The organism is Citrobacter sp. RHBSTW-00029 (genome assembly GCF_014104295.1).
Lineage (GTDB): Bacteria > Pseudomonadota > Gammaproteobacteria > Enterobacterales > Enterobacteriaceae > Citrobacter > Citrobacter youngae.
The window spans coordinates 1,717,827-1,775,497 of record NZ_JABXRT010000001.1 but is presented as its reverse complement, the minus strand read 5'-3'; the positions used below and the strand labels follow the sequence as shown (position 1 = coordinate 1,775,497).

At 52.4% G+C, this 57,671-nt stretch carries 49 protein-coding genes and 1 pseudogene (2 of these 50 cut by a window edge); 24 read left to right on the top strand and 26 right to left on the bottom strand.

Annotated elements, in window-relative coordinates; translation table 11 throughout:
- Both fdnH and fdnG read right to left on the bottom strand, forming a co-directional pair.
- On the bottom strand, positions 1-115 hold the 5' portion of the coding sequence (gene fdnH, locus HV041_RS08735; protein ID WP_048211646.1) for a formate dehydrogenase N subunit beta. It extends 770 nt beyond the left edge of the window; the window shows 115 of its 885 coding nt (coding positions 1-115); it begins with the start codon at positions 113-115; its stop codon lies beyond the left edge, outside the window.
- 13 nt (positions 116-128) lie between these two features.
- Positions 129-3,176, bottom strand: coding sequence for a formate dehydrogenase-N subunit alpha (gene fdnG, locus HV041_RS08730; RefSeq protein ID WP_182294166.1), 3,048 nt, complete (start codon positions 3,174-3,176; stop codon positions 129-131).
- Positions 3,177-3,462: 286 nt separating this feature from the next.
- Between fdnG and yddG the strand changes: the two genes are divergently transcribed.
- The 3 genes from yddG to HV041_RS08715 all read left to right on the top strand — a co-directional run bounded on the left by yddG (position 3,463) and on the right by HV041_RS08715 (position 6,406).
- Positions 3,463-4,344 (top strand): aromatic amino acid efflux DMT transporter YddG, encoded by an 882-nt coding sequence (gene yddG / locus HV041_RS08725; protein ID WP_048211643.1) that lies wholly within the window; start codon positions 3,463-3,465, stop codon positions 4,342-4,344.
- A gap of 458 nt (positions 4,345-4,802) precedes the next feature.
- The gene (ompD, locus tag HV041_RS08720; protein ID WP_048211642.1) at positions 4,803-5,882 is read left to right on the top strand and encodes a porin OmpD; all 1,080 of its coding nucleotides are present in this window, start codon (positions 4,803-4,805) and stop codon (positions 5,880-5,882) included.
- 143 nt (positions 5,883-6,025) lie between these two features.
- Positions 6,026-6,406 carry a GFA family protein gene (locus HV041_RS08715; RefSeq protein WP_086523677.1) on the top strand — a complete coding sequence of 127 codons (381 nt, stop codon included), beginning with the start codon at positions 6,026-6,028 and terminating at the stop codon, positions 6,404-6,406.
- Here HV041_RS08715 and HV041_RS08710 read toward each other — a convergent pair whose 3' ends face one another.
- Positions 6,407-7,894, bottom strand: a complete 1,488-nt coding sequence (locus HV041_RS08710; RefSeq protein ID WP_061067910.1) for an MFS transporter — start codon at positions 7,892-7,894, stop codon at positions 6,407-6,409. It abuts the gene before it with no gap.
- A gap of 117 nt (positions 7,895-8,011) precedes the next feature.
- Here HV041_RS08710 and HV041_RS08705 point away from each other — a divergent pair, with 117 nt between their 5' ends.
- The 7 genes from HV041_RS08705 (at position 8,012) to HV041_RS08675 (ending at position 17,881) form a co-directional block, all read left to right on the top strand.
- Entirely contained in the window at positions 8,012-8,590 is a 579-nt protein-coding gene (locus HV041_RS08705; RefSeq protein WP_121584650.1) for a TetR family transcriptional regulator, read from the top strand.
- A gap of 211 nt (positions 8,591-8,801) precedes the next feature.
- The gene (locus HV041_RS08700; RefSeq protein WP_116360081.1) at positions 8,802-10,187 is read left to right on the top strand and encodes a NarK family nitrate/nitrite MFS transporter; all 1,386 of its coding nucleotides are present in this window, start codon (positions 8,802-8,804) and stop codon (positions 10,185-10,187) included.
- 49 nt (positions 10,188-10,236) lie between these two features.
- Entirely contained in the window at positions 10,237-13,977 is a 3,741-nt protein-coding gene (locus HV041_RS08695) for a nitrate reductase subunit alpha (RefSeq protein WP_121584651.1), read from the top strand.
- The gene (gene narH, locus HV041_RS08690) at positions 13,974-15,518 is read left to right on the top strand and encodes a nitrate reductase subunit beta (protein WP_121584652.1); all 1,545 of its coding nucleotides are present in this window, start codon (positions 13,974-13,976) and stop codon (positions 15,516-15,518) included. Before HV041_RS08695 ends, narH begins: the two co-directional genes overlap by 4 nt.
- Positions 15,518-16,213 (top strand): nitrate reductase molybdenum cofactor assembly chaperone, encoded by a 696-nt coding sequence (gene narW / locus HV041_RS08685; protein ID WP_121584653.1) that lies wholly within the window; start codon positions 15,518-15,520, stop codon positions 16,211-16,213. The genes narH and narW overlap by 1 nt, the downstream gene beginning before the upstream one ends.
- Positions 16,210-16,890: a respiratory nitrate reductase subunit gamma gene (gene narI, locus HV041_RS08680; RefSeq protein WP_003020109.1), complete on the top strand. Its 681-nt coding sequence runs from the start codon at positions 16,210-16,212 to the stop codon at positions 16,888-16,890. The genes narW and narI overlap by 4 nt, the downstream gene beginning before the upstream one ends.
- A gap of 97 nt (positions 16,891-16,987) precedes the next feature.
- A complete protein-coding gene (locus HV041_RS08675; RefSeq protein ID WP_121584655.1) occupies positions 16,988-17,881 on the top strand; it encodes a PhzF family isomerase in 894 nt (297 codons plus the stop codon).
- Positions 17,882-17,939: 58 nt separating this feature from the next.
- On the opposite strand, the gene nhoA is transcribed toward HV041_RS08675, so the two are convergent.
- Complete coding sequence (gene nhoA / locus HV041_RS08670) at positions 17,940-18,785, bottom strand: N-hydroxyarylamine O-acetyltransferase (protein ID WP_182294165.1); 846 nt, start codon at positions 18,783-18,785, stop codon at positions 17,940-17,942.
- Between the two features lie 158 nt (positions 18,786-18,943).
- Here nhoA and HV041_RS08665 point away from each other — a divergent pair, with 158 nt between their 5' ends.
- Positions 18,944-19,516, top strand: a complete 573-nt coding sequence (locus tag HV041_RS08665; protein WP_121584657.1) for a flavin reductase family protein — start codon at positions 18,944-18,946, stop codon at positions 19,514-19,516.
- 28 nt (positions 19,517-19,544) lie between these two features.
- On the opposite strand, the gene pptA is transcribed toward HV041_RS08665, so the two are convergent.
- Positions 19,545-19,772 carry a tautomerase PptA gene (gene pptA, locus HV041_RS08660; RefSeq protein ID WP_121584658.1) on the bottom strand — a complete coding sequence of 76 codons (228 nt, stop codon included), beginning with the start codon at positions 19,770-19,772 and terminating at the stop codon, positions 19,545-19,547.
- 34 nt (positions 19,773-19,806) lie between these two features.
- A complete protein-coding gene (locus HV041_RS08655) occupies positions 19,807-20,811 on the bottom strand; it encodes a LacI family DNA-binding transcriptional regulator (RefSeq protein WP_161958605.1) in 1,005 nt (334 codons plus the stop codon).
- 320 nt (positions 20,812-21,131) lie between these two features.
- Here HV041_RS08655 and HV041_RS08650 point away from each other — a divergent pair, with 320 nt between their 5' ends.
- Together HV041_RS08650 and HV041_RS08645 are read left to right on the top strand one after the other, a co-directional pair.
- Positions 21,132-22,328 carry an L-talarate/galactarate dehydratase gene (locus HV041_RS08650; RefSeq protein WP_121584660.1) on the top strand — a complete coding sequence of 399 codons (1,197 nt, stop codon included), beginning with the start codon at positions 21,132-21,134 and terminating at the stop codon, positions 22,326-22,328.
- Between the two features lie 73 nt (positions 22,329-22,401).
- Complete coding sequence (locus HV041_RS08645; protein WP_101742173.1) at positions 22,402-23,712, top strand: MFS transporter; 1,311 nt, start codon at positions 22,402-22,404, stop codon at positions 23,710-23,712.
- A 72-nt stretch (positions 23,713-23,784) separates the two neighbouring features.
- Here HV041_RS08645 and HV041_RS08640 read toward each other — a convergent pair whose 3' ends face one another.
- Positions 23,785-24,402 carry a glutathione S-transferase family protein gene (locus HV041_RS08640; RefSeq protein WP_165712383.1) on the bottom strand — a complete coding sequence of 206 codons (618 nt, stop codon included), beginning with the start codon at positions 24,400-24,402 and terminating at the stop codon, positions 23,785-23,787.
- A 120-nt stretch (positions 24,403-24,522) separates the two neighbouring features.
- Here HV041_RS08640 and HV041_RS08635 point away from each other — a divergent pair, with 120 nt between their 5' ends.
- Both HV041_RS08635 and HV041_RS08630 read left to right on the top strand, forming a co-directional pair.
- Positions 24,523-25,452 carry a LysR family transcriptional regulator gene (locus HV041_RS08635; protein ID WP_121584662.1) on the top strand — a complete coding sequence of 310 codons (930 nt, stop codon included), beginning with the start codon at positions 24,523-24,525 and terminating at the stop codon, positions 25,450-25,452.
- Positions 25,453-25,541: 89 nt separating this feature from the next.
- Complete coding sequence (locus tag HV041_RS08630) at positions 25,542-26,531, top strand: zinc-dependent alcohol dehydrogenase family protein (RefSeq protein ID WP_121584663.1); 990 nt, start codon at positions 25,542-25,544, stop codon at positions 26,529-26,531.
- A 45-nt stretch (positions 26,532-26,576) separates the two neighbouring features.
- Here HV041_RS08630 and HV041_RS08625 read toward each other — a convergent pair whose 3' ends face one another.
- The 6 genes and pseudogenes from HV041_RS08625 to HV041_RS08595 all read right to left on the bottom strand — a co-directional run bounded on the left by HV041_RS08625 (position 26,577) and on the right by HV041_RS08595 (position 33,191).
- Entirely contained in the window at positions 26,577-27,350 is a 774-nt protein-coding gene (locus tag HV041_RS08625) for an amino acid ABC transporter ATP-binding protein (RefSeq protein ID WP_061067924.1), read from the bottom strand.
- Positions 27,334-28,260 (bottom strand): amino acid ABC transporter permease, encoded by a 927-nt coding sequence (locus HV041_RS08620; RefSeq protein ID WP_061067925.1) that lies wholly within the window; start codon positions 28,258-28,260, stop codon positions 27,334-27,336. The genes HV041_RS08625 and HV041_RS08620 overlap by 17 nt, the downstream gene beginning before the upstream one ends.
- Positions 28,261-28,269: 9 nt before the next feature.
- Entirely contained in the window at positions 28,270-28,779 is a 510-nt protein-coding gene (locus HV041_RS08615; RefSeq protein WP_061067926.1) for a GNAT family N-acetyltransferase, read from the bottom strand.
- 10 nt (positions 28,780-28,789) lie between these two features.
- Positions 28,790-31,047 (bottom strand): annotated as a pseudogene (locus tag HV041_RS25045) (NtaA/DmoA family FMN-dependent monooxygenase).
- A gap of 24 nt (positions 31,048-31,071) precedes the next feature.
- The gene (locus tag HV041_RS08600) at positions 31,072-32,193 is read right to left on the bottom strand and encodes an amidohydrolase (protein WP_121584665.1); all 1,122 of its coding nucleotides are present in this window, start codon (positions 32,191-32,193) and stop codon (positions 31,072-31,074) included.
- Complete coding sequence (locus tag HV041_RS08595; protein ID WP_061067930.1) at positions 32,193-33,191, bottom strand: MsnO8 family LLM class oxidoreductase; 999 nt, start codon at positions 33,189-33,191, stop codon at positions 32,193-32,195. The genes HV041_RS08600 and HV041_RS08595 overlap by 1 nt, the downstream gene beginning before the upstream one ends.
- A gap of 531 nt (positions 33,192-33,722) precedes the next feature.
- Between HV041_RS08595 and HV041_RS08590 the strand changes: the two genes are divergently transcribed.
- Together HV041_RS08590 and ansP are read left to right on the top strand one after the other, a co-directional pair.
- Positions 33,723-35,264, top strand: a complete 1,542-nt coding sequence (locus HV041_RS08590) for a PAS domain-containing methyl-accepting chemotaxis protein (RefSeq protein ID WP_115643383.1) — start codon at positions 33,723-33,725, stop codon at positions 35,262-35,264.
- A gap of 277 nt (positions 35,265-35,541) precedes the next feature.
- Positions 35,542-36,984 carry an L-asparagine permease gene (gene ansP / locus HV041_RS08585; protein ID WP_121584666.1) on the top strand — a complete coding sequence of 481 codons (1,443 nt, stop codon included), beginning with the start codon at positions 35,542-35,544 and terminating at the stop codon, positions 36,982-36,984.
- Positions 36,985-37,028: 44 nt separating this feature from the next.
- On the opposite strand, the gene HV041_RS08580 is transcribed toward ansP, so the two are convergent.
- From HV041_RS08580 to HV041_RS08565, 4 genes are all read right to left on the bottom strand, one after another.
- Positions 37,029-37,250, bottom strand: a complete 222-nt coding sequence (locus HV041_RS08580; protein WP_043016274.1) for a YgdI/YgdR family lipoprotein — start codon at positions 37,248-37,250, stop codon at positions 37,029-37,031.
- Between the two features lie 136 nt (positions 37,251-37,386).
- Entirely contained in the window at positions 37,387-38,448 is a 1,062-nt protein-coding gene (locus HV041_RS08575) for a YncE family protein (RefSeq protein ID WP_121584667.1), read from the bottom strand.
- A 264-nt stretch (positions 38,449-38,712) separates the two neighbouring features.
- Complete coding sequence (locus HV041_RS08570; protein WP_121584668.1) at positions 38,713-39,747, bottom strand: NADP-dependent oxidoreductase; 1,035 nt, start codon at positions 39,745-39,747, stop codon at positions 38,713-38,715.
- A gap of 69 nt (positions 39,748-39,816) precedes the next feature.
- On the bottom strand, positions 39,817-40,392 hold the full coding sequence (locus tag HV041_RS08565) for an XRE family transcriptional regulator (protein WP_048211614.1): 576 nt from the start codon (positions 40,390-40,392) through the stop codon (positions 39,817-39,819).
- A gap of 37 nt (positions 40,393-40,429) precedes the next feature.
- On the opposite strand from HV041_RS08565, the gene mddA reads away from it, so the two are divergent.
- Positions 40,430-40,948 carry an L-methionine sulfoximine/L-methionine sulfone acetyltransferase gene (gene mddA, locus HV041_RS08560; RefSeq protein WP_121584669.1) on the top strand — a complete coding sequence of 173 codons (519 nt, stop codon included), beginning with the start codon at positions 40,430-40,432 and terminating at the stop codon, positions 40,946-40,948.
- Positions 40,945-41,394, top strand: a complete 450-nt coding sequence (locus HV041_RS08555; protein WP_048211612.1) for a DMT family transporter — start codon at positions 40,945-40,947, stop codon at positions 41,392-41,394. The genes mddA and HV041_RS08555 overlap by 4 nt, the downstream gene beginning before the upstream one ends.
- A gap of 77 nt (positions 41,395-41,471) precedes the next feature.
- On the opposite strand, the gene HV041_RS08550 is transcribed toward HV041_RS08555, so the two are convergent.
- Positions 41,472-41,705 carry a YdcY family protein gene (locus HV041_RS08550; protein WP_048211611.1) on the bottom strand — a complete coding sequence of 78 codons (234 nt, stop codon included), beginning with the start codon at positions 41,703-41,705 and terminating at the stop codon, positions 41,472-41,474.
- A gap of 17 nt (positions 41,706-41,722) precedes the next feature.
- A complete protein-coding gene (locus HV041_RS08545; protein ID WP_121584670.1) occupies positions 41,723-43,321 on the bottom strand; it encodes an ABC transporter substrate-binding protein in 1,599 nt (532 codons plus the stop codon).
- Positions 43,322-43,603: 282 nt separating this feature from the next.
- Here HV041_RS08545 and HV041_RS08540 point away from each other — a divergent pair, with 282 nt between their 5' ends.
- From HV041_RS08540 to HV041_RS08530, 3 genes are read left to right on the top strand one after another with little or no spacing between them, the layout of a single operon-like run.
- The gene (locus HV041_RS08540; protein WP_121584671.1) at positions 43,604-44,914 is read left to right on the top strand and encodes an SrfA family protein; all 1,311 of its coding nucleotides are present in this window, start codon (positions 43,604-43,606) and stop codon (positions 44,912-44,914) included.
- 4 nt (positions 44,915-44,918) lie between these two features.
- Positions 44,919-47,897, top strand: a complete 2,979-nt coding sequence (locus HV041_RS08535; RefSeq protein ID WP_048212586.1) for a virulence factor SrfB — start codon at positions 44,919-44,921, stop codon at positions 47,895-47,897.
- Complete coding sequence (locus HV041_RS08530; RefSeq protein ID WP_121584672.1) at positions 47,894-50,053, top strand: virulence factor SrfC family protein; 2,160 nt, start codon at positions 47,894-47,896, stop codon at positions 50,051-50,053. Before HV041_RS08535 ends, HV041_RS08530 begins: the two co-directional genes overlap by 4 nt.
- Before the next feature lie 19 nt (positions 50,054-50,072).
- Here the strand turns inward: HV041_RS08530 and HV041_RS08525 are convergent, their stop codons facing one another.
- Positions 50,073-50,246 (bottom strand): GhoT/OrtT family toxin, encoded by a 174-nt coding sequence (locus HV041_RS08525; protein WP_075551376.1) that lies wholly within the window; start codon positions 50,244-50,246, stop codon positions 50,073-50,075.
- Positions 50,247-50,438: 192 nt separating this feature from the next.
- On the opposite strand from HV041_RS08525, the gene yncL reads away from it, so the two are divergent.
- A complete protein-coding gene (yncL, locus tag HV041_RS08520) occupies positions 50,439-50,534 on the top strand; it encodes a stress response membrane protein YncL (protein ID WP_071828932.1) in 96 nt (31 codons plus the stop codon).
- A gap of 121 nt (positions 50,535-50,655) precedes the next feature.
- Here the strand turns inward: yncL and HV041_RS08515 are convergent, their stop codons facing one another.
- Complete coding sequence (locus HV041_RS08515; RefSeq protein ID WP_086523845.1) at positions 50,656-51,438, bottom strand: helix-turn-helix transcriptional regulator; 783 nt, start codon at positions 51,436-51,438, stop codon at positions 50,656-50,658.
- A gap of 100 nt (positions 51,439-51,538) precedes the next feature.
- On the opposite strand from HV041_RS08515, the gene HV041_RS08510 reads away from it, so the two are divergent.
- Positions 51,539-52,666 (top strand): multidrug effflux MFS transporter, encoded by a 1,128-nt coding sequence (locus tag HV041_RS08510; protein WP_121584673.1) that lies wholly within the window; start codon positions 51,539-51,541, stop codon positions 52,664-52,666.
- Between the two features lie 189 nt (positions 52,667-52,855).
- On the opposite strand, the gene patD is transcribed toward HV041_RS08510, so the two are convergent.
- The 5 genes in view from patD to ydcS are tightly spaced (at most 21 nt apart) and all read right to left on the bottom strand, a layout consistent with a single transcriptional unit that may run on beyond the window.
- Positions 52,856-54,283 (bottom strand): aminobutyraldehyde dehydrogenase, encoded by a 1,428-nt coding sequence (gene patD, locus HV041_RS08505; protein WP_048211605.1) that lies wholly within the window; start codon positions 54,281-54,283, stop codon positions 52,856-52,858.
- 21 nt (positions 54,284-54,304) lie between these two features.
- Positions 54,305-55,111, bottom strand: coding sequence for an ABC transporter permease (locus HV041_RS08500; protein WP_048211604.1), 807 nt, complete (start codon positions 55,109-55,111; stop codon positions 54,305-54,307).
- Positions 55,101-56,045: an ABC transporter permease gene (locus HV041_RS08495; RefSeq protein ID WP_005126750.1), complete on the bottom strand. Its 945-nt coding sequence runs from the start codon at positions 56,043-56,045 to the stop codon at positions 55,101-55,103. The genes HV041_RS08500 and HV041_RS08495 overlap by 11 nt, the downstream gene beginning before the upstream one ends.
- Complete coding sequence (locus tag HV041_RS08490) at positions 56,046-57,062, bottom strand: ABC transporter ATP-binding protein (protein WP_048211603.1); 1,017 nt, start codon at positions 57,060-57,062, stop codon at positions 56,046-56,048.
- Between the two features lie 16 nt (positions 57,063-57,078).
- Positions 57,079-57,671, bottom strand: partial view of a putative ABC transporter substrate-binding protein YdcS gene (ydcS, locus tag HV041_RS08485; RefSeq protein ID WP_048211602.1) — the 3' portion only. It continues 553 nt past the right edge of the window; the window shows 593 of its 1,146 coding nt (coding positions 554-1,146); its start codon lies beyond the right edge, outside the window — the gene reads right to left on this strand; it ends in the stop codon at positions 57,079-57,081.

The following is a 57,671-nucleotide window of genomic DNA, read 5'->3' as shown; positions in this document are numbered from 1 at the left end:
AGGTGGAAACGTCGATCAGCTTCGCGACCTCGGCTTTGTAATCACGGGCCTGAGGCGGCGGCGTGATGGAGTTTGTTGCGGACCGTTTGATGATGTCCTGCGTTTCCATAGACATATGTTCGCCCCCCTTACGCCTTCTCGATGTTAACTAAAAACGCTTTGTATTCCGGCGTTTGCGAGTTTGCATCACCGACATTCGGCGTCAGGGTGTTGGCGATAAAGCCTTTACGCGCGACTCCTTCAAAGCCCCAGTGGATTGGGATCCCAACCGTTTCAACCTGCTGACCGTTGACGTTCAGGGTACGCAGACGACGGGTCACCACGGCAACTGCGCGAATAAATCCACGTTTGCTGCTGACTTTCACGTAGTCGCCGTTGCCGATACCTTTTGCTGACGCCAGCGTTTCGCTGATTTCCACAAACTGCTCTGCCTGGGCAATCGCATTTAACAGTGCGTGTTTGGTCCAGGTGTGGAAATGCTCGGTCAGACGATAGGTGGTTCCGACGTATGGGAAGTCCTGCTTCGTCCCCATACGCAAGGCATCCGCTTCGTACAGACGCGCTGCGGGGTTGGAGATCACGTTCGGGTGCAGCGGGTTCGTACCCAGCGGCGTTTCCATCGGCTCGTAGTGTTCCGGGAACGGCCCTTCCGCCAGCTTATCGATAGCAAACAGACGCCCCAGCCCTTCCGGCTGCATGATAAACGGATTGGTGCCACTGCCCGGTGCGGCGTTGTTGAAGTCAGGGATATCGTTACCGGTCCACTTAGTACCGTTCCACTGGATCAACATCCGTTTCGGATCCCACGGTTTACCCTGCGGGTCTGCCGAAGCGCGGTTGTACAGTACTCGACGGTTCAGTGGCCATGCCCATGCCCAACCCAGCGTATTACCCAGACCTGATGGGTCGGCGTTATCGCGGTTAGCCATCTGGTTGCCCTGCTCGGTCCAGCTACCGGTATAAATCCAGCAGGAGGATGACGTTGTACCGTCGTCACGCAGGAGCGCAAAGCTGTTGAGCAACTGACCTTTTTTCGCCACCAGCACGCCATTCGCATCATAGAGATCTTCCAGCGCATAGCCGTTGTTCTCTTTGGCCACTTCCTCGGAATGCGGTTCGTCCGGCACCTTATAGTTCCAGCTCATTTTCAGCACAGGCTCTACAGCTTTACCGCCTTCGGTGCGATACATGTCGCGCAGACGATGGTAAATACCGGCCAGAATTTCGCCGTCATTACGCGCTTCACCTGGTGCATCCTGACCTTTCCAGTGCCACTGCAGCCAACGGCCAGAGTTAGCAATCGAGCCGTCTTCTTCTGCAAAGCAGGTGGATGGCAGACGGAAAACTTCAGTCTGAATCGACGCCGGATCGACATCGTTGGATTCGCCGTGGTTTTGCCAGAATGTGGACGTTTCTGTGACCAGCGGATCAATAACCACCAGATACTTCAGTTTGCTGAGGCTCTGTACTACTTTGTTTTTGTCCGGGAAGGACGCAACTGGGTTAAAGCCCTGACAGATGTAGCCGGTAACTTTCCCGCTATCCATCATGTTGAAATATTTGATGACGTCGTAGGACTGATCCCACTTCGGCAGCCATTCAAAGCCCCAGTCGTTTTCTTTCTGTGCCGCATCGCCGTAGAAAGATTTCATCAAACTGACGAAGAACTTCGGATAGTTGCCCCAGTAGTTCACCTGGGAGGCCAGCGTCGCTTTGGGGGTATTGGCGGCCAGATAGGTTTGCAGATCAGTCTGCTTTTCTGACGGCAGCGTCAGATAACCGGGCAGGCTGGTTGATAACAGACCCAAGTCGGTTAAGCCCTGAATGTTGGAGTGACCGCGTAATGCGTTTACGCCGCCACCGGCCATCCCCATATTACCGAGCAGCAACTGGATCATCGCCATGGTGCGGATGTTCTGCGCCCCAACGGTATGTTGTGTCCAGCCCAGCGCGTACAGGAAGGTCGTGGTACGATCGGCAGCACTGGTGGAGGCCAGAACTTCACACACTTTCAGGAAGTCGGCTTTCGGCGTACCGCAGATGTTTTCCACCACATCCGGCGTATAACGGGAAACGTGCTGTTTGAGCAGGTTCCACACGCAACGGGGATGGCTTAAGGTTTCATCGCGTTTTGCGTAGCCATTTTCATCGAACTGGTAGTTCCAGGACGACTTATCATATTGACGTTTTTTGGCGTCGTAACCGCTGAACAAACCGTCTTCAAAAGCAAAATCATCCCGCACCAGCAGGCTGGCGTTGGTGTAGTGCTTAACGTATTCAGCATTGATTTTGTTATTTTCAATCAGATACAGCAATACGCCGGAAAGGAACGTAATGTCCGTGCCGGAGCGAATCGGCGCATAGATATCCGCCACCGACGCTGTACGTGTAAAACGGGGATCGACAACAATCAGCGTAGCATCATTGTTGTTTTTAGCTTCCATCGCCCAGCGGAATCCCACCGGATGTGCTTCAGCGGCGTTACCACCCATCACCATTACGACGTTAGCGTTTTTGATATCAACCCAGTGGTTGGTCATCGCACCGCGACCAAATGTTGGAGCAAGACTTGCTACCGTTGGTCCGTGTCAGACGCGTGCCTGGTTGTCTACCGCCAGCATGCCGAGTGAGCGCACGAATTTTTGCGTCAGCATGCCGGTTTCATTACTCGCCGCAGATGCACACAGCATCCCGGTTGAAAGCCAGCGGTTTACCGTCACGCCCTGCTCATTCTTCTCAATAAAGTTGGCGTCACGGTCTGCTTTCATCAGTTTTGCTATGCGGGAGAAAGCTTCATCCCAACTGATGCGTTGCCATTTGTCGGAACCGGGAGCGCGATATTCCGGGTAGCGTAAACGGCTTTCGCTGTGCACGTAATCCAGTAATCCTGCGCCCTTAGGACAAAGTGCCCCACGGCTCACCGGATGATCCGGATCCCCTTCGATATGAAAAATCGACTCTTTGGCGTTTTTTGCTCCATCACCAAGGCTATACATTAATAGCCCGCAACCTACGGAACAGTATGTGCAGGTGTTTCGGATCTCTTTTGCGCGTAACAGTTTGTAGTTTCGCGCCTGAGCCAGTGCCATTTTGGGTGCAAAACCCAGTGCGGCCACTGTTGTTCCCGCCATACCGCCCGCGCAGATTTTAAAGAATTGTCTGCGGCTGACGTCCATTGCTTTCCTCTTTTTTACAGGGGTTCGTACAAGACATCTTTCACCTTGCGCCAGCGCGGCAGTCTGAAAGATGACATGTACAACTTCGCGACGAAACTAACAGCTATATCCATATTTTTTTTGCGTCAAATCAATAACGAAACGGTTCCGCTACTAAATAGTGCAGTTTGTGTAACCTGTATACCCACAAGGGGTTAGCTAAAAGCTAATTAGTTAGCCCGTGCTGACGTAAAAGTGCTATAAATTTCAGCTTCATTTTTGCCAGGACGACGGACAGACAAATAGCATGACAAAACAAAAAGCAACGTTAATCGGGCTCATCGCCATTGTGCTGTGGAGCACGATGGTGGGGTTGATTCGTGGGGTAAGCGAAGGTCTCGGGCCAGCGGGCGGCGCAGCGATGATCTTCTCGCTAAGCGGCCTGCTGCTGATATTTACCGTCGGATTTCCAAATATTAGAAAAATACCTGTTCGTTATTTAATCGCCGGTAGCGTGCTTTTTGTCAGCTATGAAATTTGCCTGGCGTTGGCATTAGGCTATGCCGCTACCCGACACCAGGCAATAGAAGTAGGAATGGTCAATTATCTCTGGCCAAGTCTGACGATTTTGTTTGCTATATTATTTAATGGTCAAAAAACAAACTGGATGATTATTCCAGGATTAATTCTCGCATTGACCGGAGTCTGCTGGGTTTTAGGTGGCGAGAACGGTCTAAATCCAGGTGAAATTATCAGCAACATTGCCAGTAGCCCGCTGAGTTATTTTCTCGCATTCTTGGGCGCTTTTATCTGGGCAACGTATTGCACTGTCACTAATAAATTTGCGAAAGGGTTTAACGGTATCACCGTTTTTGTTTTACTGACGGCGGCAAGTTTGTGGGCCTACTATTTTATGACGCCACAACCAGAAATGGTTTTCAGCACACCGGTGACCATTAAGATGTTCACGGCTGCATTAACACTAGGATTTGCCTATGCGGCCTGGAATATCGGAATTTTACACGGAAATGTCACTGTCATGGCAGTAGGGTCTTATTTCACCCCAGTGCTTTCTTCTGCCCTGGCTGCTGTATTGCTCAGCGCCCCGCTGTCGTTCTCGTTCTGGCAAGGCGCACTGATGGTCTGTGCTGGCTCACTACTGTGCTGGCTGGCAACACGTCGGATATAGAAATCAGGCCGGGTTTCTGGCATAGAGATAGAACCCGGCTACACTCTGGTCAGTTAACGGATAATAATTGTACATTTCGCTTGTGTATTATGTTTTTATTTGTTTAATTAAATGTTAAGCAACTGGTAATTAATCAACAGCCGAAAATATTATATGTTTACCTATAACCCTCCGGTTGTATATATTTTACATAGGTTACTAACGATTAGTAAACCATAACCAGCACAATAGTCCCCGCCGAAAATATATCCCAACAAAAGGTCACATATTAATATTAATATAATCAGCTGTATTATGTAGATCTAGATCACACAAATTCAAATATTCCGCAATATTATGAAACTTATTATTGAACTAATACCACATCGTCATTTAAAAATAGTTCGTCATTGATGAACGGCCTCGTTTAGCAATGGTTTAGGAAACACACCAAGAAAAAATTATAAGGATTATTTAGAATGAAACTTAAATTAGTTGCAGTGGCAGTGACTACCCTGTTGGCAGCGGGTGCGGTAAACGCAGCTGAGATTTATAACAAAGACGGTAACAAACTGGATCTGTACGGTAAAGTTCACGCTCAGCATTACTTCTCTGACGATACCAGCAGCGATGGTGACAAAACTTACGCGCGTCTGGGCTTCAAAGGCGAAACTCAGATCAACGACCAACTGGTTGGTTTCGGCCAGTGGGAATATGAATTCAAAGGCAACCGTTCTGAAGATCAAGGTTCCGAAGCAGACAAAACCCGTCTGGCATTCGCTGGCCTGAAATTCGCTGAATACGGTTCTTTCGACTACGGTCGTAACTACGGCGTAGCCTACGACATCGGCGCATGGACTGACGTCCTGCCGGAATTCGGCGGTGATACCTGGACCCAGACTGACGTCTTCATGACTCAGCGTGCTACCGGCGTTGCAACTTACCGTAACACTGACTTCTTCGGTCTGGTTGAAGGTCTGAACTTTGCTGCTCAGTATCAGGGCAAAAACGACCGTAGCAGCGACGTTGAAGCGAACGGTGACGGTTTCGGTCTGTCTTCTACTTATGAATACGAAGGCTTCGGCATCGGTGCAACCTATGCGAAATCTGACCGTACTGATGACCAGATGCGTAATGGCAACAACGAATTCTACGCTTCCGGTAAAAACGCAGAAGTATGGGCTGCTGGCCTGAAATATGATGCGAACAACATCTACCTGGCAACTACCTACTCTGAAACCCGCAACATGACCACGTTCGGTAAAGTAGACGGTATTGCTAACAAAGCACAGAACTTTGAAGTTGTTGCTCAGTACCAGTTCGACTTCGGTCTGCGTCCGTCCATCGCTTACCTGAAATCCAAAGGTAAAGATCTGGGTGTTTACGGCGACCAGGATCTGGTTGAATACGTTGATCTGGGTGCGACCTACTACTTCAACAAAAACATGTCTACCTTCGTTGATTACAAAATCAACCTGCTGGACGACAACAAATTCACTTCTGACGCACGTGTTAGCACTGACAACATCGTGGCAGTTGGTCTGAACTACCAGTTCTAATTTTGTTGTAAGTTGAATACAAAGCCAGTCCATCCAGGGCTGGCTTTTTCTCTTGATGTAGACTCGGTCATAAGGAGTATGCCGTGCAGACGTTCACTGGTCGTTGTCTTTGCGGACAGAGTCATTTTACCGTAAACGTCGAAATGCTTGATGTCTATGCCTGCCACTGCACGCTGTGCCAGAAATGGTCCGGTGGTGTCGCCATGTATCTGGAAGCCAGCGGTCATCCACTACTTTCCCCTGATTCAGCAGAACCTTCGCACTTTCCCTCATCAACGCGCGGAGAACGTTTCTTCTGTTCCGGCTGTGGATGCCCCTTGTGGTTTACGCTGACCGATAGCGACCGCTACTTTATTCCGTGGACATTGCTGGAGCTGAATGAGGTGGATCGCCGCCGTCTGATTCTGGCGGCTGAAATCTATACCGAAACACAGCCTGCGTTCTGGCGGTTGACGGGGCAATACGCTCGCCTGAGTGGAAAAGAAGTCGAAGCGATGGATTACCCCTGTCATTTAGCTCACTAGTTATTGATGGTTCACTTTTGCCAGGCTGAACCACATCCCTACCGCTAATACGATAAGCATGCTGCCAGCGCTGCTCAACGCCACGCTGTGCGACCAGGTAAATGCTTCTCTGGCAGCTGCAAGCAACGCGTCGCTAAGAGACGGCGAAAGAGAATGTGCTAATTGCACCGCTTCACCCATTGACGATGAAGCACGTTCCAGATCCTGCGCACTGAGGCCGGCAGGCGGTAGAATCGATGCGGAAAAACTACGGCTTAGCAAGAGACCAAAAATCGCGATCCCAAGACCGGCCCCCAATTCATAGGCCATGGTTTCGATAGCCCCCGCCGCAGCGGCTTTTTCAGCCGGGGCTGCCGCCATAATGGCCGCCGTTGAGGCCAGTAGCGCACTGGCGGCACTGAACCCCAGTAACGCCATTAATATCCAGGCCTGGATCTGCTGAGTGCTGAAATCCGTCATTGCCAGACCGTAGAAACTGACCGCACTCAACGCCATACCTGCCGTTGCCACGCAGCGCAATCCCAGCCGTGAAACCAACATACCGGCAATCGGGCCGCTGAAGCCACTCGCCAGCATGACGGGTAGCATAAACAGTCCCGCCTGATACGGCGTTAAACCGTGAACAAACTGTAATTCCTGGGCCATCAACAGCTCAAATCCCACCAGGGTGATCATCGCAGTCATCGCCATTACCACGCCGCTTAAGATAATGCGATGGGTGAACAACCGCATATCAATCATCGGACGTGAGGCCGCGAGCTGAATACGAACAAATTTCCACAGCAGCACTGCTCCTGTTAACAGCGTCAATACGATAACCCCGGTCGCCATATGCCCTTTTAGCGCCGTTTTAGCACTGTAAACCAGCAGTAAAATCGCCACGATCAACATAATCGCATGGCCAAAATTTAACGACTGATCGCGGCGTCCAGTCTGGCGCGGCACGTAACGTGCGGTCAATGTCATCACCACCAGAACAATGGGCACATTGATTAAGAACACTGAGCCCCAGTAGAAATGCTCCAGCAACATACCACCGACTAAGGGACCAAATGCTGCACCGCCTGAACCGACGGCAGCCCAAACGCCGAGCGCCATATTACGATGACGTTGTTCGGCAAAGGTGGCGCGAATACCTGCCAGCGTCGCCGGAACGATCATCGCCGCACCAATAGCCAACACGGCCCGGGTTGCGATTAGCCAGCCGGCACTGTGAGCAAACGCGGCAGCCAGCGAAGCCAGACCAAATAGCCCACCCCCCAGTATCAGCAAGCGCTTAAAACCGATGCGATCGCCCAACGCCCCCATCGGTAACACCATACCGGCCATTACCAGAGAATAGATATCAATGATCCACAGCAGCTCGTTACCACTGGCACCCAGCGTCATACTCAGCGTGGGCGCGGCAACGTGCAGCACCGTTGCATCAATCGCAACAGGGATGTAGACCAGCACAATAATCACTAACGTTAACCACTGACGAAACATAAAACTCCCTACAAAACTGAAACTGGACACATGTCCAGCTTTAGCGATCCTACGGAAAATTGAACGCATGTCCAACTTTTTGTTAAACTGGCAATAATGTGAATATAGGGAGGAAGCATGAGCTATATGAATCGGGATGAACGTCGGGAAGTGATCCTGCAGGCGGCAATGCGCGTGGCGCTTGAAGAAGGATTTTCCGCCATGACGGTTAGACGTATTGCCACAGAGGCTCAGGTAGCGACCGGGCAACTGCATCATCATTTTACGTCTGCCGGTGAGCTTAAATCCCAGGCCTTTGTCCGCCTGATTCGCACCCTTCTCGATGCCGAACTGGTCAGTGAAAACGCAACTTACCGTGAACGACTCCATGCCATGTTGGGAAGTGAAGACGGTGGGTTCGAACCCTATATAAAACTGTGGCGTGAAGCACAGGTTCTGGCGGATAAAGATCCAGAAATCAAAAGCGCTTACCTGCTGACCATGCGGATGTGGCACGAGGAAACCGCGAATATTATCACTCAGGGACAGAAGGCCGGTGAGTTTTCATCCACCCCAGATGCCGCCGATGTGGCCTGGCGTTTAATTGCGTTGGTATGCGGTCTGGATGGTATCTATGTATTAGGCATTGAGGAAATGGCCGATCCAGCGTTCGAGCGCCACCTGGATCGCATGATAACGCTGGAGTTATTTACTTGATGTTATACATGAATTAACAATACACCTTTTCAATTTACAATTAGTAACACTTAAGCAACGTGTTATTCCTCTGACGCGCCGCGTTATTGCGCTTTTTTATCTATTCTTTCAGTCAATATTCCCAAAACTTTTCAATAGTTTCTAAAAGAACTCGCGCGGCGCTGTATGCGTTTATTTCTTTTTCATGAACGGCATGTGCATGGAGAATAATATGTCAGCATCAAATGAGAAAAATAATCGTTATCTTTTAACTGACTGGAAACCCGAAAATCCTGCCTTTTGGGAAAATAAAGGTAAGCACATTGCCCGCAGAAACCTCTGGATATCAGTGAGTTGCTTGCTGCTTGCGTTTTGCGTCTGGATGTTGTTCAGCGCCGTTGCTGTCAATCTGAATAAAATTGGTTTTAATTTCACCACCGACCAACTGTTTTTATTAACCGCATTACCTTCTCTTTCTGGTGCAATATTGCGTGTTCCCTACTCCTTTATGGTACCTATATTTGGGGGGCGCCGTTGGACCATTTTTAGCACCATAATTCTGGTTATTCCCTGCGTCTGGCTCGGTTTTGCCGTGCAAAATACCGCTACTCCGTTTGGCGTATTTATTATCATTGCGCTGATGTGTGGGTTTGCTGGCGCTAACTTTGCCTCCAGCATGGGCAATATCAGTTTTTTCTTCCCCAAAGCGAAGCAAGGCAGCGCCCTAGGCATTAACGGTGGCCTCGGCAACCTCGGTGTCAGCGTGATGCAGTTGATCGCGCCGCTGGTGATCTTTCTGCCCATTTTTACCTTCCTGGGCGTACAGGGAGTACCACAAGCTGATGGATCGTTACTGTCACTGGCCAATGCCGCATGGATTTGGGTGCCGCTACTGCTGATAGCGACTGTGGCAGCGGGCATAGGAATGAACGACATTGCCAGTTCGAAAGCCTCAATAGCCTCCCAGCTTCCGGTCCTCAAGCGTTTTCATTTGTGGTTATTAAGTCTGCTGTATCTCGCCACCTTCGGTTCATTTATCGGTTTTTCAGCAGGCTTTGCCATGCTGGCGAAAACACAGTTCCCTGACGTGAATATTCTGCAACTGGCGTTCTTCGGTCCCTTCATCGGTGCGCTTGCACGATCGGCGGGCGGTGTTATCTCTGACAAGTTTGGTGGTGTGCGTGTCACCTTAATTAACTTCATCTTTATGGCACTGTTTAGCGCCCTGCTGTTTCTCACTTTGCCCGGCTCAGGCGAAGGAAGCTTTATCGCGTTTTACCTGGTGTTTATGGGCTTGTTCCTGACTGCGGGTCTGGGCAGCGGTTCAACCTTCCAGATGATTGCGGTGATCTTTCGCAAAATAACCATTTACCGGGTGAAGCTGCACGGTGGTACTGAAGAACAGGCCCAGCGTGAGGCGGTAACCGATACCGCAGCCGCTCTGGGATTTATCTCCGCAATTGGTGCTGTCGGGGGCTTCTTTATCCCGAAAGCGTTTGGTTCATCGCTGGCGCTGACCGGATCTCCGGTAGGCGCCATGAAAATATTCCTTGTGTTCTACATCGTCTGCGTGCTGGTGACCTGGCTGGTTTACGGCCGTAAATCACAAAAAAAATAGTCATCTTTTGGCCTGTGTAGGCAACGTTATTCGAAGCAGGAGTTATGTCATGAGTAAACTGTTAGACCGCTTTCGCTACTTTAAACAAAAGGGCGATACGTTTGCCGAGGGGCATGGGCAAGTAATGCACACCAATCGGGACTGGGAAGACAGCTATCGTCAGCGCTGGCAGTTCGATAAAATTGTGCGTTCTACCCACGGCGTTAACTGTACCGGCTCATGCAGCTGGAAAATCTACGTCAAAAACGGGCTGGTAACCTGGGAAACGCAGCAAACCGACTACCCGCGTACCCGCCCTGACCTGCCAAATCATGAGCCCCGTGGCTGCCCACGCGGCGCAAGTTACTCGTGGTATCTCTACAGCGCTAACCGCCTGAAATATCCACTGGTGCGTAAACGCTTAATCGAATTGTGGCGCGACGCCCTGTCCCGCCAGCCCGATCCGGTGCTGGCCTGGGAATCCATTATGAACGACCCGCAAAAATCCCAGAGCTACAAGCAGGTACGCGGGCGCGGTGGGTTTATCCGTTCCAACTGGAAAGAACTTAATCAACTGATTGCTGCTGCCAACGTCTGGACGGTAAAAACCTACGGCCCGGATCGTGTGGCCGGATTCTCGCCCATCCCCGCAATGTCGATGGTTTCCTATGCTGCAGGTACGCGCTATCTCTCGCTACTGGGTGGAACCTGCCTGAGCTTCTATGACTGGTACTGCGACTTACCGCCTGCATCACCAATGACCTGGGGCGAGCAGACCGACGTTCCTGAATCCGCCGACTGGTATAACTCCAGCTATATCATCGCCTGGGGCTCTAACGTGCCGCAGACCCGTACCCCGGACGCGCACTTTTTTACTGAAGTACGCTACAAAGGCACCAAGACGATTGCCATTACGCCAGACTACTCGGAAGTCGCCAAACTGTGCGACCAATGGCTGGCACCGAAACAAGGGACAGACAGCGCGCTGGCAATGGCGATGGGCCACGTCATCCTGAAAGAGTTCCATCTCGACAATCCCAGCGATTATTTCCTCAATTACTGTCGTCGCTATACCGATATGCCGATGCTGGTTTTACTGGATGCCCGCGAAGATGGCAGCTACGTGCCTGGACGCATGATGCGCGCCTCAGACCTTGTCGATGGTCTCGGCGAAAGCAACAATCCGGAGTGGAAAACGGTAGCCTTTAACAGCGCTGGCGAACTGGTTGTCCCGAACGGATCTATCGGTTTTCGCTGGGGAGAGAAAGGCAAATGGAACCTGGAACCCCTGGCGGCTGGTGCTGAAACTGAACTTTCTCTTTCGCTGCTCGGTCAGCATGATGACGTGACCGGCGTCGCATTCCCCTATTTTGGCGGCAACGAAAACCCACATTTTCGCAGTGTAAAACAAGAACCGGTGCTGATCCGTCAACTACCGGTAAAACATCTTACCCTCGCTGACGGTAGCCGTTGCCCGGTGGTGAGCGTCTACGATCTGGTGCTGGCGAATTACGGCCTCGATCGTGGTCTGGATGATGTTCATAGCGCACAAGATTACAGCGAAGTAAAAGCCTACACCCCGGCCTGGGGCGAGCAAATTACTGGTGTGCCACGTCGTCATATCGAACAAATCGCCCGTGAGTTTGCCGATACCGCGCACAAAACGCATGGCCGTTCGATGATCATCCTCGGGGCTGGCGTTAACCACTGGTATCACATGGATATGAACTACCGTGGGATGATTAACATCCTGGTGTTCTGTGGTTGCGTAGGACAAAGCGGCGGCGGCTGGGCGCACTATGTGGGTCAGGAGAAACTGCGTCCGCAAACCGGTTGGTTGCCGCTGGCCTTTGCGCTGGACTGGAACCGCCCACCGCGTCAGATGAACAGCACCTCGTTTTTCTACAACCACTCCAGTCAGTGGCGTTATGAAAAACTCACCGCGCAAGAACTCCTCTCTCCGCTGGCCGATGCGTCGAAGTTTAGTGGGCATTTAATTGATTTTAACGTGCGTGCAGAAAGGATGGGCTGGCTGCCGTCCGCACCGCAGCTAAACCTTAACCCATTGACCGTCAAAGCGAAGGCAGAACAAGCGGGAATGTCTCCGGTGGAATATACCGCCCAAGCGCTGAAGTCGGGTGATATTCGTTTTGCCTGCGAGCAGCCGGATAGCGGCAAAAACCACCCGCGCAACCTCTTCGTCTGGCGCTCTAACCTGCTCGGTTCCTCCGGTAAAGGGCATGAATACATGCTCAAGTATTTACTGGGTACCGAAAGCGGGATCCAGGGGGAAGCGCTCGGTTCAAGTGAGGGTATTAAACCTGAAGAGGTTGAATGGCAGTCCGCGGCGATAGAGGGCAAGCTCGATCTGCTGGTCACGCTCGATTTCCGTATGTCCAGCACCTGTTTGTTCTCCGATATCGTTTTGCCAACCGCTACCTGGTATGAAAAAGACGATATGAACACCTCGGATATGCATCCGTTTATTCATCCGTTGTCCGCGGCGGTCGACCCGGCATGGGAATCGAAGAGTGACTGGGAAATTTATAAAGGCATCGCCAAAGTGTTCTCTGAGGTATGTGTGGGACATCTTGGGCAAGAGACGGATGTGGTGTTGCAACCACTGCAACACGACTCTCCAGCAGAGCTGGCGCAGCCGTTTGACATTCTGGACTGGCGCAAAGGCGAATGCGATCTCCTGCCGGGTAAAACAGCGCCGAATATTGCCGTTGTGGAGCGCGACTACCCCGCCACCTGGGAACGTTTCACTTCGCTCGGTCCACTCATGGACAAACTCGGCAACGGCGGGAAAGGCATTGCGTGGAATACCCAGGCGGAGGTCGATTTCCTCGGCAAGCTGAACTACACCAAACGCGAAGGTCCGGCAAAAGGCCGACCGCTGATTGATACCGCGCTGGATGCCTCTGAGGTGATCCTCGCCCTGGCACCGGAAACCAACGGTCAGGTGGCGGTGAAAGCCTGGGAAGCGCTGGGGGCGATGACCGGACGCGACCATACGCATCTGGCGTTGAACAAAGAAGACGAAAAGATTCGTTTTCGCGATATCCAGGCGCAGCCGCGCAAAATCATCTCCAGTCCGACCTGGTCCGGCCTTGAAAGCGAACATGTCTCCTATAACGCAGGCTATACCAACGTCCACGAGTTGATCCCATGGCGTACCCTGTCCGGTCGCCAGCAGCTGTATCAGGATCACGCGTGGATGCGAGCGTTCGGTGAAAGCCTGGTGGCGTATCGTCCGCCTATCGATACCCGCAGCGTCAGTGAAATGCGCGAGGTTCCGCCTAACGGCTTCCCGGAGAAAGCACTCAACTTCCTGACGCCGCACCAGAAATGGGGCATCCACTCTACCTACAGTGAAAACCTGCTGATGCTGACGTTGTCGCGTGGCGGGCCGATTGTCTGGATCAGTGAAACTGATGCTAAGGAGTTAGGTATTGAAGACAACGACTGGATCGAAGCTTTCAATGCCAACGGCGCGCTCACCGCGCGTGCAGTGGTGAGTCAACGCGTGCCGCCGGGAATGACCATGATGTATCACGCTCAGGAGCGAATCATGAACATCCCCGGCTCCGAAGTCACCGGGATGCGTGGCGGGATCCACAACTCGGTCACCCGCGTCTGCCCGAAACCCACGCACATGATCGGCGGCTATGCGCAACTGGCATACAGCTTCAACTATTACGGGACGGTCGGCTCTAACCGCGATGAGTTCATCATGATTAGAAAAATGAAAAACATTAACTGGCTGGATGATGAAGGTCGCGATCAGGTACAGGAGGCGAAAAAATGAAAATACGCTCACAGGTAGGCATGGTTCTGAATCTGGATAAGTGCATCGGCTGCCACACCTGCTCCGTCACCTGTAAAAACGTCTGGACCGGGCGTGAAGGGATGGAATATGCGTGGTTTAACAATGTCGAGACCAAGCCGGGCATTGGTTACCCGAAAAACTGGGAAGATCAGGAAGAGTGGCAAGGCGGCTGGGTTCGCGATGTCAACGGCAAGATCAGACCGCGTCTGGGTGGCAAGATGGGGGTGATCACCAAAATTTTCGCCAACCCGGTGATCCCGCAAATCGATGACTACTATGAGCCGTTTACCTACGATTATCAGCATCTGCATAGCGCGCCGGAGAGCAAGAATCAGCCCACCGCGCGCCCGCGCTCGCTGATTGATGGGAAACGGATGGACAAGATTATCTGGGGTCCAAACTGGGAAGAACTGCTTGGCGGTGAATTCTCAAAACGGGCCCGCGACCGTAACTTCGAGAAGATGCAAAAGGAGATGTACGGACAGTTCGAAAACACCTTCATGATGTATTTACCGCGCCTGTGCGAGCACTGTCTGAATCCAAGCTGTGTCGCCACCTGCCCGAGCGGTGCTATCTACAAGCGTGAAGAAGACGGCATTGTGCTGATCGACCAGGATAAGTGCCGCGGCTGGCGTTTGTGCATCAGCGGTTGTCCGTATAAAAAAATCTACTTTAACTGGAAGAGCGGTAAGTCAGAGAAGTGCATTTTCTGCTACCCGCGTATTGAGTCCGGCCAGCCGACGGTGTGTTCAGAAACCTGCGTTGGGCGTATCCGTTATCTCGGGGTATTGCTGTACGACGCCGACCGTATCGAGGAAGCAGCGAGCACCGAGCATGAAACCGATCTTTATGAGCGTCAGTGCGATGTGTTCCTTAACCCGCACGATCCGGCGGTGATTGAAGAGGCGCTTAAACAGGGTATTCCGCACAACGTCATCGAAGCGGCCCAACGTTCACCGGTTTACAAAATGGCGATGGACTGGAAGCTGGCGCTACCACTGCATCCGGAATACCGCACCCTGCCGATGGTCTGGTACGTGCCGCCGTTGTCACCGATTCAGTCAGTCGCCGACGCGGGCGGACTGCCGCACAATGGCAACATTTTGCCTGCGGTTGAGTCGCTGCGCATTCCGGTACAGTACCTCGCCAATATGCTTAGCGCGGGCGATACCGTCCCGGTACTGCGCGCCCTGAAACGGATGATGGCGATGCGCCACTATATGCGTTCGCAAACCGTAGAAGGTGTTACGGATACTCGCGCGATTGAGGAAGTGGGTCTGAGCGTTGAACAGGTTGAGGAGATGTACCGCTATCTGGCCATCGCCAACTATGAAGACCGCTTTGTGATCCCAACCAGCCATCGTGAAATGGCGCGTGATGCCTTCCCGGAGAAAAACGGCTGCGGCTTTACCTTCGGCGACGGCTGTCACGGCTCGGACACTAAGTTCAATCTGTTTAACAGTAGCCGCATTGACGCTATCGATATCACCGAAGTACGCGATAAAGCGGAGGGTCAATAATGCAAATCCTCAAGGTTATCGGTCTGCTGATGGAATACCCCGACGAACTGCTATGGGAGTGTAAAGACGACGCGCTGGCCCTTGTGGCCAGCGATGCTCCAATGCTGAGCGATTTTAGCCAGGAACTGCTCAATGCGCCGTTACTGGATAAACAAGCTGAATGGTGCGAAATCTTTGACCGGGGCCGGGCCACCTCTCTGCTGTTGTTTGAACACGTGCACGCCGAGTCCCGCGACCGTGGTCAGGCGATGGTCGATCTGTTGGCGCAGTACGAAAAGGTCGGGCTGCAGCTTAACTGTCGTGAACTGCCGGATCACCTGCCTTTATATCTTGAGTACTTAAGCGTGTTACCGGAAGCGGAGGCCAAAGAAGGACTGCAGAACATCGCACCGATTCTGGCGTTGCTGGGTGGGCGTTTGAAGCAGCGCGATACACCGTGGTATCAACTGTTTGATGCCCTGTTGCAGCTTGCCGGAAGCCCTCTTTCAAGTGACAGTGTCACTAAGCAGGTTGGCGCGGAAACCCGCGATGATACCCGTCAGGCGCTGGATGCAGTCTGGGAGGAGGAACAGGTGAAGTTTATCGAAGATAACGCCACCGCCTGCGACAGTTCACCGTTACAAAACTATCAACGACGCTTTAGCCAGGACGTGGCACCTCAGTATGTCGACGTCAGCGCGGGAGGCCCGAAATGATACAGTACCTGAACGTTTTTTTTTACGATATCTATCCGTACCTGTGCGGTACGGTGTTTATCCTCGGCAGTTGGCTACGCTACGACTACGGGCAATACACATGGCGCGCCTCTTCCAGCCAGATGCTGGACAAACGCGGTATGGTGTTGTGGTCAAACCTGTTCCACATCGGTATTCTGGGGATATTTTTCGGGCACCTGTTTGGCATGTTAACGCCGCACTGGATGTATGCCTGGTTTCTGCCGATTGCGGTAAAACAGCAGATGGCGATGATTGCCGGCGGGCTTTGTGGCGTGCTGACGCTGGTTGGTGGCGCAGGTTTGCTGGTGCGCCGTCTGACCAACCCGCGTATTCGTGCGACATCTTCTACCGCCGATATTCTGATCCTCTGCGTTCTGTTGATTCAGTGTATCCTCGGTTTAACCACTATCCCGTTCTCTGCACAGCATCCTGACGGCAGTGAAATGCTAAAACTGGTCGGTTGGGCGCAGTCGGTGGTGACCTTCCAGGGCGGTGCATCTGCGCACCTGGATGGCGTGGCGTGGATTTTCCGTGTGCATCTGGTTCTGGGGATGACCATTTTCCTGCTGTTCCCGTTCACCCGACTGGTCCACGTGTGGAGTGCGCCGTTTGAGTACTTTACCCGCCGTTATCAGATAGTGCGTTCGCGCCGCTAATTTCCTCTGCTGCCCGGTAGCGCTTGCGCTTACCGGGCCTGGATCGCTATCCCGCTTCTTGTACGTTATGATGCTTCTCCATTCCAGGAGAACGCTAATGAAACCACAGGGTTATCACGTCGATGCCTTTACCTCAGTACCCTTTCGCGGCAATTCAGCGGGTGTGGTGTTGCATGCTGACGGACTGAGTGACGCCCAGATGCAGCTCATTGCTCGCGAGCTGCGCCATTCGGAAACGGCTTTTCTACTGACCAGTGACGACAGCGATGTTCGCATTCGTTATTTCACGCCGACGGTCGAAGTTCCTATCTGTGGACACGCTACCGTCGCCGCACATTATGTGCGCGCCAACGTGCTGGGCCTGGGCAACAGCACCGTCTGGCAAACCTCGCTCGCCGGTCGTCATCGGATCGATATTGAAGCGAGTGACAATGACTATCACATCAGCCTTGAACAAGGCGTACCTGGATTCGAAGCTCCGCTGGAAGGTGCTGTACGTGCCGCAATAATCGATGCGCTGCACCTGAGCGAAGACGATATGTTGCCCGGATTACCCATTCAGGTTGCCACCACCGGACACTCTAAAGTGATGATTGCGCTGAAGCCTGAGGTGAACATCGACGCCCTTTCCCCTGATTTGCCTGCCCTGACCGCTATCAGCCAGCAAATTGGCTGTAACGGGTTCTTCCCTTTTCAAATTCGCAAGGACGAAAACGCCACCGATGGCCGCATGTTCTCGCCAGCTATTGGTATTGTGGAAGATCCGGTCACCGGCAACGCGAATGGTCCAATGGGCGCGTGGCTGGTACACCATAACCTGATGGCTCATGATGGCAAAACATTGCATGTTCAGGGCCACCAGGGTCGCGCGCTCGGGCGTGACGGTATTGTTGATGTGACGGTGACTATCCGTGATAACCAGCCTGAGAAAGTAACGATTTCCGGCTCTGCTGTGATCCTGTTTCACGCCGAATGGGCGATCGATTTTTAAATCTTCAGGTAGGCCGGATAAGGCGATTACGCCGCATCCGGCATTAATTCTGATGCCCCTATTTTCCCGCCTCCGGATGTGTATCAAACGCCGCCATTACTGTCGCCAGCTCATCCAGGGTAAACCCATTCTTCGCGTCATCCACGCCCAGTCCAAACCGTTCCTGCAACAGCGTATACAGGCTGGCGACGTCAGGCAGATTAATCTGCTCTATCGCGTGACCGTCCTGATAATGGGTAAAGTGGAAATTGGTCAACGTCAGCTTGCCGCCGTCAGGTAAATGACGACACATCAGCAGATGGTGGCGGAAATGCGACTGCGGCCAGTGCGCAGACCAGAAGTTACCCATCAGATAATCGCTGTGATGTTGCACCACCAGATCGAATCGGTACATTGACTGCCAGTGATCATGATGGCGGAACTGCAATATCCAGTCTTCCCCCTCCTGAATCAACCGATAGTCGCCGTGTGGCGTTTGCTGCTCAATATCGGCCTGCAGACGAATCGGCGCCGTTAGCGTTTGCCCGCCGAAGCCAACGTCGGCGATCCACTGTTCATCCTGTAATTCAACCAGTAACAGGCGATGCGTGCGCGGCGGCAGACTTGACGGATTAGCCAATACCACGCGTCCCAGCAAACTGCGTACGGTAAAGCCGATTTCGCGTAGCGCCCGTTCAAATACACCATTTTGTTCAAAGCAATAGCCACCGCGGCGGGCAGTGACCAACTTCTCTTCAAGGGACAGATCGTCAAGCTGCATTTCACGCGGCAGCAGCACATCAAGATTTTCAAAGGGTATGGCACCGTTATGCAGTAAGTGTAGCGCTCTCAACGTTTCAATGTCGGCGTTGGGCGCATCTAACCAGCCAATACGGGCAAAATAAGCGTTTAAAAAAGGCGTCATACGGGATTCCTGTTTGTTGAATGTTGTACTTATAACGCATTTTTAATTTTACGCCGTCGCTTTTGTGCGCTGTTCACCCCGGTGAGGCGACAAAATCGCTAATCCCGTTACTATCTATGTTTATTGTGATGTCATTTTTATTCTGCCGAGGAGTCACTATGAGTCATTTTCGTCCGGTTGAATTACAACACGCCAGCCGACTGCTTAATCACGGCCCCACCATTTTGATAACCAGTCGTGACGCGAATACAGAACGGCGTAATGTGATGGCGGCCGCGTGGTCAATGCCCGTGGAATTTGATCCGCCGAGGGTGGCCATTGTTGTCGACAAGACCGCCTGGTCGCGTGAACTGATTGAGCGTAGCGGGCAATTTGGTATTGTTATTCCAGGGGTTGCCGCGACCAACTGGACCTATGCCGTGGGGAGTGTTTCCGGTCGAATAGAAGATAAGTTCAACTGCTACGGTATTCCGGTGGTAAAAGGTCCGGTGCTGGGATTACCGCTAATAGAAGCCAAGTGTCTCGCCTGGATGGAATGCCGCCTGCTTCCTGCCACAGCGGCTCAGGACAAATATGATACCTTGTTTGGCGAAGTGGTTTCTGCCGCTGCCGATGAGCGGGTATTTGTGCAAGGACGCTGGCAGTTTGATGATGGCAAACTCAATACCTTGCACCACCTTGGCGCCGGAACGTTTGTCACCAGCGGGAAACGTATAACAGCGGCTGAATAATACGGGCGCAATAATCGCCCGTTCTCGTTCACATGCTGTAGCCTGGTTTTTTAATCAATGTGTCCATCTGCGGTGCGATTTCCGCATCCCACACGCCCTGCCACGCCTCGGGCTCAATTTCATTGAGCGCCACGCTGACCGAGCTGTCTTTGCTTTGCAAATGACGAATAATGACCTCGGTAATATCCGCCGCCAGCGCGGTTTTTTGTTCGTTGGTAAGGGCGCGAGGAAAGCATTTGATATCGACGTGCGGCATAGCAGATTCCTTATTGTTTTGGGATGCAGGTAACTTATGCGGACTCTCGTTCAACCAGGTGAAATCCGACATCAATAATATCGTCTTCACGTGGAATTTGTTCGATACGATCGGCAAGCAGCGAGGCAGCGCGTTGTCCAATGGCCCGTCGGTCGACGCTGATTGTGGTGATAGCAGGCCGGTTACTGGCGGCAAAATCAAGATCGCCAAAACCGATTACCGCTAGCTCCTGCGGCACGCGTAAACAACGGCTTTCGGCTTCCATAATCGCCCCCTGGGCTAAGGTATCTGAGCTACAGACAATGACATCGAACGCACCTTCAGCCAATAGCTGAGCTAATCCACTGCGCCCCAATGCCAGAGAGGCCGGAAGCGGGACATCTATCTGTGCGTCAGCCGCAATACCATGACGTCTCAGCGCATCGCACAGTCCTTGTTTACGCTGGCCGGCCCGGCGATCGGCTGTCCATAGCAAACCAGGACGGCGATAACCTTTTTTCAGCAAGTAGTCTGCTACCGCCTGACCGACTTTTTCGTGCGAAAACCCGACCAGCATATCAATGGGGGTTGGGGTTAAATCCCAGATCTCTACAACCGGAATGGCCGCATTAAGAATCACCTTTTTCATCCCGGCGGTATGATGGATACCGGTGAGCACGACGCCATCCGGGCGGCGAGAAAGCAGCGTCGCCACCAGCTCAGCCTCTGTTTGCGGCGTGTAACCTGATACGCAGAGCAAGATGTGGTATCCACGTTCGGCCAGTTCATCGCTTAATGACTGAATGGTATCGACAAACATATTGTTGTTAATTTGCGGAACAACCACGGCGATAAGCTTGCTGCGACGCGACGCCAGCCCCCCGGCCAGCGCGTTGGGAATGTAGCCGGTGGCGCGTACCGCCTGCATCACTTTTTCCACCGTTTTCGGGCGCACCAACTGCGGAGTATTTAGCGCCCTGCTCACCGTCATGGGTGACAATCCCGCGGTACGGGCCACATCTTCCAGCGTGGGTGCTCGCGGAGGTCTGGCGTTTTTCACTGTCGATGCCCTTGTCAAAAATCGCTGATTTATCCTGGCATTATTCATCATGATTTCGGCTATTGCTAGCATGGCTCTGTGATAACACTGGGAAAACAGCAGCTTAGATTGTCATCCCTGAGCAAAATGATAGCGATATCATAAAGATTTGTGCATTTCCCCATAAAGTATTGGAATGTGATGCTGTATACAAGTTATCGCCCTTTTATCTTCGTATTTGTGAGCAATTGTTCAAATCGCAATCAATTCGCTGGTGCAGTGATTGCGCTAACATTAAAAATGATAGCGCAATCATTTATTAATCACCAGGAGAGAATAAGATGTCTTTAAGTGCTAATTCCGATGCCGTAACCTATGCCAAATCGGCCAATGCAAAAACCGCGGCAGAAACCGGCGACCGTATCGAATGGGTTAAGCTATCCCTCGCTTTCCTTCCCCTGGCAACACCGGTAAGCGATGCCAAAGTGCTGACTGGTCGTCAGAAACCACTAACCGAAGTCGCCATAATCATCGCCGAGATCCGCAGTCGCGACGGGTTTGAAGGCGTGGGATTTAGTTACTCCAAGCGTGCTGGCGGTCAGGGGATCTACGCGCATGCCAAAGAAATTGCCGATAACCTGTTAGGTGAAGATCCAAACGATATTGACAAGATCTATACCAAGCTGTTGTGGGCTGGGGCTTCCGTAGGACGCAGCGGCATGGCGGTTCAGGCCATCTCCCCTATCGATATCGCTTTATGGGATATGAAGGCCAAGCGTGCAGGATTGCCGCTGGCAAAACTGCTTGGCGCGCATCGTGACTCCGTACAATGCTACAACACCTCCGGCGGATTCCTGCATACGCCGCTGGATCAAGTGCTTAAAAACGTGGTTATTTCCCGTGAAAACGGTATTGGCGGCATCAAACTCAAGGTCGGTCAACCAAACTGCTCCGAAGATATTCGCCGCTTAACCGCGGTGCGTGAAGCGCTGGGTGATGATTTCCCGCTGATGGTCGATGCCAATCAGCAGTGGGACCGGGAAACCGCCATCCGTATGGGACGTAAAATGGAGCAGTTCAATCTGATCTGGATTGAAGAGCCGCTGGATGCCTACGATGTTGAAGGTCACGCCCAACTGGCTGCCGCGCTGGATACCCCGATTGCTACCGGTGAGATGTTGACCAGCTTCCGCGAACATGAACAGCTGATCCTCGGCAATGCCAGCGATTTTGTCCAGCCTGATGCGCCGCGTGTGGGCGGGATTTCACCGTTCCTTAAAATTATGGATCTGGCGGCAAAACACGGACGAAAACTGGCACCCCACTTCGCCATGGAAGTTCACCTGCATTTGTCCGCCGCTTATCCGCTTGAGCCATGGCTGGAACATTTCGAATGGCTGAATCCGCTATTTAATGAACAGCTTGAGCTGCGCGATGGGCGGATGTGGATATCTGACCGTCACGGTCTGGGGTTCAGCATCAGCGAACAAGCGCGCCGCTGGACGCAATTAACCTGCGAGTTTGGTAAACGTCCTTAATTTATTTGGCGGGTAAGTAATACCCGCCCTCTTCCCTACAGAAACGCTCTCAACCTTATGAAAGGAGTGGGTGATGAACACAATAATAAAGCGCACAAAAGTGCGTTACGGCATTTTGATATTTCTGTTTCTTGCTACCGTATTTAATTACGCCGATCGCGCGACGTTATCCGTGGTGGCTCCAATAATGAGCAAAGAATTAGGTTTTGATCCTGAAGCAATGGGGCTGGCCTTTTCTGCTTTCGGTATTTCTTATGTCATTATGCAACTGCCCGGCGGCTGGCTACTGGATCGCTATGGTTCTCGTCTGGTATACGGATGCGCCCTGATTGGCTGGTCGCTGGTGACCATGTTCCAGGGCACCATTTATCTGTACGCCAGTCCGCTTGTCGTATTGATTATCTTACGATTACTGATGGGTGCCATTGAAGCTCCGGCCTTTCCGGCCAACAGCCGATTAAGCGTGCAGTGGTTTCCGAATAACGAACGAGGCTTTGTCACCTCAGTTTATCAGGCCGCGCAATATATCTCGCTAGGGATTATTACGCCGCTCATGACGATTATTTTGCATAATCTGAGCTGGCACTTTGTTTTTTATTATATCGGGGCTATTGGCGTTATTCTTGGCATCTTCTGGCTGGTCAAAGTCAGGGATCCCATGCATCATCCGAAGGTAAACCAACAGGAAATTGACTATATCCGGGAAGGCGGTGGCGAACCGTCGCTGGGCAATAAAAAAGAGCCGCAGAAAATTACCTTTACGCAAATTAAGAGCGTCTGCGTCAATCGCATGATGATTGGCGTTTATATCGGACAGTTCTGCGTGACGTCAATTACCTGGTTCTTCCTGACCTGGTTTCCTACCTATCTGTATCAGGCTAAAGGAATGTCGATCCTCAAAGTGGGATTTGTCGCCAGTATCCCTGCCATTGCCGGTTTTATCGGTGGATTATTAGGCGGCGTGTTCTCCGACTGGCTACTAAAACGCGGCTACAGCTTGACGATTGCCCGTAAGCTGCCGGTGATCTGTGGAATGCTACTTTCCTGCGTCATCGTTATCGCGAATTACACCTCGTCAGAGTTTGTGGTTATCGCCGCGATGAGCCTGGCGTTTTTCGCCAAAGGCTTTGGCAATCTGGGATGGTGCGTTCTCAGCGATACCTCGCCAAAAGAAGTGCTTGGCATTGCAGGCGGCGTATTCAATATGTGCGGCAATATGGCAAGTATCATTACGCCACTGGTGATCGGCGTCATTCTGGCGAATACCCAGTCTTTTGATTACGCCATTCTGTACGTCGGTTCGATGGGGCTGATTGGCCTGATTTCTTATCTGTTTATCGTGGGTCCGTTGGATCGTATTACGCTGACGCCTTCTGCTGCGTAATTTAAACTTATGGCGATGATAGTTCGCCCGCTGTTCCGGGAATTGCACTCCTGCGGAACAGCGTTTTTTTATTCAAATAATCTTATTGCTTTTCAGGACAGTACGCAGCCGCGGGATTTGACAAACCGCGTCCGCGATGGCGCTAATATTAGGCGTATTATCCTGGAACCAGTCATGTCCAGGCCCCCAGGTGCGCATAACGGCAATATAAACGTCCAGCAACGTGAGCTGATCGCCAAACGCGTACGGTTCGGCGCTTAGCTGGTCGTTCAGCCACATATAAAGCGATTTACGGTACTCAATACAGTTCTTTTTCAACTGCGCCGGAGCATCTGGCGTCCAGCGTTCGGGATAATCAGCATAGGTAAACGTGGGATAGACATTTGCCACCAGCCATATCAGCAGGCGCTGAAATTGTTGACGTTCCACATGTCCGACAGGCGGGGCCAGATCGGGCCTGCGATCAAGAATCATCAGCGCAATAGCCGCCGTTTCCGTCATCACACTGCCATTTTCCAGCCTGAGCGTTGGAATCTGACACAGTGGATTCATTTTTTTTAGCAACTCCCGCGAAGGGCCGTCACTGTCAAAGCCGTCCACATTAATAAACGTGTAAGGGATCTCCGCCAGTGTGAGCATCACTTCACTGATGGCCGATCCCCAGCCCGGCACCCCATAGACCTTAATCATGCTGCAACCCTCAATGTTAAAACCCTAAGTGTAGAGCAGCATTCGCGTGTCTATGCAGTCATCATTATTACTCTCATAATAACAATATCCGTGCCAGAGCGAACACCAGGAGAGTAAGAGATGCGTTCCAGTATGTTTGAATACATGAGCATTTTTGTGCAGGTCGTGGAGCAAGGGGGATTCGCCAAAGCTGCCGATGTGCTGCACCTGCACCGCCCCGCGGTGACGAAAGCAATTCAGCATCTTGAGGACGATCTGGGGACGAAACTCCTGAACCGAACGACGCGGAAGGTTACCCTGACCGAAGAAGGTGACGCATTTTACCAACGAACCAAAGTACTGCTTGGTGACGTGGATGACATCATGGCCTCTTTCTCACCGACACGGCCTCCACGTGGAAAGCTCAGGATCAATGCTCCACTGTCGTTGGCTCACTCGATTATAGTCCCTGCGCTAAGCAACTTTCAGTCACGCTATCCGGACATTGAGATTGTACTCACCTCCACTGACCGCAAAATTGATCTGCTTGCGGAGGGGATCGACTGCATGATCCGCATTGGCGAGTTGCAGGACTCCTCGCTGATATCCCGACGACTTGGCGAGGTAAAAATGGTGACCTGTGCGTCCGCAGATTATCTGGCTATACGGGGCATCCCACAGACACCGGATGATTTGGCTCAGCATCAGGCACTCAACTTCTTTAGCGAACGTCATCGTGACGCGCTGGAGTGGTCCTTCATCAACGAAGGGAAAACGGTATCTATCATACCAGCAAGCCGAATGAGCGTAGACAACTCCGACATTCTGCTAACAGGTTGTTTATCAGGATTGGGGATCATACACGGGGTTCACGCCGTACTGGCACCCTACCTCGAGTCGGGCCAGCTCGTTGAGGTGCTGGGTGACTATGCGGGGGAAGCTAAACCCGTTTCCGTGCTCTACCCGGACAGACGTCATCTTGCCCCGCGCGTGCGGGTGTTTATTGACTGGCTGTGTGCGCTTTTTAACGAGCAAAAACCGCGCCTGCAGGGATTATTACAATCTGAGTAATAGTGAAGTTCCATAACGGCGGTTTTTCGCCCCCACCGGAACCGATACATTGTGCGGACTCAAGTCAGAACAATTTACCGAGGTCCGCTATGTCTAAAGTCGTGGTTTTCAATCAAACAGGTGGCGCTGATGTGCTGAATATTCAGGATATTCAGACCCCGGCTCCGCTTGCAAACGATGTTCAGATCCGCGTTCGCGCAATAGGTATTAACCGGGCGGAAATTATGTACCGTACCGGACAATATATTTACCAACCCAATTTTCCTGCTCGCCTGGGCTATGAAGCCTCCGGCATTGTTGAAGCCGTCGGTGACAATGTGCACGAGTTCGCACCAGGCGATAGCGTGAGCGTCATTCCGGCATTCAGCTTTCATGAGTACGGTATGTATGGCGAAATCGTCAATGCGCCTGTTCATGCGGTCGTCAAACATCCTGAAAACCTGAGCTTTGCCGAGGCCGCCGCCAGTTGGATGATGTATGTGACGGCTTTTGGCGCGCTGGTCGAATATGCCAATATCGGGCCTGGCGATAACGTGCTGATCAATGCCGCGTCCAGCAGTGTCGGGCTGGCAGCGATACAGATAGCCAATATGCTCGGGGCAAAACCGATTGCGATGACGCGCACCAGTGAGAAGCGCGCCCAGCTTCTACAACTTGGCGCGGCAGAGGTTATCGCCAGTCAGGAGCGGGATCTGGTCGTGGAAATTAATCGTATAACCGATGGCAAAGGTACCCGCGTGGTCTTCGACCCGGTCGGCGGCCCCGGTGTGGCGAAAATAGCCCAGGTAATGCCCGCCGGAGGGTTATTTTTCCAGTACGGTTCGCTGGACGGTCGCGATCTGTCGATCCCGGTGATTGAGATCCTTGGCCGTCATCTGACCTTCCGCGGCTATGAGCTTTTCGAAATCACCACTGATGCTGAAAAACTGGCACGAGCTAAACGTTTCATCTTTGAAGGATTGCAATCGGGACAACTCAAGCCACTGATTGATAAAACCTTTGCGTTTGATGACATCGCGAAGGCCCACCAGTATATGGAGGCCAACGGTCAGGTAGGCAAAATCGTCGTTACCCTGTAATCGCTGTGCGGCACAGCCTTGTGCCGCAACATTTTTTCCGCGTATTTACAGAACTTTCGACAAAAACTGCTGCGTGCGCGTGTGGCGCGGATAATTTAGCACCTGTTCGCTGCTACCCTGCTCGACGATTTTGCCGTCAACCATAAATACCACCTGATCGGCCACCTCCCGGGCAAAACCGATTTCATGCGTCACCACCACCAGCGTGGTTCCCGACTGTGCCAGTGACTTAATCACATCCAGCACTTCGCCCACCAGTTCAGGATCGAGTGCGGACGTCGGCTCATCAAACAGCATCACGCGCGGATTTAACGCCAGCGCGCGGGCAATGGCGATTCGCTGCTGCTGTCCGCCGGACAAGTGACGCGACCAGGCATCGGCTTTATTTCGCAGCCCAACCGCATCAAGCAGAGTTAATGCCCGTTCGGTAGCGGCTTTACGCGATGCCAGCCCGTGGGCTATTGGCGCTTCAATCAGGTTCTCCAGCACTGTTAAATGCGGGAACAGGTTAAAGTTCTGAAATACGTAGCCCACATTAATGCGCTGGCGCAGGATTTCTGCCTCTTTTAGTTCATACAACCGGTCTCCCTGAAGGCGATAGCCAATATAATCACCGTCAATCTGAATAAACCCCTCATCGACACGCTCCAGATGATTAATCGCCCGCAATAGCGTTGATTTACCTGAACCGGAAGGCCCGAGAATGACCGTGACCGTACCGGGTGGGATCTCCAGAGATACGTTATCCAGCGCCTTATGGCGACCAAAATATTTGCTGACGCCGGTAATGGAAATATGACCTTCAGGCGAGTGGGACATGGATAGCCTCCTGCTGTGGAACCAGGCGACGACGTTTAGCCGAGCGACTCACCCTGGCGGTGTTAATAGCGGATCGTCTTTCACTGCGTGCCAGCGCGCGTTCAACCAGATGCTGAATTAATGACAAAACGCTGGTGATCACCAGATACCACACGGCTCCAACCATCAGCAGCGGAATCACTTCCTGGGTGCGGTTGTAGATCATCTGGATGGTGTAGAACAGTTCCGGCATCGCCAGCACATAAACCATCGCCGTACCTTTCGCCAGGCTGATAATTTCATTGAACCCGGCGGGCAAAATGGTGCGTAACGCCTGTGGCAGGATTATGCGCAGCGTGCGGCGCCAGGCAGGTAATCCCAGCGCGGCTGCGGCTTCGTACTGACCATGATCAACCCCAAGAAACCCGCCGCGAATAATTTCTGCGGTATAAGCACTTTGCACCAGCGTCAGGCCAACAACTGCAGTGGAAAACTGTCCAAGGACATTAATAGTCTCAAAGCTGCCCCACTGGATAGCAGTGAAGGGAATGCCGATCGCCAGCGTGTCGTACAAATAGGAGAAGTTGTACAAAATGATCAACACCACAATCAACGGGAGTGAACGAAACAACCAGATGTATCCCCACGCCAGGCTGTTTAGCAGCCAGGATGATGAGAGTCTGGCCAGCGCCAGCAACCCACCAAATACCACGCTCAGTAATGTCCCAATGAGCGTCAACAACAGCGTTTGCCCAAGTCCAGATAAGATAACCGGGTCGAAGAACCAGCGGGCAAACACACCCCATTCCCAGCGCGGATTAAACGCGACAGACTGAATAATCGCCGCCAGCACAAACAGGGCAATAATCGCCCCTACGGTGCGCATCGGGTAACGTGCCGGGACGACTTTGATGGTTGCAGTCGTTTTCATCTTCTCTCCTCAGGCAATTTTGGCCTGACCTGCGATAGTCAACAGTTTGGTGAAGCGCAGCCTCCCATCAAAGGGCGGCTGGCTGTACTCTTCTGGGTTACGAGTGGTATCGAACTGTGGATCGTATCCCTGACTCAAATAAAGTCGGACGGCCTCTGGCTGGCGAAAGCCCGTGGTCAGATAGATACGGCTATAGCCCGCCAGTAATGCCCGGCGCTCCAGTTCCTGCACCACGTACGCTGCCAGCCCCTGCTTACGCAGGCTGCTTTTAGTCCAGATACGCTTAATTTCAGCGGTGTCTTTGTCATAGGGTTTATAAGCCCCGGTGGCGATAATTTCGCCGTCGCGCTCCAGCACCACAAAGATCCCCTGTGGAGCCAGATACCATTCGGTTAGCTCCACTTCAGCATCACGAGAAAAATAATCACCATAGCGGGCGGCGTACTCACCAAACAGTCCGCTGAGGATCGGCTGTAGCTCAATGGCTTCGGGCGAGACAACGCGGAATTGATCGCTCACATTGACCTCCTTAGTCGCCTAAACCGGCTGGGTTAACTTCAGATTGTGGGATACGTTCTACCCCTTCCCCCCAGCGGTTCAGCACCTTGTCATAGTCGCCATTGCCGATCACACCGTTGAGAGCTGTTTGCACCGGCAGCACCAGACCGCTATCTTTTTTCAGCGTGACGGCAATATGTGCGGCTTTTGGCCAACCGCCATCAACGCTGCCCACCAGTTGCGTTTTGCCGTTGAGGGCAGCTTTCCAGGCCCCAATGACATTCGGACCAAAGTAAGCATCTGCACGACCTGACTGTAGAGCTAACGTCTGAGCAGCATCATCTTTGGTATACACCGGCGTAAACGGTTTTAATCCTTTCTTCAGATTCTCTTCGTTCCACGCCAACAGAATGGCTTCCTGGTTCGTCCCTGAGCCGACGATGATACGCAGACCGGCAATATCTTCCGCCTGCTCTATTTTCTTCAGCTTGCTGCCGGTTTTGACGTAAAAGCCAAGGGAATCTTTCCGATACGTCGCAAAATCGAATTTTTCTTTGCGTGCTTTGGTGACGGTAATATTGCTGATCGCGGCATCATATTTGCCGGAAGCTACGCCCAGCGGCCAGTCTTCCCATGACGTGGGTACGACATTCAGCTCCAGCCCCAGGCTATCGGCAACCAGGCGAGCGATATCTGCCTCACTGCCGATGAGCGTTTTATTATCATCGGCAAATACAGTCAGCGGCGGCTGGCTCAGTCCGGCGATAGCGACCGTGAATTTACCTGGTACAGCCAGATGCAGGTTGGCGGGTAACTGCGCGATCGCCTGTGGATTTTTGGCCGTGTTAATCGGTGTTTTATTAGCTTCCAGACTTACGCCAGTACCGTTGATGGTGACGTCATTTGCCCAGACTGTCGCGCTGAAAGCCAGTGACAGCGCAAGAAGTAGTGATTTTTTCTGCATAGCGTTTTCTCTTATTGTGTGAATTGATTTGCAGGTGTTGCCAGCCCCAGACTTGCGCGCAGCGTCGTGCCGGGGTAGTCGTGGCGAAATAAACCGCGCGCCTGAAGCACGGGAATAACCTGTTCGACAAACCGTGGGAATGTATCTGGCGTTCCCCCCTGAATGATGAAACCGTCTGCGGCTTTCTCCTCGAACCACTGCTGCAGACCATCAGCAACCTGTGCCGGCGTTCCGCTAAAACGTGGACGTGGACTGGCAGCTTCCAGCGCCACCTGACGCAGGGTTAATCCCCGTTCCCGCGCATTGCGCTTGATCTCGTCAGTGGTACTGCGAAAACTGTTTTCCCCGAGGGGGCCAAGATCCGGGAACGGTGCGTCCAGCGGGTACTGGCTAAAATCGTGATGTTCAAAATAGCGTCCCAGGTAATTCAGCGCGTCGGTAATCGACACCAGTGCAGCGGTCGCCTGGTACTGTTGCTCTACGTCAGCATCACTGTCGCCAACAATAATGCTGACGCCTTGGAAAATATGCAGCTCATCGACATGACGTCCGACAGCTTCAAGCCGACTTTTGACATCCTGATAAAATGCTTTGGCTTCAGACAGCGATTCCTGATGGGTGAAAATAGCGTCCGCATGCTGCGCCGCTAATTTTTTCCCATCGTGTGATGCGCCGGCCTGAAAAATAATCGGACGGCCTTGCGGCGTACGCCCAATATTTAATGGCCCGGCGACCTGGAAATAATCTCCATGATGGTTTAGCGTGTGCAGTTTATGAGGATTAAAAAATTCCCCGCTTGTTTTATCACGGGTAAAAGCATCGTCTTCCCAGGAATCCCACAGTCCTTTCACTACCTGTAAATATTCATCGGCAATACGATAACGCTGGGCATGCTCAGGATGCTGAGCGCGAGAATAGTTTTTAGCCGAACCTTCCAGCGGGGATGTCACCACATTCCATCCGGCCCTGCCCTGACTAAGATGGTCCAGACTGGCAAACTGTCGCGCAGTAGTAAACGGCTCGCTATAAGAGGTTGAAACCGTGCCCACCAGACCAAGATGACGGGTGATGCTTGCCAGCGCAGATAATACCGTCAGCGGCTCAAAGCGATTTAAGAAATGTGGAATAGATTTTTCATTAATATACAGACCGTCAGCGACAAAAATAAAATCCAGCTTCCCTTTCTCCGCAATAAACGCCGTCTCTTTGACAAAATCAAAATTAATACTGGCATCGGCCTGAGCAGCCGGATGGCGCCATGCTGACATATTCCCGGAGGCGCCATGCAAAATAGTGCCCAGACGTAATTGCCGATTTTCAGCCATAGTAACCCCTACCCAACAGGTAAATTAAAGGTGTGCGAATGCCGTTTTTGCTAAATGTGCAAAGTAGTGTGCGGCAGGTTCAATTAACCGTTCATCCGGATTAAATCCCGGATGATGTAATCCGTATTCACTGGCACTACCGATGCTAACAAACGCACCAGGTGTATTTTGCAAATAAACGGCAAAATCCTCCCCGCCCATATGCAGGTCGGCATGATGCGTTGTGTAACCGGATTGTCTGGCTACTTTGGTCGCAATATCGGCCCAGTGCGCGTCATTGACCAGGGCCGTGGGCCCCGCGTGCCAGATAACATCGATCTGTGCGCCAAAGGCGTGGGCAAACCCAGCGACAATATCACTGACCCGCGATTTAACCTGTTGTTGCACCTCTGCGCGATGTGTCCGAAGCGTCCCTTCCAGCTCAACGGATTCCGGTAGTACGTTCCATGTATTTCCCCCCTGAATTCGGGTGACGCTAAGCACCACCGAATCCAGCGTATTGACCTCACGGCTGGCGACACTTTGTAATACCGTCACCAGTTGACTGGCGAGGAGGATGGCATCTTTTCCCTCGTGTGGGCGTGCCGCATGCGCACCTTTTCCGGTAATACGCAGCACAAAGCGATCGACATTGGCATAGAACGCACCGCCGCGTGTGGCAAATTCGCCCACCGGCAAACCGGGCTCATTGTGCATACCGAAAATAGCCGCTACGTTTTGCAGCGCTCCGGCGCGGATCAGCGTTTTTGCGCCGCCGAAACTCTCTTCAGCTGGTTGAAACAAAATACGTACTCGCCCCGGTAAGGTTGTTTCCTGTTGTTTAAGCAGCAGTGCAGCACCAAGCATGACGCTGGTATGGACGTCATGCCCGCAGGCATGCATCACGCCCGGTGTGAGGGAGCGAAACGGCACATCGGTGTTTTCTTCTATCGGTAACGCATCGATATCCGCCCGCAGAGCGATGACATCTTCTCCCTGACCGATTTCGGCAACCACTCCGGTTTTCAAATTGAATGGCAATAAAGTGACATCTGCAGCATGCAACCAGTCACGAATACGCGCGGTTGTCGCCACTTCCTGGAGGGACAGCTCCGGGTACTGATGTAGCTCGCGACGCCAGTCGATAAGCTGTGAGGCTAATGACATCAGACAACCTCCATCGTGCTATGGGCTTGCGCCAGCAGGCGTAACGATGTCAGGCGCGCCTGACCTTCGGCCACCGGCGTATCGATAATGAATTCATCAATACCGTATTGCACCTGCAATGAGCGCAGTGTTGCCACCACCTCCTGGGCACTCCCGTGCAGTAACGCCTGCTCACGCCGGGCGATTGTTCGCGGTGCGCTGCCCGCCTGCGCGGCGAAAGCCAGCGCCTGCTCTTCGCTGGCGACGGTGACACGTTGCCCATCCTCCAACTCGACGCCCCAGATTTGTACATCTTCCGCCAGTTGCGCAGCCATATCACTGCTGTCAGCCACAATAACCTGTACGGCGACAATCGTTGGACGTGAACTGTTGGCCTGCCAGAAGCTCAGCACCTCATGCAGTAACGCTTTATCGCCGTTCAGGTGCGCCGCGAAAATAAAGTTCCAGTCAGACTCTGCCGCCAGGCGTGCACTTTCTACGCTCGCGCCAAGCACAAATCTTTGCGGCGGCGCAGGCGGGAGCGGTGTCGGGAATACTGTCTGCCCGCTTTCTGTCCCGGTCAGCGCCAGCCAGGCGTTCAGTTGAGCAAGCTGGTCGGCAAAACTGCCTTTTTCTTCCTGATGAAGACCCAACTGCAGTGCCTGCGTTGACAGCGGTAAGCCGCCTGGCGCTTTTCCAATCCCAAGATCGACACGTCCCGGCGCCAGTGAGGCCAGAAGATTAAAGTTTTCCGCAACTTTGTAGGGGCTATAGTGTTGCAGCATGACGCCGCCGGAACCCACGCGAATGCGCTGGGTTTGTCCCAGTATCCAGGCGATCACCAGCTCCGGCGATGGACTGGCAAGCTGTGGCGTATTATGGTGTTCCGCGATCCAGAAACGATGGTACCCCCACTCTTCTGCGCGTTGTGCCAGGCGCAGCGTACGGGTCAGTGCGGTTGCGGCAGTTTCACCTTCTCCGATGGGGCTTTTATCCAGAATACTCAGGCGGTATGACATGTTGCAGGCCTATATTTGTTAACATGTCAGTATTATTAAATTATAAAATAACCATATAGAAACATTTAATTCACATTTGCTCAGCTAAAAAACAGATAACCAACCCCGCAGCGATCAGGGATAACGTTCATACCAACAGGAACCAAACTTCCGGTTTTGGACGCGGCACTCTGCAGAAAAAATGGCTTGTATTTGCATACTACAAAATATAATAGGTTTTTTATTGATACTGGAAAGACGACAACATCCTTTTCCGTTTGATTTATTTTTACGCATGCGTTCAGTAATGAATTTAATTTAAGTCAGACTAAACACCTGTCTGTGTTATGCGCTTGTATTGATTGTTTCATTTTTATGAAAGAGACATAGGTTCCACGCATTAATTTTTTTATTTTAAATACTTTCACAGAACTGATGATTAGTAGAGAATGCAGCGTTTCTTATTAAAATGGTTTAAAACAGCTTTTTAATATCCCCTGGCATTATTACGGGGATCTTTGTATGAATTATACATACCATCATGGGGCCTTTATGAAAAGTAACATGCCCGTTACACAAATTGAGCACACACTTAACGGTAAAGCGACGCTGCTATCGACGACAGATAAAGAGAGTCATATTACCTATGCAAACTCCGCGTTTATCGATGCCAGTGGTTTTAACGAAAGTCAATTAATGGGTGAACCACATAATATTATTCGCCATCCGGATATGCCGCCAGCCGCGTTTGCTGACATGTGGTACACGTTGCAGCAAGGTGACAGCTGGACGGGAATGGTGAAAAACCGGCGTCAAAACGGTGACCACTACTGGGTACGTGCCAACGTCACGCCCGTTTGGCACAATGAAAAGTTAACGGGTTACATCTCAGTGCGTACTGTTCCTTCGCGAAACGAAATATCTCAGAGTGAGCAGTTGTATGAAAAAATAAATAATCAACAACTTAGCGGGTTCCGTCTTTTTAAGGGTATTATCATTCGCCGTGGCATATTGGCATGGACTTCAATGTTTAAATGGTTGAGCATTAGTCAACGCGTCAATTATGCTTTGGGAGTCGTTGCCCTGCTCTCTTTGTTATTAATCTTCGCTCCCGTAAATCATTTTATTCAATCCGGCGGTTTACTGGCGTTATTTCTGTTATTTGCCATTTACCTTAAGTGCCAAATTTGTCAGCCAGTTAATACACTATTGACTCAAATGAAGAAAGTCGTATCCGGACGAAAACCCGATAACTGTCATTTAAATCGCGTAGATGAAATCGGCATGTTAATGCGGCTGGTTAATCAATCCGGACTTAATCTAAATTCACTGGTTGATGACGTTAGTACGCAAATATCCGGAATTCAGGCCATCAGCCAACGCGTTTCTAAAGAAGGTATTGCGCTGCATACGCGTTCTGAAGAAACATCCGCAGACCTTCAGCAAACCGCTGCCGCCATTGAAGAAATTGGTAGTGCAGTGCAGCAAACTGCAGAAACGGCGGCACATACCATGACGATGGCAGACCAAACCAGCACCAATGCCGCTGAAGGCGGCGATATTATGAAACAAACTATCGCCATGATGCAGGCGATCTCTCGTGATAATGGTCAGATTGTCGATATCATTGGCGTAATTGATAGCATTGCCTTCCAGACTAATATTCTGGCGCTCAACGCGGCCGTTGAGGCGGCGCGTGCCGGAGAATCCGGGCGCGGTTTTGCCGTCGTGGCCGCGGAGGTGCGCAATCTTGCGCAACACTCTGCATCAGCGGCAAAAGAGATTAAACAGCTTATCGAGAAGAACGTCGCTAACGTCAATACCGGCGTAAAAATGGTTGAACAAACAGAAACGCATCTCACCGGAATGATCAGCGATGTGTTACAGATGTCGATGATGATTAAAGACATTAGTCTGGCAACGCGGGAGCAAACCCAGGCGTTGGATCTGATTAATGATTCCATTTCGCGTGTTGGTACCATGACGCACAATAATGCCGAGATGGTGGAGCGTGTCACTGACGCAACTGCCGATTTAACGCAGCGCTCATCGCGATTGCAGCAGGCCGTGCAGGTCTTTGGCGTGTCGGTATAAGGCAAACAGCGCTCATTCTGCTGACGATCAGGATGAGCGCATTCCTTCGCATTTTCCCACCGCCTCTGTTTTTACTGAATCGAGTCCACATCCCGTCGATTCAGGCCACAGAAAAACCCCACTTCCCCGTGTCCAGGCTTTGCGTCACTTCTCAATTGAATGTAGGATGCTCGGCCGACAGTTTCCCGCGGTAACACAATGAAGGGTAACGCTGTTTTCGCCGCAACTGCTGCGGCAAAAAGGATTTTGTAAATTAGTCAGGTTAACAGGAAACGTAATGAACACACACAACACGCAAGCCGCGGAACAACACGCGGCGAAACGACGCTGGTTGAATGCTCACGAAGAGGGGTATCACAAAGCGATGGGTAACCGGCAGGTACAAATGATCGCCATTGGCGGTGCTATTGGTACCGGGTTATTTTTAGGGGCTGGCGCACGTTTGCAAATGGCCGGCCCCGCTTTAGCACTGGTCTATCTGGTCTGCGGTATTTTTTCATTCTTCATTCTGCGGGCACTCGGTGAACTGGTTTTACACCGCCCTTCCAGCGGCAGCTTTGTCTCTTATGCCCGCGAATTTTTAGGTGAGAAAGCGGCCTATGTGGCTGGCTGGATGTACTTCATCAACTGGGCGATGACCGGAATCGTGGATATCACGGCCGTGGCCTTGTATATGCACTACTGGGGCGCATTTGGTGACGTACCGCAATGGGTGTTTGCCCTCGGCGCATTGGCCATTGTCGGCACCATGAACATGATCGGCGTAAAGTGGTTTGCGGAGATGGAGTTCTGGTTTGCACTGGTCAAAGTGCTGGCTATCGTTATCTTCCTGGTCGTCGGGACTGTCTTTTTAGGCACGGGAAAACCGCTCGATGGTAACGCCACGGGTTTTCATCTGATCACCGACAACGGTGGTTTTTTCCCGCATGGCCTGCTGCCAGCGCTGGTACTGGTACAGGGCGTCGTCTTTGCATTTGCTTCCATTGAACTGGTAGGCACTGCGGCGGGTGAGTGCAAAGATCCGCAAACGATGGTGCCAAAAGCGATTAACAGCGTTATCTGGCGAATTGGCCTGTTCTATGTGGGTTCAGTGGTGTTACTGGTCATGCTGCTGCCCTGGAATGCCTATCAGGCAGGTCAAAGCCCGTTTGTTACCTTCTTTTCCAAACTCGGCGTTCCCTATATTGGCAGTATTATGAATATCGTGGTGCTTACCGCTGCGCTTTCCAGCCTCAACTCGGGTTTGTATTGCACTGGTCGTATTTTGCGCTCAATGTCGATGGGCGGTTCCGCGCCCAAATTTATGGCCAAAATGAGCCGTCAACACGTACCTTATGCTGGCATACTTGCCACGCTTGTCGTGTACGTCGTCGGGGTTTTCCTCAACTATCTGGTGCCTTCGCAGGTATTCGAGATCGTGCTTAACTTTGCCTCGCTGGGCATCATTGCATCGTGGGCCTTCATTATGGTGTGCCAGATGCGTCTGCGTCGGGCCATTAAAGATGGCAAAGCGGCAGACGTTCACTTCAAACTGCCCGGTGCGCCGTTTACGTCCTGGTTAACACTGTTGTTTTTACTGGCTGTGCTGGTGCTGATGGCGTTTGACTATCCGAATGGGACCTACACTATCGCCTCATTACCGCTGATTGCCATTCTGCTGGTCGCTGGCTGGTTTGGTGTACGTAAACGCGTCGCGGAAATCCACCGTACCGCGCCGTAACGCTTTAAGGTAGGTCAGATTTCTGGCCTACCTGTTTGAGCGACTTAGTTTGCTTCAATTAGCTGAGCAACATCATTGCTGTTAATTTCCCGCGCATTCCCGTCCTGATCGGTATAGCTGGTCATTCCCGTATCTTTATCCAGTTTTGGTTTGCCCTGGGTGGTAATCGTTTGTCCGCTTTTCGTCGTCATGACGTAATCGGTGGTGCACCCTGCCAGCGTAAACAGCATTACGCCCGCACAAAGACAGATTAATGGCTTTTTCATGGTATTCCCGTGTTATTCAGTTAGCCGTTGAGGGCGTAGTGTAAGTCTCTGAAGTTTGTCAGGCTACCGATGGGGTGTAACGAGGCGTATCGTGGAGTATAGAGAAATGACAGGAGGGGTTGCCCCCTCCGAATAATTACAGGGCGATACGAATAACATCGTCCGGTTGAGTCGCTTCCTGCTCGCGTGTGGATTTCTGTTTCACGCTAACGTACAGGGTTTTACCATCGGCGGAGAGCGCCAGGCTGTTTGGGAACGTCGGGGTATCGAAGGTTTTAACCACTGTATAGCTTTTCGCGTCGATCACGCTGACTTTACCGGCCTGACGGTGGGTCACGTAAGCTTCATTACGCACCGGGTTGAACAGTACGGCCAGGGATTCCGGCGCGGCAACTTTTGCCAGCACGTTGCCGTTACGGGTATCGATAACCAGCACTTCCGCTGCTTTAGAGTCAGTGACAAACGCACGATGACCTGCCGTATCCAGGCTCAGGTTAATGAAGAAGTGCTCTTTGCCATCGTCCAGCAGTTTTTTGCGGCTGAGAATTTTGTTGGAGGCGGTATCGATGGTAATGAATTCGCCATCGGCATTGGCGGTATACAGGCGTTTAGCCTTGCTGTCGACGGCCAGTGCAGTGCTCATTTTACCGGTATTTTGAATCGTGTCCTGAAGTTTGACAGTCTCACCGTCCACCACCCAAATCACGCTCTCCTTACCAATTCCGCTGATGTATACCTTGTTGGTGGCATCATCGGCGACCAGTTCACGAGGCTGCAGCGGACGGACATCTTCAGAACGTTTACGCGCATCCAGTACCAGACGCCCTTTCACCTCACCGGTTTTCGCATCAATCGCAGTCACCGCGCTATTCACGGTATTACCAAACCACAGCGTTTGCGTCGCGTTATTGATGGTCGCGCCAAACGGTTTGAGATCGTTATGAATAACCTGAGTCACTTCAAGCGTCACCGGATCAAGACGGTAAACTATCCCACCTTTATCCAGCTTACGACTCTGCGAGGTGGCCAGCCACAGTGCGTTTTCCTGCTGGCTGTACGCCATTTCGTAGGCGCCTTTACCTACGCCTTTGCGCAGCAGTTCTTCCGCAGCCTGCGTGCTAAATGATGATGCAACCAGCAGTGAACCTAACAGTAAAGAACCACGCAGGCGCGGTGAAAACAGATGACGTAAAGACATGACGACTCCCTTTGATAAATTCAGTTGTTACTGCTTCACATAGCTTCAATGAGCAAAATCATGGTTTTGCCTTTTTAAGAATGAGAATAGTAATCATTATTTATCGCAAAGTGGAGTGTTTATTCACATTCGGTGAAAACCTGCTTATTTTCTCCATGAATACTCGCTTGCGGCGAAATCAATATTCAGACAGATTGGCTCTACAACTCTTGCCGGATGGCGGCGTGACGCCATCCGGTTGTTACCGCCTTTAACCCCTCCGTATCACTCTTCAGCAAGCCGAATTACGACCTTGCCAAAGTTTTTACCGGTCAGCAGACCGATAAAGGTCTCCGGTGCATTTTCCAGCCCCTCAGTGACCTGCTCGCGATAGTGGATCTTGCCTTCCTGGACCCAGCGCCCCATTTCTCGCTGAAATTCATGAATGCGGTGACCATAATCCTGACCAATGATAAAGCCCTGCAAGCGAATACGTTTTTTCAGTAACGTGGCCATAAGCAACGGTAAACGGTCTGGGCCCGTCGGCAGTGATGTCGCGTTATAACCACTCACCAGACCACACAGCGGAATACGCGCGGAGGTGTTGAGTAACGGCAAAACGGCATCAAAAACTTTACCGCCGACGTTTTCATAATAGATATCGATACCCTGCGGACAGGCTTGTGCCAGTTGGAGTGCGAAATCGGGGGCATGATGATCGAGGCAAATATCAAAGCCCAACACGTCAGTAGCATGGCGACATTTCTCTGCCCCACCAGCTACCCCAACGACCCGACAGCCCTTCAGTTTACCGATCTGGCCCACGGTTGCGCCAACAGGTCCGGTTGCCGCAGCAACAACCAGTGTCTCACCGGCTTTGGGCTGGCCAATATCCAGCAGCCCCATATACGCCGTAAAGCCCGGCATACCCAGCAGACCAAGCGCCCAGGAAGGATGCTCAGGATGATCGCCTAACTTTACCAAATCAGAACCCTTTGAGATGGCGAAGTCCTGCCAGCCGCTATAGCTCAACACCCATTCACCGGGTTTAAAATCCGAATGATTCGATGCCTCGACCCGACTGACCGTGCCGCCCACCATCACTGCGCCAATCTCAACCGGGGGCGAATAAGACGGTTCGTCACTCATACGCCCACGCATATAGGGATCGAGTGAGAGGTAGACGTTACGCAGTAACACCTCTCCGTCACCGGGGGGGGTGATGGCCTCTTCTTCCAGACGGAAGTTACCGGGCACCGGTGCGCCATGCGGGCGTGACGCCAGAACCCAGCGACGATTGCGTTGAATTTGTTGACCCATTGATGTTCTCCTCAGCTTTTGGCATGAATCCATCAATAGTAGACGCGCTATCTCTGTGATGCTTTCACATTAATTGCCAGCGTGGTTTAACCGCACAACCAGATAAACGCAGGACTGCGCGGTTTCATTGATAAACCGACAGTCATTTGGCGGCCCCAGCTCCAGGCAGTCCCCGGCTTTCATTTCATGGCGTGTATCACCTTCCACAAACACCAATTCGCCCTGCTGCAACCAGAGAAGCTGTCGGGCCTGCACGTAGGAAGAGGCGGGCATCGGGATATCACTGCCGGCCGGTAATTCGATTTGCACCAGATCGATAGGCAGATCGCTGCGCGGAGATACGTGACGGCGCAAATAGTGGCTTTGCGGATCGTGCCAGACCGGCTGGTCGGCGAAACGCAGCAGTTTACCCTCCTGCATTTCGGCTCGGGCAATCAGCGTCGACATGCTGATACCAAACGCACCGGAAAGCCGTCCCAGTAGCGTCGCCGTTGGACTGCTCTCTCCACGTTCTATTTTATGGATCATCGCCCGCGAGACCCCTGCTCGTTCGGCAAGTTCCGTCAGCGACCAGCCGCGAGATTCCCGCTCAATGCGAATTCTTGCACTGATCCGTTGATTTATACTGTCTTCAATAGTATTCATATTGTAATACTATAGTGAACAACCCCTGAGGTTCAACATGTCAATTCGATTTGCCAGCAAAGACGACTGCGCCGCCATCGCAGAAATCTACAATCACGCCGTACTGCATACGGCCGCTATCTGGAACGATCAAACGGTCGATGCCGAAAACCGCATCTCCTGGTATGAAGCTCGCCAACTGATGGGGTATCCGGTACTGGTAAGTGAAGAGAATGGCGTCGTCACGGGGTACGCCTCTTTTGGCGACTGGCGCAACTTTGACGGTTTCCGTCATACCGTCGAACATTCAGTGTACGTGCACCCGGAACATCAGGGAAAAGGACTGGGGCGCAGGCTGCTCAGCAGACTCATTGAAGAAGCGCGCGCGTGTGGCAAGCATGTCATGGTGGCAGGAATTGAGTCGCACAATCAGGCATCGCTCCACCTGCATAGCACGCTGGGTTTCAATATTACCGCGCAGATGCCCCAGGTCGGGACTAAATTTGGTCGTTGGCTGGATCTGACTTTTATGCAGCTACAGTTAGACAACCGCAGCGAACCGGATGCGCGTGGATGAACCAGACGCTGACCCTCTCCTTTCTGATTGCCGCAGGTATTGGTCTGGTGGTGCAAAACACTTTGATGGTACGCATTACCCAGACGTCCTCGACAATCCTTATTGCTATGTTGCTTAACTCACTGGTCGGGATCGTCTTGTTTGTCAGCATACTGTGGTTTAAACAAGGTGCGGCGGGGTTTGGCGAACTGGTTTCCAGCGTGCGCTGGTGGACATTGATCCCGGGTTTACTGGGATCGTTCTTTGTTTTTGCCAGTATCAGCGGATACCAAAACGTAGGCGCTGCCACCACCATCGCGGTGCTGGTCGCCAGCCAGCTTATTGGCGGTCTGGTGCTGGATATTCTGCGTAGCCAGGGTGTACCGCTTCGCGCGCTGGTGGGTCCGGTATGCGGTGCGATATTGCTGGTTGTGGGTGCCTGGCTGGTGGCAAGACGTTCGTTTTAATTGCCTGATGGCGCTTCGCCTATCAGGCCTACAGAACGCCGGATAAGGTGTGAACACCGCCATCCGGCAAGGAAATATCAAAGAATAGAGCCGCCTTTGGTCAACTGCTCACGACGCGCTTCCATATCTTCTTTATGCTGGCGCCCATGATGTGCAATTGCCGTACGCAAACGTTGTTGCTGGGTATAACGATCTTCCCGGCTCAACGCAACATCATCGCTCAACTCAATCAGCAATTCATTCATATGCGTAATGACGCTCTCTTCAATGGCGGCATCAACACGTGCGCTGACCTCATCCAGATGCGACATACTCCCTCCTTAACTCATTAATTTAATTTCGCTTTTGAAAAATCACTGCCCATCAGGCTAACGCTGTATCCGCTGACGTTGCTGCGTGTGGCATAGAAGGTTTTGCCATTCGCCAGCGCAATCCACGGGGCCTGCTGATAGAAAATTTCCTGCGACTGCTGGTAAAGTGCGGCGCGCTCTTGCGGTTTGCTCACCAGTTTCGCCTTTTGAACCAGCGAATTATACTCTTTATCACACCAGCGCGCGGCGTTTGATCCGGTTTTAATGCTGTCACAACCCAGCAGAACATCGGCAAAGTTATCCGGGTCACCGTTATCTGACATCCAGCCAAACAACGCAGTATCGTGCTCGCCTTTACGCATCCCGGAGAGATATTCCCCCCATTCCCAGGAGACGATTTTCGCCTTCACACCAACTTTTGCCCAGTCGCTTTGAATCATCTCAGCAATACGACGAGAGTTCGGGTTATAGGGGCGCTGCACCGGCATAGACCACAGTGTCGCTTCAAAACCGTTTTCCAGCCCCGCTTTCTTCAGCAGCTCTTTCGCTTTCTGCGGGTCGTAAGCGTAATCTTTCAGGTCTTTATTGAAGCCCATCATATTCGGCGGGATTGGCGATTTCGCCACCGTTCCGGAACCTAAAAAGACCGCGTTAATAATGGCTTTTTTATCTGTCGCATAGTTCAGCGCCTGGCGCACAAGTACGTTATCAAACGGTTTTTTCTCCGTATTAAACGCCAGATAACCGACGTTCAGCGCTTCAACCGAATGCAGCGTCAGATCTTTGTTCTTTTTGATTTCATCAAACTGCACCGGTGCTGGCGCGGGAATAATCTGGCATTCGTTGGTTTGCAGTTTCGCCAGTCGCGTCTGTACGTTTGGTGTGATGGAGAAAATCAGATGTTTCGTTGGAACTTCACCATCCCAGTAGTTCGGGTTGGCCAGATAGCGGATTTGTGAATCCTGCTTGTACTGTTGCAAGACATAAGGCCCAGTACCAATCGGCCAGTTATCGACGTTTTCCGGCGTGCCTTTTTTCAGCATCTCGTCGGCATATTCAGCCGAAAGAATAGAGGCGAAATCCATCCCCCAGTCAGCAAGAAATGCAGCGTTGGGTTCGTTCAGAACAAACTGAACGTGATAATCATCAACCTTTTTAACCTCTTTGATCAGTTTGTCCAGGCCAACATCGTTGAAATATTCATAGCTACCCTGTGAAACCTTATGGTACGGATGATCGGCATCTTTCTGGCGTAATACTGAGAAAACGACGTCATCAGCATTGAAATCACGGGTAGGTTTAAAGAACTTATTACTATTGAACTTCACGCCCTGACGCAGGGTAAATGTGTAGGTCTTGCCGTCGGGGGAAATTGTCCACTCCGTTGCCAGAGACGGGACCGGAGTATTTTTGACCGGATCGAAGTTGATCAATCGGTTGTACAACACCTGTGAACTGGCGACAAACGACGGACCTGAACTGGCTATTTGGGGGTTAAATGATTCCGGGGATGTTTCAGAACAGTAAACGATGGTATCAGTACTGGCGGCATATGCAGCGCCTGTTGGTAAGACGGCGCTGAGTGCCAGCGCGAGCAGCGTTTTCCTTGCAATCATGGTTATAAGCCTTCTTCTTTTATTATTTACTCGTCTATCAGAGCATAGCTGGCAAATACGCACTAATAACAAATCTCTATCAGGTTATTCTAATCTGGCAGGTTTCGCTGATTAATTCATCATCGCAGGTGAAATAATTTACCTTAAGTCTTTTTCAAAACGTCAAGATTTTTCCCAATACTCTATGCCATGAAAATTCGCCCCTTTTTGCCTCTCTTCCAACGTTTGCTTACTTTTATTCCCCGTAAAGTAGATGTGTGAAGAAGTCTAAGGGGCAATTACGTGGCAAAAACTCTCTTGCGCAGCGGCAATTTGGATGACTATCAGGCCGTGGGTGGCGGTGGTCAGGCCGTGTTTGATTCAGCACTACAAATTCGTGAAACGCTTCGTCTGCGTAAACAACAGGCGATGGCGGATTGTCTGGCAATACCACAAGTTAACGACAGTGGCGATCGGGTGGACTGGTATTCCCCGGTTGAAGGAAAGGCTGTCGCGTGGAAAGCCGCTGATGAAGATGCGCGTTTTCGGGCTCTGCGCTATCTGTCCAGTACGCTGGAGAATGCCGCGGCACTGAGCCGGAAAAGCCTGCAATCGGGTAAAACTTCTCTGCAACTGTTTGGTTCACTTCTCGACAAAGCCATCCAGTTTCCAGGTGAGAACCACGTGTTCCTGGTTGATGGCAAGCCCGTCATTACGTTCTGGGGCTTCGTCAATCTGAATGAAAACACCCGTGACGATGTACTCGATTGCCTGCGTCATACCGACGTTCCCCCGGTTGTATTGGCACCTGAACCGGAGCCGGAAGTCGAAGAAATCCCGGCGGAAATCACTTTCGCCGAGGCCGATACCCCGCTGCTGACAACAGCTATTGAGCTACCGAAACCCGCTGACCCCGAACCACAACCCCTGGTCATTGCAAGTGAGCCAGAGATTGCGCCGCCGCCAGTACAGCGTAAGCCTACGCGACGCCTGCCGCTGTGGAGCCTGCCCGTTGCTGCTGCAGTGATTGCCGCCATTGCAGGGCCGCTATTGTGGAAACAACACACGGAATCTCCCGCACCTACGGTTGCCTCCATTGACGTTGCAAAGGTAGACAGTAAACCGCTGCCTGAACTAACACCTTCGCTGCCGCTGCATCGGGCTGACGTTATTCCACCAGTGAAAAAAGAGAAGCCCGTAGAAGGACCGGTGGTGATAGCCGCCATCCCGAAAGATGCGCTGGTAATGGATGCCAACCAGATGAAGGCAGGTACAACACGTTTTCTTAACGGCAACTGGCGTGTGCTGGTCGATATAAAAGATCCGGTCAGCGGTAAAGCCCCATCGCTGCGCTATCAGATCCAGGCCAATAAGGGCACTGCGCGCGTCGTGCATGGCGACAATATCGTTTGCCGCGCCGAAATTTTCTCTGGTCTGCATCAATCGGGCGAATTAATGATTAAGAGTCGCGGGAATGCCCGTTGCACGGACGGTTCGCGTTACCCAATGCCTGAAATCACCTGCAAAGCAGGAACAAACGACGTCGCAGCTTGTACCGCACGTTATGACGAACACGCGGAAATCCCTTTGACGATCAAAAAGATAGGTGCCTGATTTTATGTTGGTGAATCTGTGTGATTACAAACAGAGCGTAACGCTCATCGCCAATAGCGGTGTGCAATTTCTGGATTTTGGGCTGACACCACAGGAATCTGCGCACCACGGTCGTTTTGTTCGCAAAACGGCAAACGGTCCGCTACTGCGTCTGGATTTTGATCTGGCGTCGGGACGCTATACCCTGCCGGGTAATACCGGTGGCCAGCCCGAAGTAGTGAAACCGGAAAGCACGCAGACGCTGCATTATTCTCTGGACGTACTTGACGGTGTCTGGTTGCCGCTGCCGTTCCTGCGTTTTAACCCGCCCCGCACATTTGTTGAAGGCCCGGATAACTGGGCGCGCGTCCAGGTGCGAAAACTCGCACAACCGGACAGTGCCGGCAATACTCACCGTGTCACGGTGGCGCTGGACAGTCAGTTGACTGAAGCCCCGGCAGCATTGACGCCCAATGAGAACGATCTGCTGAATGGCACGCGATTTGCGCTGGCCTGGCACGATAATGAGATCGCAGATTTCCTCGACCAGACGTGGATTGATGGCTGGCTACGCGAGTCCTTTTTGCAGCACGTCACACAGCAAGAAAACCGTTCAGAGCAGGAGATCCAACAAGCTCTACGCAACTTTGAATACCAGGCGCACTGGCTGAATTTGTTGACCCTGTTAGGCGAACAACTTTCCGTCCCGGAAGTGAAGCTGGTGACCCATACGCTCAGCACGCCCGCGATTCCTGTCGATCTGATTCTGGATATTGGCAATACCCATACCTGCGGCGTGTTGATTGAAGATCATGGCGATGCCAATGACGGTTTGCGTCAGACGGCTGAATTGCAGGTGCGTTCATTAAGTGAACCACAGTTCCTCAACGATCCCCTGTTCACCAGCCGACTGGAGTTTTCCGAGGCGCGCTTTGGTAAGCAACATTTCTCCGTTGAGAGTGGCCGCGATGATGCCTTTATCTGGCCGTCGATTGTCCGCGTTGGGGATGAAGCCCGTAAGCTGGCGATGCAGCGTATGGGAACGGAAGGCAGTAGTGGGATCTCCAGCCCACGCCGGTACTTATGGGATGAAACCCCCGTTTTACACGACTGGCGCTTTAGCCAGATGAACAGTAAAACGCAGCGCGAGCCGCTGGCTACCGCCTTCCCGCTGATGAATCTGATGAACGATGACGGTCAGCCGCTGTTCAGCCTGCCGCAAGATGACCGGCTGCCGGTGTTCTCACCACAATACAGCCGCAGCACGCTGATGACGCATATGTTGTGCGAGATTCTGGCCCAGGCGCTGGGACAAATTAACAGCGTAGCGACACGGCTGCGTCTCGGGTTCCCGGCCTCTCCACGCCAGTTGCGCACGCTGATCCTCACTCTGCCGTCAGCCATGCCAAAACAGGAGCGAGAGATCTTCCGTCTGCGTATGTTTGAAGCCATTGCGCTGGTCTGGAAAGCAATGGGCTGGCACCCGCAGGACGAAGATTTCACCACCCGCAAACAGCAAGAAAAGAGCGTTGTTCCCGTACCTGAGATCCAGATGGAGTGGGATGAGGCCAGCTGCGGACAGTTGGTTTGGCTGTATAACGAAGCGATTTCACACTATGACGGGCACACAGAATCGTTCTTTAACGCCCTCGCCCGTCCGGACCGCCAGCCAGAACCCGGTGAAGTTAAAGGTCGTGCACTGCGCGTCGCCTCCATCGATATTGGCGGCGGCACGACGGATATGGCCGTGGTCCATTATCAACTGGATGACGGCGTTGGGGCGAATGTCAAAATCACCCCGCATCTGCTGTTTCGTGAAGGCTTCAAAGTCGCCGGGGACGACATGTTGTTGGATGTCATACAACGCTGCATACTGCCCGCCCTGCAAACTCGCTTACAACAAGCTGGCGTGACCGATGCCGCCGCGCTGCTGGCCACACTGTTTGGTGATTCCGGGAGAATCGATACTCAGGCTATTTTGCGACAACAAACCGCGTTGCAACTCTTTATGCCACTGGGTCATGCGGTGCTCAGTGCCTGGGAGCAAAGCGATATTAACGATCCCGTAGCGGGGTTGCACGCCACCTTTGGCGAACTGCTTTCTCAGCGCCCGACACGCAATGTGATGAACTATATCCAGCAGGCTATCGATCATGCTTTACCGTCTGGTTCACCGGCTTTTGATGTGCTGAGCGTTCCGTTGCAGGTACAGTTCAGGCAGTTGCAAGAAGCGCTGCTGGCAGGGCAATTTACCCTGACATCCCCTCTGCACGCCGTTTGCGAAGCGATTTCCCACTATCGTTGCGATATTTTGTTAGTCACTGGCAGACCCGCCTGTTTGCCGGGGGTTCAGGCGCTAATCCGCCATCTGCAACCCGTTCCGGTCAACCGCATGATCTGGATGGACAGCTATCGCGTACATGAGTGGTATCCGTTCAGCCAGCAAGGGCGTATCGGCAATCCAAAATCTACCGCTGCCGTTGGCGCGATGCTGTGTAGCCTGGCGCTGGATTTACGCCTGCCGCGCTTTAATTTTAAAGCTGCGGATATCGGCGCGTACTCGACGGTCCGCTACCTTGGCGTACTGGATAATACGGTCAATACGTTGCGCGATGAGAATATCTGGTATCACGACATCGATCTGGATAAACCTGGAGCAAAACTGGATACCCGTCTGCACTTCCCGCTGCGCGGCAACGTGACGCTAGGCTTTCGCCAGTTAGCAAACAGCCGCTGGCCAGCCACCCCGCTATATACGCTGAGCATCAATTCCGCTGAGCTGGCAAAAACGATTGCCGGTGACGGCGTATTAAATGTACGGCTGCAACTGCGCGGCGGCAGCAAAGAGACAGGGCCGGAATTTTTCGTTCTCAGTGATGCCTGGCTACAGGATGGCACGCCCGTTGCCGCCAATGCCCTAACGTTAAAACTGAATACACTGGCAGATCGTCGCCATAGCGGCAGCCATTACTGGATTGATAGCGGGAGTGTGTACCTGAAATGAGTAAGATGTTTAACACAGCACAAGCCGCCATCGAATGGGTGAATGACACACGCCAGCGCGCAGCGCGTCTTGATGATGAAGCGGATTCCCTGCTCGCTCAGCTCACCATCGCCGCGGTTACTGAGTCTGCGCTGAATACGGCGTTTTCAGCGCGTGGCTGTGTGGGTCTGTACGGTCATTCACAGCCAGCAAAAGCACATCTGTTGTCCGCACTGTGCAGCAACACCAGTGGGAAATTGAATATTGCTACACCGGATCGCAGTTTTGATTATTTTTCGCATATCAATCCGGGCCATGCGCCGACCAATATGGCGATCCGCTTTACGCGTGAAGACAATCCCGTTGATAGCGAGTGGCCCCTGCGTCTGCGCCTACTGAGTGAAGCGGAACTGGTACAGCTGTTTATCACGCAGTTTTGCGCAATGCCTGACAGCCGCCAGATTGAAAAATCGATTATTGAAGCCCGGTTAGAAAAATGGCAAACGCTGCGTCAACGTCATCCGGTTCAGGGCATCACGGCACATGACGTAGCCGCCATCGGCCGTTTTTGGCGCTCTTGTGTTCCTGCAAACCAGCAGCAAATTGATGATGCACTATGGCATCAATTTGCTACATTGCTGCCGGCGCTGGATCTAACCACCCGCGCTCACGCCTGGGCGCTGTTGTGGGGAGAACAACCAGAGTTAACGCAGCAATGGCTGGCATTAGCGCATACTTTGCAACAAACCGGACAGGCGCACGAGCTAGCCGCACCGCTGAGTTTGTTGGTCGATCATTTTGGCTTGCCCGCCGAAAGCTTCCTGACCCAGGTCGCATTAACCGGGAATGACGCGCAAAGCGATGTGGTGGTTCATCCTGTTGCAAACCATCAGTTGCTTAACGCGGTCAGTCTGTCGCTGGAATCGCTGGCGCTGCTGACGCGTGAACTGGTGCTGACTGTCGAAGACTCGGTGTTGGAAAACGTCGACCTGCTCGATATTCCCCTCGCACCGGATGCCCACCCCAACCCGCTGTGGCGGGCCAAATTAGGCTGGATGTTGGAACATTACCGCCAGCATCTGCAACCCGATGTCCTGCTGATCTGCAACGCAGTGTCTTCACGCTCGCAGACACCGGCCATCACGCGTAAGCTGATGAGCTGGGCCAACGATACCCAACCCGTACACGATGCGGCATTACCGGGGGTTGTGTGGGCCATTACGCCACAAGATGCTCGTTTTAGCACACAGCAAAACCTTGATGAGGCCGTGCAGCAATTAATGGGCAAGCCCGGGTTGCGCTGGGGAACATTGCAGGCACTGGATAAACACAGCCTGTTGCGCCTTGCTGAATGGCTGTCGCAAGCGACATCCGCTCAACAACGCCAGTCGCGATTAACGTCCCTGCATGAACAGCATCAACAGCGTGTTCGTGAGGCGCTGATGAGCTGGCTTAACGACAGCGAAAGCGTGCCAGACTCCAGCGAGACAGTGATCCGCCAGCTTCAGGCCCAGGCAGCAAAGCATGGTGAACTCCTGGAGGGGTTACTACCACCGATGCGCTGTTTTGAGTCGTTGCTGCGTATCCAGCAGCCACGTGAAGAACAAGTCAGTGGACTCTTTAATGAAGAGATTGACCTGTTTGCCGACGTCCGGGAACCGTCGCATGCATCCGAAAGCAAAGAGACCGGATACCAGGCGCACAAAATGTGGATCAACCATGTGCGTCAGTGGTGTCGTGATGACAATAATGCGCGCCGATTGCGGCTTGATCCGCGAACGCTTAGACAGGTAGCCGACATTCTTATCACTACCAGCTATCGACTGGAGATGCCTCAACGCCTTCAGCAGATTATGCAGCGAGAGAATGTCTGCGGGGCGCAGTTACACGCCGATATCGGTGATTTTATTACCTGGCTCGGCTACGCCAACGTTGCAGAGGATCAACGCCCTGCCAGCAGGATCCTCAAGGGTGCGGCTATTTTCAGTGCGCCAGTACAACAACCGATGTCGCGCCTGACTCAATTGGATGAGCAGCCGCAGCACGGTGCAAGCCGACACGTTTACGACTGGCTGGTTGCGTTGTACACCCGTGCGAATGAAAACGTGGGATACCAGCATCCCCTGGACGTAACCAAAGACGACAGACTGCGATTAGTCGCTCTGCTGGCCCCCTGAAACGGCATTGACAACGCCATCAGAAAAGAGAAAACAGGAGTGCGACGGGAAAGCTCATCGGCCATGTCGCCCCGACTAATACCGCGCTCAGAAAGCGAATACGTTTTTTATCACGTGACAGAAACCAGGTGGTAATGGCCGCAATTGCAGCCATTACCGCATAAAAAAACAACATTTTTTGGTACAGAGACATTTAGGGCATCCAGGCCAGAAGAGAAAATCGCGCGCAATATGCTCTCTTTTATGACCCACATCAAGTTTTATTCATTTATTTAAAAAAACCGCCTAAATAACAGCCCACTTTCAATATGTTCAGATTTCGTACTATTGCGGATAGCTATAAGCCGTACTATACCCAAAGGGGTAAAAACGAAAGGTGGCAAAAATGAATGTTTCCAGTAAGACCGTGGTGCTGATAAATATATTTGCTGCTGTAGGACTTTTCAGCCTGATCTCCGTAAGGTTCGGCTGGTTTGCTTGATGTGACTCTTTTTGATGAATTGCAGCGCCTGCTGGCAGAGAGAAAATCTTCTCTCTGCCATTAGTAAACGATCTTCCCACTCCGCCACTGCCCGGTAAATTATCCTTAATATGTAACACCCCTAATCCTTCTGCGGCATTATTCCCCCGTGATAGCGGGTCGGTGTCGTACCTGTAAGCTGCCGAAAAAACACGATAAAAGCACTGTCGCTAACAAATTCCAGCTGTTGCGCCACCTGGCTGATTGAGTCACCCTCCGCCAACATCTCCATCGCCTTTAACAGCCTGAATTGCTGCCGCCAGGTCTGATAATTCATCCCTGTATCTCTGATAAAGATGCGGCTGATTGTCCGTTCGCAGGCACCGACCAGGCGGGACAACTGATTCAGTCGGGGCGGTAACGTCCCCATTCGAACCCCTTCCAGCCACAGATTCAGGCGGACATCAGAGGGAAACTGCAACGTCCAGTTTTCACGGCGTGCGGCCCTGATTTCCTCACAAAAAACAGTGATGAGGCTGGCCTGCTGCGTTTCTGTCATTTGCCAGGGCCAGAATGCCATCCGTTCTATGACTTCAAAAAAGAGCGGGTTCACTTCGACAACCTGTAGCGGCAATGCGGATAACGGCGGCAGAATGGTTGAAAAATATAATGACCGATAAGCCATCACCCCGCGCATGATGGCCCGGTGAACCGTACCCGCGGGGATCCAGACCGCACGGCGAGGCGGAAGCAGACACAGGGTATTTTCCAGTTCAATGGTGATACACCCCGCCGCCGAAAAGAGTAACTGATGGCGAAGATGACTGTGCCGACCTGAATCATGTACGCCCATATCAGAGGCAATACCCACTACTGTTTCCTTAAAACCATCCGGGTCGAAGACATCATCAGGCGCAATTTTCATCATCTGTCCGATATTTGATATATAAAGTCCTGATAATGGTAATAAGACATTTTCTATTCAGCAATAATCCCCCCAAGTTTTTTGCTTCTTGGATATTGCCATGAATATGACCCATCGACCGCCCTTGTGGCTTCTCACATTACTGATTATGTTTCCGCAACTGGTGGAAACCATTTACAGCCCGGCGTTGCCAAATATCGCCACGTTTTTTCAAATAAGCAGTGAACGTGCTGCTCAAACACTTTCCGTTTATTTTGTCGCCTTTGCCGTGGGGGTTGCGCTATGGGGCTGGCTTAGCGACTGCATTGGACGACGGTGGGCAATGGTAGCTGGACTTCTCTGTTACGGAGCGGGTTCCGTAATGGCGGTTATTGCCACTGATTTCAGCGTCTTGCTGCTGGCCCGTATGGTATCAGCCATTGGCGCGGCCGCCGGGTCTGTTGTGGTGCAGACTATGTTGAGGGACAGTTATGAATCAACAACACTGTCCCGCATTTTTTCCATTATGGGCGCAGCACTGGCAATCAGCCCGGTTTTTGGTCTGGTGAGCGGAGGTTGGTTAGTCAGTCTTTACGGCCATACGGGCGTTTTTACTGCGCTGGTATTGCTGGCGATACTGCTGCTGATGTTAACCGCAGCCTTATTGCCGGAAACACGGCCGGAGACTACGCGCAGACCACAATTAACGGGACTGGTCTCCCGGATGGTGAGGGACAGTACACTGTGGAAAAATGCCATGCTGGTTGCTCTGTTGAATACTATGCTATTCAGCTACTACAGCCTGGCCCCGTTTCTTTTCGGACAGTTAGGATGGAGTTCCAGGACATTTGGCTGGACGGGATCCTTGCTTGCCCTCGCGTCACTGTCAGGCAGCCTGCTGAATCGCAAGCTGTTAACGAGCGGCTTGTCATCGGGATATCTGGTGCGCCATGCCTGTGCTTTAGCTCTGCTGTCTGGTCTCGCGGCATGGTGGCTACAGCATTCAGTCTGGATTCTGTTGCCAGTGGCTGGGGTTGTTGTTGCCTATGGCATCGCGATCCCCAATGTGTTGAGTCAGGCTCTGCATCACTATCGTGAACAGGCCGGGGCCGCAGGTGCTCTGTTCGGATTATGCTACTACCTGTTACTGGGAATGATGTTAGGGTTAGCGGGTATCGTGCAGCAACTGGGATTGGTTCTGACTATCTGTGCGTTCATCGCCTGGCTATGTAGCCTGTGCCGTCGTTAGAACAATCACCTAAATAATCAGGCCCCGACATTGTGCCGGGGCCTGATGGTGTGCAAATTAGCCTGACCTCGCGGATATTTCCAACTTACCGCCGTCCGATGGCGACGAGGCCAGTGGCGCGAATAGTATAGACACACGTTTACCAATATTTAGCTATCCGTGCCCCATTTACCGCTCGCGCTTAAGATATTACTCATGCTTGATCATGACATGGCGAACAATCGTGTAATCTTCCAGCCCGTAAACCGACATATCCTTGCCATACCCAGACTGTTTTTGCCCGCCGTGGGGCATCTCGCTAACCAGCGTGAAGTGCGTATTGACCCAGGTACAACCATACTGCAGGCGGGCACTCAGTCGGTGCGCGCGACCAACATCCCGCGTCCAGACTGACGAGGCCAGTCCATACTTCGAATCATTGGCCCACGCCAGGACCTGATCTTCATCTTCAAAGACGGTAACACTGACCACCGGGCCAAAGACCTCACGCTGCACGATAGCATCTTCCTGTTTCGCGCCCGCCAGCAACGTTGGCGCAAAATAGTAGCCTGAACCCTCCACTTTTTTGCCGCCGGTGATGACCTTAATGTGTCCGAGCGCTTTCGCGTCATCGACCGCTTTAGCTACCCTGTCAAGATGCGCCTGTGAGCTTAACGGTCCCAGTTCTGTCGTTTCATCATTCGGTGCGCCGATTTTCAGGCTGGCAACTGCAGCGCCGAGCTTTTCGACCAACGCATCATAGATGCCTTTTTGCGCGTAGATTCGACAGGCAGCAGTGCAATCCTGTCCGGCGTTGTAATACCCAAAGGTCCGTACACCACTGACCACCGCATCAAGGTCCGCATCATCAAAAATAATCACCGGGGCTTTCCCGCCCAGTTCCATATGCGTGCGTTTAATCGAAGGCGCAGTATGCTGGATAATATGTTCCCCGGTCACAATGGAGCCGGTCAGTGAAACCATACGTACTTTTTCATGGCCGGTCAGCGGATCGCCCACTGTTTTACCACGACCAAACAGGACGTTAATCACGCCTGCCGGGTAAATATCTTTCGCATATTCCGCCAGTTTAAGCGCCGTCAGCGGGGTAATTTCTGAAGGTTTAATCACCACGCAGTTACCGGCGGCCAGCGCTGGAGCCAGCTTCCATGCCGCCATCATCAGCGGGTAGTTCCACGGCGCGATGGAGGCCACCACACCCAGCGGATCGCGACGAATCATGGAGGTATGCCCTTCCAGATACTCCCCAGCGGCCTGTCCTTGCAGGGTGCGCGCAGCCCCCGCGAAGAAACGGAAAACGTCCACGATGGCCGGAATTTCATCATTAAGCACACAATGTAGTGGTTTACCGCAGTTAAGCGATTCCAGCTCAGCGAAGGTCTGTGCATTATCTGCAATGGTGTCCGCCAGCTTTAACAACAGCTCCGAACGCACTTTCGGCGTGGTTTGGCCCCAGGAGGCAAACGCATTGTCTGCCGCGCGCACTGCGGCATCAACCTGCGCGGATGACGCCTCAGCAATCTCCAGAATAAGTTCACCAGTGGCAGGGTTATAAACTGGTTGCTTTTCACCTTCACCGCTGACCAGCTCACCGTTAATCAGTAATTGATGTTGCATAGCAATTTCCCATATCGTCGTTTATTTACTGTTTCCGGCGACGGTGTCGCCTTCACGCGTTAGCCACCAGGCCCCTAAAATTGGCAGTGTTGTTACCAGCATTACCAGCAATGCCACAACGTTGGTAACAGGCACATCTCGTGGGCGACCCAGTTGATTGAGCAGCCACAGCGGAAGTGTTCTTTCATGTCCGGCGGTGAACGTTGTCACGATGATTTCATCAAACGACAAGGCAAACGCCAGCATGCCCCCCGCCAGCAGTGCTGATGCCAGATTGGGCAGCACGACATAACGAAAGGTTTGCCAGCCGTTGGCGCCAAGATCCATAGACGCTTCAACCAGACTCCATGAGGTACGGCGAAAACGCGCCACGACGTTGTTAAAGACAACCACCACGCAAAACGTCGCATGACCCACCACGATCGTGAGAAAACCCGGTTCCAGGTTGATGGTCTTAAATGCCGTCAGCAGTGCCAGGCCGGTAATAATGCCCGGCAGCGCAATCGGCAACAGCAGCAACAGCGATATTGCGCTTTTACCGAAAAAGTCCCTGCGCCACAGCGCAGCCGCCGCCAGCGTACCCAGTACCAGAGCGATTGCTGTCGACAACGCGGCGATTTTAAGTGACAACGTCACTGATTCAAGAATATCGCTACGCTGCGCCGCCACGCTAAACCAACGCAATGTCAGTCCCTGAGGCGGAAAACTAAAAGCAGCCTCCTCTGTATTAAAAGCATAGGTGCCGATGATGAGGATGGGAAAGTGCAGAAAAAGAACCCCTCCCCATGCTGCCAGTTTGAGTAACCAGGGTGCGCGTTCAGAGTGCATCGAAAGCTCCCAGACGCTTCACGAACGCCAGATACAGTGCAATTAAGACAATGGGCACCAGAGTGAATGCCGCCGCCATTGGCATATTGCCGATGGCCCCTTGTTGCGAATACACCATGTTGCCGATGAAATATCCCGGCGGTCCCACCAGTTGCGGCACAATAAAGTCACCCAGCGTCAGTGAAAAAGTAAAGATAGAACCGGCGGCTATACCGGGTATTGCCAGCGGGAAAACCACATAGCGGAAGGTTTGACGAGGACGCGCGCCCAGATCGGCCGATGCCTGCAAAAGCGAGGGCGGAAGCCGTTCCAGAGCAGCCTGAACCGGCAGGATCATAAAGGGAAGCCAGATGTAGACAAAAACCAAAAAGCGCCCTAATCCCGATGTTGACAGCGTATTACCGCCGACAGCCGGCAAGGTGAGGAAAGCGGTCAACAGTGGCTCCAGCCCGAGATGGGTTAGAAACCACTGCGCCACGCCGTCTTTCGCTAACAGCAGCGTCCACGCATAGGCTTTGACGATATAGCTCGCCCACATCGGCAACATGACGGCAATGTAAAAAAAGGCTTTCATTTTGCCACTGGTATAGCGCGCCATATACCATGCCATCGGGAACGCCAGAATGGCGCTGGCAATCGTCACCGCCACCGCCATTGTCAACGTTCGCACAATGATGTCGTAATTAGCCGGATTAAACAGCGCCTGCAGATTCGCCAGCGTCAGGTCTGGCGTCACCGACATAGTGAAATCGTCGAAGGTGTAAAAACCTTGCCACAACAGCGTCAGCAACGATCCAAAGTAGACGATGCCAAACCACATCAGCGGCCCGAGTAGTAGCAAAAACAGCCCAAGCCCTGGATTACGCCAGAAGAACCCCGAGATACGGTTCAGCTTTGTCGGCTGTGCTGGCGAATGTATGACGTTCATAGCCATTCACCTCTCCTCTACCAGCGGAACCATGACATCCCGTGACCACGATGCCATCACCTGCTGACCCGGCGACAGCGCCGACGGCAGCATTTCTCCCGTCAGGTTCGCCTGGCTCACCAGCAACTTTTCACCACCGGCAAGTTTCAGTTCAAAACGCGTCGCCGCCCCCTGGTACTGCACCGCCTGAATGACACCCCGAGCCTGAACCTCGCCCGCCATATCATTTAACCGAATGTGTTCCGGGCGCAGCGAGAACATCCCCTGTAAGCCACAGACGTTTGCCGACATCGCTTCGTCAAAGACGTTTGACGTACCTACAAAACTCGCCACAAACGGCGTGCGCGGACGCATGTAGAGTTCTCGCGGTGAATCCACCTGCTCGATACGACCATTGTTAAATACCGCCACACGATCGGACATCGACAGCGCCTCACCCTGATCGTGGGTGACAAAAATAAAGGTGATACCGAGAGACTGCTGGAGTTTTTTCAGCTCCAGTTGCATCTGTTCGCGTAGCTTGAGATCCAACGCGCCAAGTGGCTCATCCAACAGCAGGACGCGAGGCTCATTGACCAACGCACGGGCAATCGCTACACGCTGACGCTGTCCACCAGAGAGTTGTGATGGCTTGCGCTCATAGACAAAGCCGAGCGCAACCTTATCTAACGCTTCGCGTGCCCTGGCATGACGCTGCTTTTTATCAATGCCTTTCACCATCAGCCCATAAGCCACGTTGTCGAGAATCGACATATGCGGGAATAGTGCGTAATCCTGAAATACCGTATTGACGTCCCGTTCCCAGGGCGGTAATTCACTGGCTTGCTTACCAAAAATTTTAATTGAACCGCCCGAAAGCTGCTCAAACCCTGCAATCATGCGCAGACAGGTCGTTTTGCCGGAGCCGGATGGCCCCAGCATAGAGAAAAACTCACCATCATTAATTGCAATACTTACCCCATCAACTGCACGAACATCCCCGTACAGACGCGAGACATTATGAAACTCCACTGCGTACGTCATAAAACCCCCAGCGGAATTAACGACCGCCCATAATGGCGATGTAATCCTGCGTCCAGCGACTGTAAGGAACGAATTTTCCACCTTCTGCGATTGGCGTTTTCCAGAAAGCAATTTTGTCGAAATAGCTATAGCCGTTGGTTTCACAGCCTTTTTCGCCCAGCAGCGGGCTGGCTTTACAACCTTCAGGGACTACCGGCAGAGATCCAAACCAGGCTGCGACGTCGCCCTGAACTTTCGGAGTTAATGACCAGTTCATCCATTTGTAAGCACAAACAGGATGTTTTGCTTCGCTATGCAGCATGGTGGTGTCAGCCCAACCGGTGACGCCCTCTTTCGGGAAAACCGTGGCGATTGGCTGGCCTTCTGCTTTCAGGGCGTTAGCCTGATAGGGCCAGGCGCTTGATGCCACCACACCTTCGTTTTTGAAGTCACTCATTTGCACAGTGGTGTCATGCCAGTAGCGATGAATCAGTGCGTGCTGATCGCTCAGGACTTTGATGACCGCCTGATACTGTTTCTCGGTGAGCTGATAGGGATCGGTGATACCCAACTGCGGTTGAGTGGCTTTGACGAACAGCGCCGCATCGGCGATATAGATCGGGCCATCGT

Bases quoted from the DNA above. Each gene is read 5' to 3' on its own strand.
- HV041_RS08630 (WP_121584663.1), top strand. From the start codon at position 25,542: ATGTCTAAAGTCGTGGTTTTCAATCAAACAGGTGGCGCTGATGTGCTG.
- mddA (WP_121584669.1), top strand. From the start codon at position 40,430: ATGTCAATTCGATTTGCCAGCAAAGACGACTGCGCCGCCATCGCAGAA.
- HV041_RS08675 (WP_121584655.1), top strand. From the start codon at position 16,988: ATGAAACCACAGGGTTATCACGTCGATGCCTTTACCTCAGTACCCTTT.
- HV041_RS08705 (WP_121584650.1), top strand. From the start codon at position 8,012: ATGAGCTATATGAATCGGGATGAACGTCGGGAAGTGATCCTGCAGGCG.
- HV041_RS08500 (WP_048211604.1), bottom strand. From the start codon at position 55,111: ATGCACTCTGAACGCGCACCCTGGTTACTCAAACTGGCAGCATGGGGA.
- HV041_RS08650 (WP_121584660.1), top strand. From the start codon at position 21,132: ATGTCTTTAAGTGCTAATTCCGATGCCGTAACCTATGCCAAATCGGCC.
- pptA (WP_121584658.1), bottom strand. From the start codon at position 19,772: ATGCCGCACGTCGATATCAAATGCTTTCCTCGCGCCCTTACCAACGAA.
- HV041_RS08565 (WP_048211614.1), bottom strand. From the start codon at position 40,392: ATGAATACTATTGAAGACAGTATAAATCAACGGATCAGTGCAAGAATT.
- HV041_RS08550 (WP_048211611.1), bottom strand. From the start codon at position 41,705: ATGTCGCATCTGGATGAGGTCAGCGCACGTGTTGATGCCGCCATTGAA.
- nhoA (WP_182294165.1), bottom strand. From the start codon at position 18,785: ATGACGCCTTTTTTAAACGCTTATTTTGCCCGTATTGGCTGGTTAGAT.
- HV041_RS08640 (WP_165712383.1), bottom strand. From the start codon at position 24,402: ATGATTAAGGTCTATGGGGTGCCGGGCTGGGGATCGGCCATCAGTGAA.
- narI (WP_003020109.1), top strand. From the start codon at position 16,210: ATGATACAGTACCTGAACGTTTTTTTTTACGATATCTATCCGTACCTG.
- ansP (WP_121584666.1), top strand. From the start codon at position 35,542: ATGAACACACACAACACGCAAGCCGCGGAACAACACGCGGCGAAACGA.
- HV041_RS08625 (WP_061067924.1), bottom strand. From the start codon at position 27,350: ATGTCCCACTCGCCTGAAGGTCATATTTCCATTACCGGCGTCAGCAAA.
- narW (WP_121584653.1), top strand. From the start codon at position 15,518: ATGCAAATCCTCAAGGTTATCGGTCTGCTGATGGAATACCCCGACGAA.
- patD (WP_048211605.1), bottom strand. From the start codon at position 54,283: ATGCAACATCAATTACTGATTAACGGTGAGCTGGTCAGCGGTGAAGGT.
- HV041_RS08665 (WP_121584657.1), top strand. From the start codon at position 18,944: ATGAGTCATTTTCGTCCGGTTGAATTACAACACGCCAGCCGACTGCTT.
- HV041_RS08595 (WP_061067930.1), bottom strand. From the start codon at position 33,191: ATGTCATACCGCCTGAGTATTCTGGATAAAAGCCCCATCGGAGAAGGT.
- yddG (WP_048211643.1), top strand. From the start codon at position 3,463: ATGACAAAACAAAAAGCAACGTTAATCGGGCTCATCGCCATTGTGCTG.
- HV041_RS08715 (WP_086523677.1), top strand. From the start codon at position 6,026: ATGCTTGATGTCTATGCCTGCCACTGCACGCTGTGCCAGAAATGGTCC.
- HV041_RS08695 (WP_121584651.1), top strand. From the start codon at position 10,237: ATGAGTAAACTGTTAGACCGCTTTCGCTACTTTAAACAAAAGGGCGAT.
- HV041_RS08575 (WP_121584667.1), bottom strand. From the start codon at position 38,448: ATGTCTTTACGTCATCTGTTTTCACCGCGCCTGCGTGGTTCTTTACTG.
- HV041_RS08545 (WP_121584670.1), bottom strand. From the start codon at position 43,321: ATGATTGCAAGGAAAACGCTGCTCGCGCTGGCACTCAGCGCCGTCTTA.
- HV041_RS08490 (WP_048211603.1), bottom strand. From the start codon at position 57,062: ATGACGTACGCAGTGGAGTTTCATAATGTCTCGCGTCTGTACGGGGAT.
- HV041_RS08555 (WP_048211612.1), top strand. From the start codon at position 40,945: ATGAACCAGACGCTGACCCTCTCCTTTCTGATTGCCGCAGGTATTGGT.
- HV041_RS08535 (WP_048212586.1), top strand. From the start codon at position 44,919: ATGTTGGTGAATCTGTGTGATTACAAACAGAGCGTAACGCTCATCGCC.
- HV041_RS08570 (WP_121584668.1), bottom strand. From the start codon at position 39,747: ATGGGTCAACAAATTCAACGCAATCGTCGCTGGGTTCTGGCGTCACGC.
- HV041_RS08700 (WP_116360081.1), top strand. From the start codon at position 8,802: ATGTCAGCATCAAATGAGAAAAATAATCGTTATCTTTTAACTGACTGG.
- HV041_RS08600 (WP_121584665.1), bottom strand. From the start codon at position 32,193: ATGTCATTAGCCTCACAGCTTATCGACTGGCGTCGCGAGCTACATCAG.
- HV041_RS08530 (WP_121584672.1), top strand. From the start codon at position 47,894: ATGAGTAAGATGTTTAACACAGCACAAGCCGCCATCGAATGGGTGAAT.
- narH (WP_121584652.1), top strand. From the start codon at position 13,974: ATGAAAATACGCTCACAGGTAGGCATGGTTCTGAATCTGGATAAGTGC.
- HV041_RS08635 (WP_121584662.1), top strand. From the start codon at position 24,523: ATGCGTTCCAGTATGTTTGAATACATGAGCATTTTTGTGCAGGTCGTG.
- HV041_RS08580 (WP_043016274.1), bottom strand. From the start codon at position 37,250: ATGAAAAAGCCATTAATCTGTCTTTGTGCGGGCGTAATGCTGTTTACG.
- ompD (WP_048211642.1), top strand. From the start codon at position 4,803: ATGAAACTTAAATTAGTTGCAGTGGCAGTGACTACCCTGTTGGCAGCG.
- HV041_RS08710 (WP_061067910.1), bottom strand. From the start codon at position 7,894: ATGTTTCGTCAGTGGTTAACGTTAGTGATTATTGTGCTGGTCTACATC.
- yncL (WP_071828932.1), top strand. From the start codon at position 50,439: ATGAATGTTTCCAGTAAGACCGTGGTGCTGATAAATATATTTGCTGCT.
- HV041_RS08620 (WP_061067925.1), bottom strand. From the start codon at position 28,260: ATGAAAACGACTGCAACCATCAAAGTCGTCCCGGCACGTTACCCGATG.
- HV041_RS08510 (WP_121584673.1), top strand. From the start codon at position 51,539: ATGAATATGACCCATCGACCGCCCTTGTGGCTTCTCACATTACTGATT.
- HV041_RS08525 (WP_075551376.1), bottom strand. From the start codon at position 50,246: ATGTCTCTGTACCAAAAAATGTTGTTTTTTTATGCGGTAATGGCTGCA.
- HV041_RS08495 (WP_005126750.1), bottom strand. From the start codon at position 56,045: ATGGCTATGAACGTCATACATTCGCCAGCACAGCCGACAAAGCTGAAC.
- HV041_RS08590 (WP_115643383.1), top strand. From the start codon at position 33,723: ATGAAAAGTAACATGCCCGTTACACAAATTGAGCACACACTTAACGGT.
- HV041_RS08645 (WP_101742173.1), top strand. From the start codon at position 22,402: ATGAACACAATAATAAAGCGCACAAAAGTGCGTTACGGCATTTTGATA.
- HV041_RS08515 (WP_086523845.1), bottom strand. From the start codon at position 51,438: ATGAAAATTGCGCCTGATGATGTCTTCGACCCGGATGGTTTTAAGGAA.